Source organism: Sutcliffiella deserti (assembly GCF_020037475.1).
GTDB classification, from domain to species: Bacteria; Bacillota; Bacilli; order Bacillales; family Bacillaceae_I; genus Sutcliffiella_A; species Sutcliffiella_A deserti.
This window is the reverse complement of the sequence record NZ_JAIQDB010000015.1, coordinates 1-45504: the sequence shown is the minus strand read 5'-3', so window position 1 is coordinate 45504 and position 45504 is coordinate 1. Positions and strand designations below refer to the sequence as shown.

The 45504-nt window shown below is 39.5% G+C and carries 43 protein-coding genes; 17 read left to right on the top strand and 26 right to left on the bottom strand.

Annotated features, from left to right (window positions below):
• Positions 1-331 precede the first annotated feature (331 nt).
• Positions 332-1204: a nucleotidyltransferase-like protein gene (locus tag K9B36_RS16255; protein ID WP_223703470.1), complete on the bottom strand. Its 873-nt coding sequence runs from the start codon at positions 1202-1204 to the stop codon at positions 332-334.
• Between the two features lie 188 nt (positions 1205-1392).
• On the opposite strand from K9B36_RS16255, the gene K9B36_RS16250 reads away from it, so the two are divergent.
• Positions 1393-1746, top strand: a complete 354-nt coding sequence (locus K9B36_RS16250) for a YgzB family protein (RefSeq protein WP_223703468.1) — start codon at positions 1393-1395, stop codon at positions 1744-1746.
• A 103-nt stretch (positions 1747-1849) separates the two neighbouring features.
• Here the strand turns inward: K9B36_RS16250 and perR are convergent, their stop codons facing one another.
• The 9 genes from perR to K9B36_RS16205 form a co-directional block, all read right to left on the bottom strand.
• Positions 1850-2284, bottom strand: a complete 435-nt coding sequence (gene perR / locus K9B36_RS16245; protein ID WP_223703467.1) for a peroxide-responsive transcriptional repressor PerR — start codon at positions 2282-2284, stop codon at positions 1850-1852.
• Positions 2285-2390: 106 nt separating this feature from the next.
• Positions 2391-2945 (bottom strand): cob(I)yrinic acid a,c-diamide adenosyltransferase, encoded by a 555-nt coding sequence (locus K9B36_RS16240; protein ID WP_223703466.1) that lies wholly within the window; start codon positions 2943-2945, stop codon positions 2391-2393.
• Between the two features lie 104 nt (positions 2946-3049).
• On the bottom strand, positions 3050-3340 hold the full coding sequence (locus K9B36_RS16235) for a hypothetical protein (RefSeq protein ID WP_223703465.1): 291 nt from the start codon (positions 3338-3340) through the stop codon (positions 3050-3052).
• A gap of 225 nt (positions 3341-3565) precedes the next feature.
• Positions 3566-5080: an AbgT family transporter gene (locus K9B36_RS16230; protein WP_223703476.1), complete on the bottom strand. Its 1515-nt coding sequence runs from the start codon at positions 5078-5080 to the stop codon at positions 3566-3568.
• A 427-nt stretch (positions 5081-5507) separates the two neighbouring features.
• Entirely contained in the window at positions 5508-5978 is a 471-nt protein-coding gene (gene bcp, locus K9B36_RS16225; RefSeq protein ID WP_223703464.1) for a thioredoxin-dependent thiol peroxidase, read from the bottom strand.
• 87 nt (positions 5979-6065) lie between these two features.
• Positions 6066-6491, bottom strand: a complete 426-nt coding sequence (locus K9B36_RS16220; protein WP_223703463.1) for a potassium channel family protein — start codon at positions 6489-6491, stop codon at positions 6066-6068.
• Between the two features lie 75 nt (positions 6492-6566).
• Positions 6567-7352 (bottom strand): ABC transporter permease, encoded by a 786-nt coding sequence (locus K9B36_RS16215; protein ID WP_223703462.1) that lies wholly within the window; start codon positions 7350-7352, stop codon positions 6567-6569.
• 2 nt (positions 7353-7354) lie between these two features.
• Positions 7355-8146 carry an ABC transporter permease gene (locus K9B36_RS16210; protein WP_223703461.1) on the bottom strand — a complete coding sequence of 264 codons (792 nt, stop codon included), beginning with the start codon at positions 8144-8146 and terminating at the stop codon, positions 7355-7357.
• The gene (locus K9B36_RS16205) at positions 8139-9176 is read right to left on the bottom strand and encodes an ABC transporter ATP-binding protein (RefSeq protein ID WP_223703460.1); all 1038 of its coding nucleotides are present in this window, start codon (positions 9174-9176) and stop codon (positions 8139-8141) included. Before K9B36_RS16205 ends, K9B36_RS16210 begins: the two co-directional genes overlap by 8 nt.
• A 1287-nt stretch (positions 9177-10463) precedes the next feature.
• Between K9B36_RS16205 and K9B36_RS16200 the strand changes: the two genes are divergently transcribed.
• The 3 genes from K9B36_RS16200 to K9B36_RS16190 all read left to right on the top strand — a co-directional run bounded on the left by K9B36_RS16200 (position 10464) and on the right by K9B36_RS16190 (position 17838).
• Positions 10464-11765, top strand: a complete 1302-nt coding sequence (locus K9B36_RS16200) for a glutamate-1-semialdehyde 2,1-aminomutase (protein ID WP_223703459.1) — start codon at positions 10464-10466, stop codon at positions 11763-11765.
• Between the two features lie 323 nt (positions 11766-12088).
• Positions 12089-16558: a glutamate synthase-related protein gene (locus K9B36_RS16195; protein WP_223703458.1), complete on the top strand. Its 4470-nt coding sequence runs from the start codon at positions 12089-12091 to the stop codon at positions 16556-16558.
• Positions 16559-16740: 182 nt separating this feature from the next.
• On the top strand, positions 16741-17838 hold the full coding sequence (locus K9B36_RS16190; protein WP_223703457.1) for an aromatic acid exporter family protein: 1098 nt from the start codon (positions 16741-16743) through the stop codon (positions 17836-17838).
• 92 nt (positions 17839-17930) lie between these two features.
• On the opposite strand, the gene K9B36_RS16185 is transcribed toward K9B36_RS16190, so the two are convergent.
• From K9B36_RS16185 to fabL, 5 genes are all read right to left on the bottom strand, one after another.
• Positions 17931-19676, bottom strand: a complete 1746-nt coding sequence (locus K9B36_RS16185; RefSeq protein WP_317889887.1) for an ABC transporter ATP-binding protein — start codon at positions 19674-19676, stop codon at positions 17931-17933.
• 256 nt (positions 19677-19932) lie between these two features.
• Positions 19933-20463, bottom strand: a complete 531-nt coding sequence (gene ntdP, locus K9B36_RS16180; RefSeq protein WP_223703456.1) for a nucleoside tri-diphosphate phosphatase — start codon at positions 20461-20463, stop codon at positions 19933-19935.
• Positions 20464-20686: 223 nt separating this feature from the next.
• A complete protein-coding gene (locus K9B36_RS16175; protein WP_223703455.1) occupies positions 20687-20938 on the bottom strand; it encodes a YgaB family protein in 252 nt (83 codons plus the stop codon).
• Between the two features lie 288 nt (positions 20939-21226).
• Positions 21227-21424 carry a gamma-type small acid-soluble spore protein gene (locus K9B36_RS16170; protein WP_223703454.1) on the bottom strand — a complete coding sequence of 66 codons (198 nt, stop codon included), beginning with the start codon at positions 21422-21424 and terminating at the stop codon, positions 21227-21229.
• A gap of 147 nt (positions 21425-21571) precedes the next feature.
• Positions 21572-22324 (bottom strand): enoyl-[acyl-carrier-protein] reductase FabL, encoded by a 753-nt coding sequence (gene fabL / locus K9B36_RS16165; RefSeq protein WP_223703453.1) that lies wholly within the window; start codon positions 22322-22324, stop codon positions 21572-21574.
• Between the two features lie 366 nt (positions 22325-22690).
• On the opposite strand from fabL, the gene K9B36_RS16160 reads away from it, so the two are divergent.
• Positions 22691-22915, top strand: a complete 225-nt coding sequence (locus tag K9B36_RS16160; protein ID WP_223703452.1) for a hypothetical protein — start codon at positions 22691-22693, stop codon at positions 22913-22915.
• 72 nt (positions 22916-22987) lie between these two features.
• Here K9B36_RS16160 and mutY read toward each other — a convergent pair whose 3' ends face one another.
• Positions 22988-24085 carry an A/G-specific adenine glycosylase gene (gene mutY, locus K9B36_RS16155; protein ID WP_399202096.1) on the bottom strand — a complete coding sequence of 366 codons (1098 nt, stop codon included), beginning with the start codon at positions 24083-24085 and terminating at the stop codon, positions 22988-22990.
• 21 nt (positions 24086-24106) lie between these two features.
• Positions 24107-24424, bottom strand: coding sequence for a hypothetical protein (locus K9B36_RS16150; RefSeq protein ID WP_223703451.1), 318 nt, complete (start codon positions 24422-24424; stop codon positions 24107-24109).
• 352 nt (positions 24425-24776) lie between these two features.
• On the opposite strand from K9B36_RS16150, the gene K9B36_RS16145 reads away from it, so the two are divergent.
• On the top strand, positions 24777-25757 hold the full coding sequence (locus tag K9B36_RS16145; RefSeq protein WP_223703450.1) for a metal-dependent hydrolase: 981 nt from the start codon (positions 24777-24779) through the stop codon (positions 25755-25757).
• A gap of 96 nt (positions 25758-25853) precedes the next feature.
• Here K9B36_RS16145 and K9B36_RS16140 read toward each other — a convergent pair whose 3' ends face one another.
• Positions 25854-26123: a YfhJ family protein gene (locus K9B36_RS16140; RefSeq protein ID WP_223703449.1), complete on the bottom strand. Its 270-nt coding sequence runs from the start codon at positions 26121-26123 to the stop codon at positions 25854-25856.
• 157 nt (positions 26124-26280) lie between these two features.
• On the opposite strand from K9B36_RS16140, the gene K9B36_RS16135 reads away from it, so the two are divergent.
• Positions 26281-26445, top strand: coding sequence for a small, acid-soluble spore protein K (locus K9B36_RS16135; RefSeq protein ID WP_223703448.1), 165 nt, complete (start codon positions 26281-26283; stop codon positions 26443-26445).
• A 147-nt stretch (positions 26446-26592) separates the two neighbouring features.
• Here the strand turns inward: K9B36_RS16135 and K9B36_RS16130 are convergent, their stop codons facing one another.
• Positions 26593-26919 carry a YfhH family protein gene (locus K9B36_RS16130; protein ID WP_223703447.1) on the bottom strand — a complete coding sequence of 109 codons (327 nt, stop codon included), beginning with the start codon at positions 26917-26919 and terminating at the stop codon, positions 26593-26595.
• Positions 26920-27126: 207 nt separating this feature from the next.
• Entirely contained in the window at positions 27127-28776 is a 1650-nt protein-coding gene (locus tag K9B36_RS16125; protein ID WP_223703445.1) for an L-lactate permease, read from the bottom strand.
• A gap of 307 nt (positions 28777-29083) precedes the next feature.
• On the opposite strand from K9B36_RS16125, the gene K9B36_RS16120 reads away from it, so the two are divergent.
• On the top strand, positions 29084-29743 hold the full coding sequence (locus K9B36_RS16120) for an SDR family NAD(P)-dependent oxidoreductase (protein ID WP_223703443.1): 660 nt from the start codon (positions 29084-29086) through the stop codon (positions 29741-29743).
• Here the strand turns inward: K9B36_RS16120 and recX are convergent.
• Positions 29740-30537 carry a recombination regulator RecX gene (gene recX, locus K9B36_RS16115; RefSeq protein WP_223703441.1) on the bottom strand — a complete coding sequence of 266 codons (798 nt, stop codon included), beginning with the start codon at positions 30535-30537 and terminating at the stop codon, positions 29740-29742. The two genes, K9B36_RS16120 and recX, sit on opposite strands and share 4 nt — an antisense overlap.
• Before the next feature lie 114 nt (positions 30538-30651).
• On the opposite strand from recX, the gene K9B36_RS16110 reads away from it, so the two are divergent.
• The 6 genes from K9B36_RS16110 (at position 30652) to K9B36_RS16085 (ending at position 34704) form a co-directional block, all read left to right on the top strand.
• Positions 30652-31563 (top strand): TIGR01777 family oxidoreductase, encoded by a 912-nt coding sequence (locus K9B36_RS16110; RefSeq protein ID WP_223703440.1) that lies wholly within the window; start codon positions 30652-30654, stop codon positions 31561-31563.
• A gap of 23 nt (positions 31564-31586) precedes the next feature.
• A complete protein-coding gene (locus K9B36_RS16105) occupies positions 31587-32714 on the top strand; it encodes an amidohydrolase (RefSeq protein WP_223703438.1) in 1128 nt (375 codons plus the stop codon).
• 224 nt (positions 32715-32938) lie between these two features.
• The gene (locus K9B36_RS16100) at positions 32939-33502 is read left to right on the top strand and encodes a GNAT family N-acetyltransferase (RefSeq protein WP_223703436.1); all 564 of its coding nucleotides are present in this window, start codon (positions 32939-32941) and stop codon (positions 33500-33502) included.
• Positions 33503-33636: 134 nt separating this feature from the next.
• A complete protein-coding gene (locus tag K9B36_RS16095; RefSeq protein WP_223703434.1) occupies positions 33637-33759 on the top strand; it encodes a YfhE family protein in 123 nt (40 codons plus the stop codon).
• 170 nt (positions 33760-33929) lie between these two features.
• Positions 33930-34127 (top strand): YfhD family protein, encoded by a 198-nt coding sequence (locus K9B36_RS16090; protein ID WP_223703432.1) that lies wholly within the window; start codon positions 33930-33932, stop codon positions 34125-34127.
• A gap of 136 nt (positions 34128-34263) precedes the next feature.
• The gene (locus tag K9B36_RS16085) at positions 34264-34704 is read left to right on the top strand and encodes an RDD family protein (RefSeq protein WP_223703430.1); all 441 of its coding nucleotides are present in this window, start codon (positions 34264-34266) and stop codon (positions 34702-34704) included.
• A gap of 80 nt (positions 34705-34784) precedes the next feature.
• Here the strand turns inward: K9B36_RS16085 and K9B36_RS16080 are convergent, their stop codons facing one another.
• Positions 34785-35300: a DoxX family protein gene (locus K9B36_RS16080; RefSeq protein ID WP_223703428.1), complete on the bottom strand. Its 516-nt coding sequence runs from the start codon at positions 35298-35300 to the stop codon at positions 34785-34787.
• Between the two features lie 1146 nt (positions 35301-36446).
• Here K9B36_RS16080 and K9B36_RS16075 point away from each other — a divergent pair.
• Positions 36447-37958: a gluconokinase gene (locus K9B36_RS16075; protein WP_223703426.1), complete on the top strand. Its 1512-nt coding sequence runs from the start codon at positions 36447-36449 to the stop codon at positions 37956-37958.
• Positions 37959-38476: 518 nt separating this feature from the next.
• Complete coding sequence (locus K9B36_RS16070) at positions 38477-39847, top strand: LVIVD repeat-containing protein (protein ID WP_223703424.1); 1371 nt, start codon at positions 38477-38479, stop codon at positions 39845-39847.
• A 107-nt stretch (positions 39848-39954) separates the two neighbouring features.
• Here K9B36_RS16070 and K9B36_RS16065 read toward each other — a convergent pair whose 3' ends face one another.
• The 4 genes from K9B36_RS16065 to K9B36_RS16050 all read right to left on the bottom strand — a co-directional run bounded on the left by K9B36_RS16065 (position 39955) and on the right by K9B36_RS16050 (position 43974).
• The gene (locus tag K9B36_RS16065; protein WP_223703423.1) at positions 39955-40419 is read right to left on the bottom strand and encodes a branched-chain amino acid aminotransferase; all 465 of its coding nucleotides are present in this window, start codon (positions 40417-40419) and stop codon (positions 39955-39957) included.
• A gap of 80 nt (positions 40420-40499) precedes the next feature.
• Entirely contained in the window at positions 40500-41876 is a 1377-nt protein-coding gene (gene nhaC / locus K9B36_RS16060) for a Na+/H+ antiporter NhaC (protein WP_223703422.1), read from the bottom strand.
• A gap of 710 nt (positions 41877-42586) precedes the next feature.
• Positions 42587-42775, bottom strand: coding sequence for a hypothetical protein (locus K9B36_RS16055; protein WP_223703421.1), 189 nt, complete (start codon positions 42773-42775; stop codon positions 42587-42589).
• A 71-nt stretch (positions 42776-42846) separates the two neighbouring features.
• Entirely contained in the window at positions 42847-43974 is a 1128-nt protein-coding gene (locus K9B36_RS16050) for a histidine kinase N-terminal domain-containing protein (RefSeq protein WP_223703420.1), read from the bottom strand.
• A gap of 640 nt (positions 43975-44614) precedes the next feature.
• Here K9B36_RS16050 and K9B36_RS16045 point away from each other — a divergent pair.
• The gene (locus tag K9B36_RS16045; RefSeq protein ID WP_223703419.1) at positions 44615-45001 is read left to right on the top strand and encodes a sporulation protein; all 387 of its coding nucleotides are present in this window, start codon (positions 44615-44617) and stop codon (positions 44999-45001) included.
• The last annotated feature ends 503 nt before the right edge of the window (positions 45002-45504 follow it).

Sequence of the window (45504 nt, the reverse complement as noted above, 5' to 3'; positions counted from 1 at the left end):
ACGTAGACGCTGTTGTTTTGTTTAGTTTTCAAAGATCATTTCAATCAGTCAATCGCTCAGAAGCGACTTTACTAATATAACATGTTTTCTTCTTTTAAGTCAACATGTTTTTTATTTTTTCTTTATTGCTGTCTGTCTAGCAAGGTGTTTTCTCTTGCGGCGACGAATAATAATATACCATGTATTGTTGAGGAACGTCAATAACCTTTTTAAAACTTTTTCAAAATAATTTCTAAGCTATCCGTCTTCTTCTATATAAATGAGAAATAACCTTTTTCGCAACCTTTTTGAAAAAGGTTATTTCCACATTTGCAAAAACTAGATAGAGACATTATCTGTCGGCAACGCTGTATTTTCGATGATATACGCCTTTACCTTTTGTTTCAACTTGCTGAACGTCGATAAAACCTTTTTCTACGAGATATCCAACTAGAACGCCAAGATCGACAGAGTACTTGGTTAGCGTAGGATGATTCACTAATTCATGATATGACCATGGCTCCTCTTTTTCGTCCATTTTTTCAAGGAGATGTTTCGCCCCTGTTTTGGTTCTGGAATAAATTAAGAACTCACTTGCCAGGAAAAGAAGTTCTAATCTCTTATCAATTGATTCTTCTCCTTCTATCAACTCTTGATACAGTTTGTAGATTTCCGGTTCTATTTTTTTCACCTGGTTCCAAACTGTTAGTTCGGGATGGAACCCATGATCAATTACGGCAAGCCGTGCAAGATGATGAAGCGAGTGAACAATGTGATTGTAAGCATCCAAGTAATGCTTGGAATCAAAAAAGTCTTTTCCTTCTAAGTACCTTCTGATTAATTTCGAGAATTCTATACCTATTTTTAGCTTTCTGTCTTCTAGAGGAAAGTCCAATAGTTTACCTTTTAAAAGGTGGACATACTCATTACGATCGAAAAGTATTTTTCCGTTGATTATCCAATCAATGACTCTTCGGTTGGTTCCAACTGTAATCCATTCGTCCAGCTGCTTTTCGCTTGCAATATAGAGGGCAGCCTTTTTCTCTTGCATCATGTAATGCTTAACGTATAATGATTCTTCTTGTTCATCCACAATCATAAAGAGAATAACATCGAACTTATCTGTATTTGGACTGATAGGATTCTTTTTTTCTATCATAAGAATTCCTTTTGTATTCAATTGACTTGCTCTTTCTTGATAGATGGGACGAAGTAGGTCTTCCATTCTAATACCTCCAAATTAAAGAGTTTATATCCCCTATCTATTCGACACTTTTCACAAAACACCTTCTACTCTATTCAATCCAGAAGATTCAGTAAATAATTTGTCGCCAGGGTGGTATTTAAAGAAGGTTTTACTATCTCCTATTTTACGTGTTTTATGATATTATAATGATTTAGGAGGTAGAAAAGATGGCAGCTAAATATTCTAGTAAAATAAATAAAATTAGAACCTTTGCATTAAGCCTAGTTTTTATCGGCTTTTTTGTCATGTATATAGGGATTTTCTTTCAAGGTAATATGATTGTCATGACCTTATTCATGCTCTTGGGTTTATTGTGTATTGTTGGATCCACTGTTGTGTATTTTTGGATTGGGATGCTTTCCACCAAAGCTGTACAAGTAGTTTGCCCTAATTGCGGCAAGGTTACCAAGGTACTAGGGAGAGTGGATATGTGTATGTACTGTAACGAACCGTTAACCATGGACCCTAATTTAGAAGGAAAAGAATTTAACGAAAATTATAATCGCAAAAAAGAAAGCTGATAGGGGTCCCCTACCAGCTTTTTTATATAGGCTGCTTTCGCATATTTTATTTTCCAACGCAAGTTGAAACCAAAAAGTTAATCGTTACTGTTGTTCTCCGAGATTAATGTGCACCTTTGTCACATTCAGGACACACACCATAAATCTCCATACGATGCCTGCTCACTTTGAAGCCGGTTACATGCGCTGCTAGAGCTTCTACTTCATCTAAGCCTGGGTAGTGGAAGTCAACGATCTTTCCACAATCGTCACAGATTAAATGATAATGATCTGTTGTTACATAATCGAAACGACTAGAGTTATCTCCGTAAGTCAGTTCTTTTACTAACCCAACCTCACGAAATACGCGTAAATTATTATAAACAGTGGCAACACTCATGTTAGGGAACTTCCCTTCAAGTGCTTTATATATATCATCAGCTGTTGGGTGAGACATAGATTGAATTAGGTACTCTAAAATCGCATGACGCTGTGGAGTAATACGAACTCCAGTTTGCTTTAAAGTTTCGAGCGCTTCTTTTAATTGTTCGGTTGCCACAGTCATGCACCTCTTTTCTTCATAAAGATTATTACTTTATAATATTTATAATTAGTGTACATTGCCACTTGCCTTTTTGTCAATCTTCATCTAGACTTTTACTATTTTATAGCTCTGGCTTTAAGACAGGCTCTTCTTGGTTAAGTTTCATGTTTACATATCTAGCTACTACAAATAAGTAATCCGATAGACGGTTAAGATAAGCCATGACGTTAGGAGAAAGCTCTGTACTTAAGCTAACTGCTGAACGTTCCGCTCTTCTTACAACGGTTCTTGCACAATGAAGCGCAGCTCCTGCTTTTGTTCCACCTGGTAAAACAAAATTTTTTAAAGCAGGTAGAGCTTCATCAAGAATATCCATTTCCTCTTCAAGGCTCGAGACATGCTGTTCTGTTAATTTCCACCTCACGTCTTTTCCGTGTGGAGTAGCAAGCTCAGCTCCTACATGAAATAGTATGGTCTGTATTTTATGGAAGGATTGGAGAAGCTCCTCTTTTTTATCAAACTCTTCCTCCTTTATATACGTAACGGCTAATCCGATTATTGAATTTGCTTCATCACAAGTCCCATAGGCTTCCACTCGTGCATGATTTTTATCTACGCGTTGACCGTAGACTAATGATGTTTGACCTTTGTCGCCTGTTTTAGTGTAAATCTTCATATTTAGTATCCCCTTTTTGCCTCAATTATGTTTTAGTACGACTCTTTTAAATAGGATTGCTCATTTCCGTTTAAAATTTATCAGTAAATTGCATATCAGACTTTTTATCCGAGAAGTTTTCCTACTCCAATAATGAAGATAAGCAAGATCGATAACCCTGAAGTTAAAACCAAAGTTGTAAAGCTTCTAACACCTGTTTTCGATTCTTTCATACCACTTAATCCAATTACACCTAAGAAGAAAGATATTATGGTAAGAGCTAAAATAATGGATAGCGGATGGACCTTTAAAGAATTTTCAACTGAATTTAGCATCTCTGTGAAACTGAATAAAAAGAACAATCCCAAACAAACAAAGGATGCTATGAAAGAGTAAAGGTTCATTCTCTGTGCCAATCTACTATGCTCCTTTCTGAAACATCATGTCTGTCTACAATGACCCTATGACTCGCTGAGGTGCCCTAGTTTACTTAACCGAGGTATATAAAAGAATTTTACCATAAATATGTACTCTCAAAACAATAAGACGATAACAACATTTTTGACCGTTCTTTCTTTTATCTAAACAAAAAACCGCCTGCTATCTAAAGACAACAGAGGCGGTTTTTGAGTTGTTTTATATTAGCCAATATATTCGATAGGTGCGTTCGGTCCGATAGGCAGACCTGTTAACATCCAGATAACCAACATCACTACCCACACGATAGAAAAGAAGATAGAATATGGGATCATCGTAGAAATTAATGTACCAATACCTACTTTTTTATCGTATTTTTGCGCAAAGGCGATAACGATAGCAAAGTAAGGCATTAGTGGCGAGATGATATTTGTAGTAGAATCTGCTAACCGGTATGCTAGCTGGGTTATTTCAGGCGAATAGCCAAGACCCATCATCATCGGTACAAATACTGGAGCCATAATTGCCCATTTAGCGGATGCACTACCGATGAATAGATTAATGAAGCCAGTCACTACAATAAAGGCAAGAATCAGCAAAATTCCCATCATTCGATTATCGCTATCAAAGCCAAGACTTTGGATCAGTTCCGCTCCATTAACAGCAAGTACGATCCCTAAGTTTGTTTCATTAAAGTAGGCAACAAATTGACCTGCAACAAAAGCTAATACGATGTAAGCTCCCATTGTTGCCATTGTGTCAGACATTTGGTTGGCAACATCTTTATCGTCCTTAATGGTCTTTGTAATCATTCCATATACAAGACCAGGAATGAAGAACATTATCAAGATTACAGGAACGAGTGTGTGGAAGAATGGTGCTTCAAGAATCGAGCCTTCTCCACGTAGTGGTCCCCAAGATGGTACTACAAGTAATGCAAGAACAGCAATGGTTGCGATGAACGAAAATAACGCAGCCCATAAACCTTTTTTCTCTTCCGGCTGAAGATAGTTTACATCACCTTGGTATGCTCCTTTATATTCTCCAAGTCGTGGCTCTACAATCTTATCTGTAACGAAGGTCCCGACTATAGTTAGGACAAAGACTGAAACAATCATGAAATAATAGTTCATCATATAGTTCATGCCTTCTGCATATTCCGGATTGACTGTAGCCGCCGCTTCCTGCGTTAATGAACCTAAGAGCGGATCTAGCGATGTTAATAAAAGATTGGCACTGAATCCTGCAGAAACTCCTGCAAACGCTGCAGCCAAACCAGCTAGAGGATGACGTCCGAGACCTGCGAAAAGCACAGCGCCTAATGGAGTTAATACAACATAACCTGCATCCGCAGCCATAGAAGACATAATTCCACCAAACACAAGAGCCGCTGTCATAAGCTGTTTAGGCACAGAAGTGACAAGGCCACGCAGTCCGGCACTGATTAAACCAGATCGCTCTGCGAGTCCGATACCGATCATTGTAACAAGAACGGTTCCTAGTGGAGCAAATCCTGTAAAGTTGGTAACCGCACTTTCAAAAATATACGCGATTCCCTCGGAACTTAACAAGTTTTTTACCTTGAGAACTTCTCCTTCGTTTATAGGATCATCGACTTGAACACCAAGCCATGAGAAAATACCTGAAAGCACAACGATCATTAACGCAAAAATAGCAAACAATGTTACTGGATGTGGGAGCTTATTACCAGCGCGTTCGATGAAATCTAGCGAACGCATAACAAACCCACTTTTCTTTGTTGTTGACTCCACTGTCCTACCCCTCTCTCAATCTAGCAAATTTTCAAAAAATAATAGTATAAAAACCATGTATCAGTATATTAAATATCTATCAAAGAAGAAAGGGGGTAAAAAAAAGGCGGAATATAAATAAAAATAACAATAGTTCGTCTTTTGGTTATGTAACTTTATACCAAAAGGGGTCTGGCCCCTTTTGGTATAAAACGGAAGTTCAACTCCACTCCCCTCCCCCCTCTCTGGTGCTTTTTAATCTTTCTTCATCAAATAAAAAAGGAGCGCAAGCATGGGATGCTTGCGCTCTCTATACACGTCAACTTTTGAGGAGGTATGCCCTACACTATAAGTTACTCACAGGGAGGCACTTTGGAATTAGACGTTTGCCTCATTTTTTAAAAAATAGGCTGGATTAACCTAAGTTATCCTTAATGTACGTTAATGCCTCTTCAACATGACCTTTTACCTTCACTTTTCTCCACTCTTTTACGATTTGCCCTTCTTTATTAACAATAAAAGTGGAGCGTTCAATGCCCATGTATTCTTTACCAAAGTTCTTTTTGAGCTTCCAGACATCATATTGTTCCGCTACTGTATGATCTTCGTCCACAAGCAAAAGGAAAGGGAGACCATGTTTATCGATGAATTTTTCATGCTTTGCCTGTGGATCTGGACTTACTCCTAGAATAACCGTGTCAAGTTCAGAGAAATCTTCATGGTTATCACGGAAGTCACATGCCTGAGTTGTGCATCCTGGCGTCATGTCTTTCGGATAAAAGTAGAGCACCACATTCTTGCCTTTATAATTGGATAGCTTCACTGTTTCCCCATTGTTTGCCATAAGGGTGAAATCAGGAGCTTGTTTACCTATCTCAACTGTCATATAAAGTAATCCTCCTTTTTACCATTTGTAATGCTAGCGTATCGAAAAGAGTAAACAATATCAAATTTTCCGCTGAAACACGGCCAGTTATTTATTATGCTTCGTGTCTCTCCCGTCCATATGAAGCACCACTCGTACCACAAATGCTGCTGGCATCACATAACCAATGAGAGCTTCAGTCATCGCTATCACGCGTCCAATCCCTATGGGCGTTATATCACCGTATCCGACCGTCAGGATAGTGATTGCACTGAAATAAACGGAATGAGTGAATATTGTAAAATAATTACCCGTAATTTCTACCCCATTTTCCACTAGGACAGGAAATCCTTCTAAATGTAACACTGTATATAAAAGACCAAACGAAACTAACAGCGTAAAATAAATCATTAACAATAGAAGCAACGTTTCTTTCGAGACATAAGGCATGCTTCGATTATCAGAAGTAAACACCTTTATAAAACTAAAATATATCGTCACAATAATAAACAAGATTATTATAAAATAAAGCATCCTACTCCCCCATTATGCGGACATGCTATTTATACAATATACGCGCTTGGTGTGTAGGTATGCTTTTATTTTAGATCAGTTTCCTGCCCCGCGGTATTTGGTCACGCCAAGATTCCATAACACTACGGATACTACAAAGAACGTAAGCCCAACGACTGGCGTTAAAAATGCATAGTTGTACCATTCTTCTCTTCCAAGAAAATAGGCGGAAGGATATACCCCAACAAAGGCGAACGGCAGTATCCAGGTAAGCGTAAAGCGAATCACATTATTATAGATGTCTACTGGATACCTACCATAATTACCGATGTTATACATCATGGGCATGATAGAAGTTCGTGCATCAGACCAAAACCCAATGCTTGCAAGCATAACGAAAATCCCCGCATAGACGAGTGCACCACCCAAGACAAAGACAATCAGCAAAATATAATCGTACCACGCAAAGGAAAGACCTAAGGAACTTCCAGCATAGTACATGATGGCCACTCCCGTTATCACTCCAAACAGCGATTCCAATTCCATACGCTCTAATATTACCTGAAACAGACTATGAATTGGCCTTGTTAGGATCCGGTCCATTTCCCCTTTTACTATATATCTTTCATTAAAATCCCAAATATTAAAGAAAGAGGAAAACAGAGCATATGGCACAAGGAAAAAGCCATAAATAAAGATGATTTCTTCCCTACTCCAACCGCTTAAAGCCTGTGTATGACCGAAAACAACAAGAATGAAGATAAGGTTAACCGCTTGAAATAACAAATCAGAAAAAATCTCCACAATTAAATCTGCCCGGTATTGGAACCTTGTTTTCATGTATTGGCCAATATATTGGAAAAACATCGATACATAAAACATGATTACCCTCCCTGCACAATGAGTTGCTTTTTGGCCAATTTCCATAAAAGATGAATTGGAATAACTAAAAGGAGCACCCATACTAATTGTAATAATAATGCTTCATAAATTTCATTGCCTGCAAATCCTTCTGTAAAGATCATGCTTGGTATATAACTAATTGCTTGAAAAGGCAAGAACCCCATTACCTCCTGCGCCCATAAAGGGTAAAAGCTTATAGGAAGCAGCAATCCGGAAAACAGATCAATAACTACACGCTTCGCTCGAATTAAGCCATCATTATTGAATAAGAAAAATGTCATAATACCTGTTAAAAGATTAATTTGCGTGTTCACAATAAAACTAAAAATAATAGAGAGACCGAAAAATGCCCATGTCCCCACGTTTGCAGAAAAATCCAACGGAAAAACGAGCGCTACAATGACCATTCCTGGAAGGGAGAAGAAAGCTAATCGGAAAATACCTTCACCTAGACCTTGCATCGTCTTCATTCCGAGGTAATGGTAAGGTCGAATGAACTCTATCGCTACCTTTCCATCTTTTATCTCTTGCGCAATTTCACGATCAATATTATTAAAATAAAAAGCACGAGCCATCCAAGCCACCGCTACATAGGTTGTCATCTGGATGGTAGATAAACCTTGAATATCCTCTTTCCCACTGTAAATTGCCTGCCATAAAAAATAGTAGGCTCCAATATTAATACTATAAATCAAGATACCACTGTAATAATTCGTTCGGTACGCTAGCATCATTAAAAAGCGCATCCGAATCATTTCAAAATACTTATCCATGAGTTAACACCGGCTCAGGCTGAGGTGCCATGCCCTTATCATAGATATTTCGGATAATTTCCTCTGTAGAAATCTCCTGAATACTCACATCAGTAATCGCAAACTGCCCTACCACTCTTCCAATCAGCTCAGATATTTCCTCTTCCTCTTTTGCAACAACAGCACTCCATACCGTCTGTTTGCCCTCATTTTTCCAAAAAACCTCTAGGTCAGTAGTTAATCTGTTTAATTGCTGCTCAGCCACTTCCTCGCTGAATTGAAATCTAATCTGCTTCCCTTCTCCCCAGTTGTTACGCAATTTCTGCAGGGAACCGTCATAAATGATGTTTCCTTCGTCCAACATGATGACACGTTCACATAAAGCTTCAATGTCTGTCATATCATGAGTGGTTAAGAGAATGGTAGTTTTATATTTTTCATTTATCTCTTTTAAAAATTGCCTGATTTTCAATTTAACTAGAACATCCAATCCTATTGTCGGTTCATCCAAAAATAAAAGTGGTGGATTATGAATCAGTGCTGCTGCTAATTCACACCTCATCCGTTGACCAAGGGAGAGCTTCCGAACCGGTTTATCAAGCAATGGACCGATATCCAACGTTCGAATAACATGTTCCATATGATCGTTATAATCTTCGTCCGAAACCTTGTACACCTTTTTCAATAATCGAAACGACTCCTGTACAGCAATATCCCACCAAAGCTGGGACCGCTGGCCAAACACGACTCCGATGGTTTGAACAAATTTTTCGCGTTCTTTATGAGGATTCATCCCATTCACACGAACAGTACCTGATGTGGGATTAAGGATTCCTGTCAGCATTTTAATGGTGGTCGATTTTCCTGCCCCATTTTCCCCGATATAACCGACCATCTCCCCTTGCTTTATATGAAAAGATACATCGTGTACGGCAGGTACGATTTTATAATTTCTTGTAAATAGATCCCGAAAAGCCCCTTTTAAACCAGAACGGCTAGAGTAAGCTTTGAATTCCTTTCGCAAGGAATCCACTTCTATAATATTCTTCATTATTTTCCTCCTTTAATTACCACTCAAAAATAAACCATAAAGAATAGTCTATACAAAAGCACAGAATCTCTCAATCATGAAACATTACCATTTGAAACTTTTTCTATTAAAAATATGAACTAAAGGTTCCTCTTAAGATTGTTGTAATATTTTAGGGTTCAGCTATAGAAANTCAAAAATAAACCATAAAGAATAGTCTATACAAAAGCACAGAATCTCTCAATCATGAAACATTACCATTTGAAACTTTTTCTATTAAAAATATGAACTAAAGGTTCCTCTTAAGATTGTTGTAATATTTTAGGGTTCAGCTATAGAAAGCTGTTACTCTCCACGAAAGGCTTCGCGTCCGCGGGGTGCTTGGGAAGCCTCCTCGGCTGCAGTGCAGCCTGTGGGGTCTTCCCAAAGCACTATCTCCCGCAGGAGTCTCCGCCTTTCGTTCCGATCCACAGCTGGGAACTTTAATAATAAATGTGCGCTCTTTAATGATTTTTGAGAATTAGGAACGTCTCTATTTTTTTTAAGTGGAATACTCTACCTAGGATAGAGGTTTGTGCTTTAGACCGCTGTTTCTCTCCACGAAAGGCTTCGCGTCCGCGGGGTGCTTGGGAAGCCTCCTCGGCTAACGCCTGCGGGGTCTTCCCTAAGCACTACCTCCCGCTGGAGTCTCCGCCTTTCGTTCCGATCCACAGCTGGGTAGGCCTAGGATTAAGTGGGGTTCTTTATATTTTTTATATTAATGATACCTATACTCAGGTTAGCTCTTAATGTAAAGCCTGCACTCTATGAAGAATGGAGATGCCTACACCCAAATTTAAAGTGATCCCCCTGTGTATTGAAGTGGCAGGTGATCGACTCCTGCGGGCGATAGCGGTAGACAGGAGACCCCACAGGCGCAGCCGAGGAGGCTCCTGCACCGCCCCGCGGAAAGCGAGCACCTAGAACGGAAAGGAACAGGGAGTTTCAAAACTAACCTACCATTCTCAGCGTAGTTTATCTTCTCAATGTAATTAAGGTAGATGAATTCATCACATCTAAAGTGCTCCCCCCCTGTGGATTGAACTTCAACGTCCGGCCGATGTAGACAGGAGACCCCACAGGCAAAGGCGAGGAGGCTCCCGCACCGCCCCGCCCCGCGGAAAGCGATCACCTGGAACGAAAAGGAACAGGGAGTTTCAAGACTAACCTGCCTATTCTCAGAATTAGTAAACGTCCATCATTTTCTCGCCTTCACATTTCGTGATAAACTATACCCTGAAGAGTAATAACCTAGGAGGAAACATACATATGAATTTTACAAAATCAGAACAAATACATGAAGAAGCACAAAAACATATAGTCGGGGGAGTAAACAGCCCGTCCCGTTCTTATAAAGCAGTAGGCGGAGGCTCGCCTGTAGTAATGGAACGGGGAGAAGGTGCTTACTTCTGGGATGTGGACGGCAACAAGTATATTGATTATTTAGCAGCCTATGGACCTATTATTACTGGCCATGCTCACCCCCATATTACCGAAGCAATTGAACGGGCAGCAAGAACCGGGGTCCTCTATGGGACACCAACTCCACATGAAGTGAAATTTGCCAAAATGTTAAAAGAAGCAATGCCTGCAATGGAGAAGGTACGTTTTGTAAACTCTGGAACAGAAGCTGTGATGACCACGATCCGTGTTGCTCGCGCTTACACTGGAAGAGATAAAATCATTAAATTTGCCGGCTGTTATCATGGTCATTCTGATCTTGTGTTAGTAGCTGCGGGCTCGGGCCCTGCAACACTTGGTACACCGGATTCCGCTGGGGTCCCAAAAAATATAGCAAAAGATGTTATTACCGTTCCATTTAATGATATCGAGCCATTTAAAGAAGCGCTTAACAAATGGGGCGACCAAATTGCTGCAGTTTTGGTTGAGCCAATTGTAGGGAACTTCGGAATCGTGGAGCCTAAGCCAGGTTTTCTTCAGCAAATCAACGACTTAACACATGAAGCTGGTGCCCTTGTCATTTATGATGAAGTGATTACTGCATTTCGGTTCATGTACGGTGGAGCACAGGATATGTTAGGAGTGACACCCGACCTAACTGCTCTAGGGAAAATTATTGGTGGCGGTTTACCGATTGGAGCCTATGGTGGTCGCAAAGATATTATGGAAGAAGTTGCACCTCTTGGACCTGCCTATCAAGCAGGAACAATGGCCGGTAACCCAGCTTCCATCCTTTCCGGTATTGCCTGCTTGGAGATCTTAAAAGAAAAGGGTGTCTATGAACACCTGGATTATATAGGTAGCCTGCTTGAAGAAGGAATTTTGGCCCGTGCCGAAAAACATGGTATCACTATTACCATTAACCGTTTAAAAGGAGCACTAACGATTTATTTTACAGATGAAAGAGTCTTCAATTATGAACAAGCGGAAAATACGGATGGAGAAACGTTTGCAAAGTTCTTTAAACTTATGCTTCATCAAGGAATCAATCTCGCGCCTTCAAAATATGAGGCATGGTTCGTGACCATCTCTCATACAGAAGAGGACGTCGCTGTGACGTTAGACGCTGTCGAGCATGCATTTAGCGAAATAAGCAAAAGTAATGCATAAATATACAAAACGAAGTGTATCTGATCACTTCGTTTTTTTATCTTATTTATTGCAAACGCTTACAAACCAACACTTTTATATTTCGACATCCCCTCTGACCCTCCCTTACTCTGCATAAAAAATTGATTTTATCTTTTTAAAGTGTTAGTATATAGATTAAAGTCTGAAAATTCTCTTTTATTTTTTTCCTTTAGAAAACCTTTCAGCACATTTAACAACCACATAAAAAGGCGCTACCAAAGCGCTCCCGCATTTTATTATAACTATAGGAGGTGAATGGCTAGTTAGGGTCCCCTCTTATCCCTAGTTTAAAGCCAATTCTTATGACCAATTGGAGTCCAAGTACATTCAAAGATTTTCACAATGCCGAGCATGATGCATGTGGAATCGTATCCGCCATCGAAAAGAAAAAAATCCCTACGAAAAAAAATATCGACGATTGCATAGACGCACTTGTTAAAATGAATCACCGTGCAGGTTTCATTAACGGTGAAGGTGATGGTGTAGGTATTCATATTGATATTCCACGTGACTTGTGGAAACAAAAGTTACAAGCAACAGACCAGGATCCGGCACTTGCTGATAGAGATGACTTCATTGTCGGTCATTTCTTCATTAATAATAATGTAGATGTGTCAGCTATAAAAAAAGAGATTACAGATCTATTGAAAAATGAATCTTTAAAACTAGTCTTTTCTTCCGACACAGTTACTTCATCTGAAGCGTTAGGCCCGATTGCTGTTATTCAGGATCCGGTTTTTTGGCAAATTGCTGCAGTTTCAGAAAAAAAGGCTTGCACACAAGAACAGCTTTTTCATTGTTCTATTGAGATTGAGAAAAATGACGACGTTCATGTTGCTTCCCTATCAAACTATCATGCTGTCTATAAAGTAATGGGTGCCGGGGATATTCTACCAAAGTACTTTCATGATTTGGCAAACCCACTCGTTGCATCCACAATGACTTTAGGACACAACCGTTACTCTACCAATACACTGTCTAACTTTTTTCGTGTGCAGCCATTTAGCGTGCTTGGTCATAACGGAGAGATTAATACGATTGCAAAGCTTCGTGATGAAGCAGCAATGCTGGACGTCCCGCTCACAAAGGGCGGAAGTGATTCACAGGATTTAAATAGAACAATTGAAACACTCATAGCGCGTGAAGGGTTTTCTCTATTTGAAGCGTTAGATATTGTTTTCCCTCCAATTGTGAACGAGATTAAAAGCTACCCATCCCATTTGCAAGATTTGTATGCGTATATCCGTGAGACATGGGGACATTTTGCCCAAGGTCCAGCAGGGATTATCTCTCGTTTTAAAGATGAAGCAGTATTTAGCTTAGATGCACTTGGTTTACGACCACTTTGGATGTTGGAAACTGAATCCTCGTATTATTTTTCATCTGAACCTGGAATAATTCCAACAAGTGAGTATATTGCAGAACCGAAACCATTTTCGCCTGGAGAAAAAGTAGGAATGAAGTGGAACGGAGAAGACATCCAGGTGTTTGATTATCATGCATACCAAGAGGAAGTTTACACTCGATTCAGCCAAAAATTTGCTACAGATTCTTTTGCTGAAAGATTAAACATCCCTAAGCTTGAATCATGCGTATCTGTTTCTCCACTCCCGGGAGTGCACAACGGACAATATGCTGCATTTGGCTGGGACCGTGAACATATCCAACTTGTCGAGCAAATGGCTGAAAAAGGTGCGGAGCCGATACGTTCTCTTGGTCACGACGTACCACTTGCTGCAATGAAGCCTGGTAGAAATAATATAGCAGACTTTATTAAAGAAAGTGTCGCTGTTGTCACGAATCCTGCCATCGATCGTGATCGTGAAACAGAGCATTTTTCTACTAGAACGGTATTAGGATCAAGGCCAGCTTTACGCAGTGTGGAAAAAGAATTAAATAATTACACATTAGAATTACTTTCTCCACTATTAATTGAAGGTCAGATTGGGGCAGACAGTGCAGAAGCATTAGTACAGCCTTCCTATGATCAAGTGGTAAATCAATTCCAAGAGAGAAATTTAACGTACTATATTAATGCCACGTGTTTAGAAGACGAAGATATTGCAGCAGCATTAGTAAGACTAAAGAATGAGGCAGTGGATGCGGTTAGGGATGGAAAATCTCTTCTAATCATTGATGATGCACAAGCACATAAAAATGGTAGGCTTTGGTTAGATCCACACCTTGTTACAGCAGTGATCAACGATGCCCTAGTCTCACAACAATATCGCCGTCAATGCGCCCTGTTGCTTCGCTCCGGAGCAATTCGTTCTTTGCATGACGTAATGTTAGCACTTGGGTTTGGAGCAAATGCGATCAGTCCTTATCTGTTGTTCGGTACGGTAAGTGACGAGACCACAAAGCCTGTCGAGAATCTGTTCCAAGCATTAACTAAAGGAATGGAAAAGGTCATTTCTACAATTGGAATACACGAACTTCGTGGTTATGGACGGTTATTTTCCGCAATCGGGTTGCATGTAGAAATCGAAAAATCATTGGGAATCGTCAACTTCTTAGGATCTGATCAATTAGGTTATAATTTTTCTACCCTAAAAACAGACGCCTTAGAACGCTCCAAAGATTACGAAGACGAAAAGGCTCGACCTGGAAAGTCGTTCCACCTCTTCCCTCGTATCTGGAAAGCGATCGGGGACGTGGCGAAGAACGGAACGTATGATGATTATCGCGCCAAACTGAATGAACAAGAAACAACGAACCCTATTACAATCAGGCACTTAACAGATTTAAAAACTTCCGATAAAAAAGTGCCGAAAGAAAAGGTCAATATTGGTGTAGGTGCACATAGCCTTCCATTTGTTATTGCTTCCATGTCCTTCGGTTCGCAAAATGAGACTGCATTTAGAGCGTACGCCGAGGCAGCAGATAAATTAAACATGATCAGTTTAAATGGTGAGGGCGGCGAAATTAAGGATATGCTAGGAAAGTATCCGAAAACACGTGGTCAGCAAGTGGCTTCAGGTCGCTTTGGTGTCAATGCGGAGTTGTTGAACTCTTCTAATCTATTGGAAATTAAAATTGGGCAAGGAGCTAAGCCTGGGGAAGGTGGGCACTTACCTGGTTCCAAGGTTACAGCAAAAATTGCCGAAGCAAGAAATGCAACAATTGGTTCTGACCTGATCTCTCCTTCTAACAATCATGATATCTACTCTATTGAAGATTTGGCACAAATGATTGCGGAATTGAAAACAGCAAATGACCAAGCAAAAGTAGCGGTCAAGGTCCCAGTTGTACCAAACATCGGAACCATTGCTGTTGGGATAGCCAAAGCAGGTGCTGACATCATTACCATTAGTGGATTTGACGGTGGCACTGGGGCAGCACGAATTCATGCCCTTCAATACGTAGGACTTCCTGTTGAAATAGGAGTAAAAGCTGCACATAATGCATTAATTGAGTCAGGCCTTAGAAACAAAGTGGAGATCTGGGCAGACGGAGGAATTAAGAGCGCTCTTGATGTAATGAAAGTGATGCTGCTTGGTGCAAACCGGATCGGCTTTGGTACACTATCCATGATTGCAATCGGCTGTACCACATGTCGCGGCTGTCATTTAGATACATGTCATGTTGGAATTGCCACGCAAATCGAATCAGAAGCACAAGCAAAGGATCATGGCTTACGTCGCTTTGTTCCTCGTCAATCAGACCTTGCTGTTCAAGGACTGGTTAATCTTTTTTCTGCCTTTGGGGAAGAGTTGAAGGAACTAACAGCTTCACTTGGATTTGATAATTTGCAGGATATCATCGGACGTTCTGATTTATTAGAACAAGTTCGCGGGAAAGAGTCCCTAGATTTATCCAACCTTCTGCATACCCTTGATGTGCCGCAAATGGCGCAAAAAGAAGTTGCAGCAAGCATGGAAAAAGAAAAGCTTTTAGTGGCAGCAGGAGCAGAATACCTTGACTACCAAGATGATCAGCTACATCAGTCTCGAAGCTTCGATGCCGTCACTGCTGAACAACGAGTTTTAGGAAGCCGTGTCTCCGGACATCGTGTTCGAGGAAGATTAGATGGCTCCTATCTACAACTACCAGATATTAATCTTAGCTATGGCAAAGGCTCAATCCCAGGTAACGGACTTGGGGCTTATAATACAAGCGGTATAAATATCACAGTTGAGGGTGGAGTACAGGACGGAATTGGGAAAACAGCGTTTGGCGGTAATATTTTTGTTTTTAAATATAAAGGCAAGAACGGCACACTGTACAACGGTTCAGTTGGAAAAGGATTCGGCTATGGTGCTCAAAAAGGTGCACTCGTAGTTCAAGGAAATGCCGATGCCCGTGCCGGAATACGTCTTTCCGGTGCTGATATGATTATCGGTGGGAAAGTTACCTCTCCTATTCCCGAAAAGGAACACGGGAACCTTGGGGTGAATGCCAATATTAAAGGCTTTGCTTTTGAATATATGACAAATGGACGCGGACTCGTTTTAGGTGATCCTGGGCCATGGATTTGTGCAGGAATGACGGGTGGTGCAGTTTACCTACGCCATCAACCTGAAATGGGGTTAACAAAAGATGCAATTCAACGTAGAATTGCAAAGGGTGCAAAAGTGACGATCGAAACATTGAATAAAGTAGGCCACAAAGATGTGGTCGAACTACTTTCAATTTATCACGAATCACTAATCAAACAAAAACAGTTTGAAGAAGCAAAAGAAATCAAGAAAATGCTAGAAAACCCTAGCAACTACTTTTTACAAGTTAATCCTGTTAAAGAACAGGCAGATCCAGCTGTTTCGACCGAATAATTTTTTGGATAACAAAGCCCGCATTATATAGGATGCGGGCTTTTTACATATTGCAGGAAGATTTTAAAGGGTGTATAGTACATGGGTGTTAAAAATCGCAATAAACTTCTGAGTAGGTAAAGTTTGAAAATACCATCAACAGGATATATTATTCAGAAGAAAAAGAAAGGAATTACTACCACATGAAACTTGGTGCCAGAATAGTCAAGACTGGAATAGCTATTACGCTAGCATTATTTGTAGCACAATGGCTCGATCTACCCAGCCCTATTTTTGCAGCGATTGCAGCAATCTTTGCTATCCAGCCATCTATCTATAAATCATATCAATCCATTATTGAACATGTTCAAGCAAACTTAATAGGTGCCTTTCTAGCCATCTTATTTTCATTAATTTTCGGAAATGATCCATTTATAATCGGGCTTACTGCTATCGTTGTTATTATGATTAATTTAAAGTTGAAAATTGAAAATACGATTCCTTTAGCACTCGTAACGGTTATCGCCATTATGGAGAGTCCAGGAGAAAACTTTCTCGAATTTTCTTTAATCCGTTTCTCCACCGTAATGCTTGGAATTCTTTGTTCCTTTCTCGTGAATCTTGTCTTTTTACCGCCGAAATATGAAACAAGACTTTACTATAAGGTGAAGGTGACGACAGAAGACATCCTTAAGTGGATACGCATAAATATGCGGCATGCCTCTGAACATCATTTGCTGAAAACAGACATTGAAACCTTGCAGCAACGACTACAAAAACAAGAACAGTTATTTGGTTTCTATAAGGAAGAAAGAACCTATTTTCCTACAAGGAAAAGTGCAAGCTCCAAGGCTCGGAAGCTTGTTATATTCCGTCAGTTAATCTTAACGAGCAACCGTGCCTTTCAAACCCTGAAGGCGCTACACCGATTGGAAAATGAACTTCATCATATGCCAAGCGAATATCAACACTATGTAAAAGCAGAGCTGGACCATTTAGTTAACTTACATGAAGAGATTCTACTAAAGTTCGTTGGTAAAATAAAGCAGAACAACCATTCCGAACTGTATAGTGAAGACCAGTTTAACAAGCAGCATTTTATCGATGAATTTATGATCCAAAAAGACGGTATGCAGGAAACAGAGGCCACTGCCGACTTCTGGTATCACCTCTTCCCACTCGTATCCCGGATAATTGATTATAATGACCATCTTCTTCACTTAAATAAACTGATTGATAGCTTTCAAAATTACCATAAGGTTGACAATGAATTTGAAATAAATCAGCGTGAAGAAGAATAATTATTGATTGCACTCCCTAGGAAGATTGGGGAGTGTTTTTTTCTCCCTATAATTAAAAATGGTCTATAGCATCAAAGCTATAGACCGAAAACTTATACAATCTCTTGTATTGTAAACAAATTATAATAGTTGCCTTTCTTTTTCATCAGCTCTTCGTGGCTTCCCAATTCGACAATTTCTCCATGCTCAATTAGGACAATTCTGCTGGCATGGGTAATCGTTGATAAACGGTGTGCCACAACAAACGTAGTTCGATTGGCTGCTAGGCGTTCTAGAGATTCTTGGATTAGATGCTCACTTTCTAAATCCAATGCTGAGGTGGCTTCATCCATCACTAAAATCGGTGGGTTTTTCAGGAATACCCGCGCGATGGCGACACGTTGCTTTTGACCTCCTGAAAGCTTCACTCCACGCTCGCCTACCTTCGTATCATAGCCTTCTGGAAGATTAGAAATAAATTCATGTGCATTGGCTGCTTTTGCCGCTTCCATAACCTCTTCCAAAGTGGCATCAGGCTTACCAAGTGCAATGTTTTCGCGTACAGAGTCACTAAATAGTATATTATCCTGAAGGACAATTCCTATTTGTTTACGAAGAGACTGGACCGTGACATCACGTATGTCAATTCCATCTAGCTTAATGCTCCCACTTGTCACATCAAAGAACCTTGGAAGCAAGCTGACTAAGGTAGATTTTCCTCCCCCACTCATTCCTACGAGGGCTATGGTTTCTCCTTGTTCTACCTGAAGCGATATATTTTTCAACACATATGGTTCTTTTTCTTCATATTTAAATGAGACATTCTCAAAATGAACATCTCCTTTTGCCGTCTTGCTTTCTTTCGCATCAGGCTTATCCATGATATCGTATTTTTCATCTGCAAATTCAAAAACACGGTCCATGGATGCGAGCGACTGCGTCAAGGTTGTGGAGGAATTAATCAAACGTCGTAATGGATTATACAGTCTGTCAATGTAGGCGATAAACATTACCATTTCCCCAACTGTTAGATCCTGATTAATTACTTGATAGCCCGCATAACCGATAACAAGAAGCGGTGCGATATCTGTTATGGTATTTACTACTGCAAAGGTCTTTGCATTCCAGCTTGTATGTACCAAAGCTTTTGTTAAGAAGTTCTTATTTTGCTTCTGAAACTGCTCTTGCTCATAATCCTCTATCGCCATACTTTGAATAACAGGCATACCCTGCACCCGTTCATGCAAATGTCCTTGAACCTCAGCTAAAGCTTGGGATCGAACGCGTGTTAAATGGCGCAGACGACTATAAAAATATTTAATAGAAAACCCATATAGCGGGAAAAGCATAATTGAAACCAGCGTTAGCGTAAAATCCACCTGGAACATAATGATGATAACAACCAAGATAGTGGCTAAGTCTAACCAAAAGTTCATCAGTCCAGTAATTACAAAGTTTTTTGTCTGCTCCACATCGTGAATCACTCTTGATATTATTTCACCAGCACGATTATTGGAATAATAGCGCAAGCTTAATCGCTGAATATGATCAAAAAGATTGTCACGTAGATCATACAAAATCTTACTCCCTGTCCACTGCGCAAAATATTGCCGATAATACTCAATAGGCGGTCGAAACACCAAAAACACAGCAAAAATTGCTCCCATAATCATCAGCAACTCATTAGTCTTATCTTCTGTTGACCTGCCGTCCACTAATAAAATATCATCCACAATATACTTCAACAATAAAGGTATCAATAATGGCAATCCGAACTTTAACATCCCAATTAATATGGTACCTACAATCTGCCACCGATAAGGTTTAACAAACTTCATATACCGTTTAACACTACTCAAAAATATCCCCCCTTTCAAGAAATGCGCAAGCGGCTCGTTCAGCTCCGACAAGCATAAGGCAGTTCCCATAAGAGTTCGCTCTTTGACCTCTGGAGGGAAATGACTTATGACTCGAGGAGCTAGCCGCTGAAAGTCGAACCTTTTATATAATACCTCTAGTTTTTTCTTTTTTAACGGAAACATGTAAATTACCTTCAAAACAGAAAAAAGGCCTGGTATGTTTTGTACCAGTCGCCTTTTTTATACGCCTTGTTTATTATCCACGGTACGTTAAATAACGCTCGTACCATAAATCGATAAAGTCTGGTGCAAAAGGACCTTTTCTTTGTCGTATCCACGAAATTAATGTGTCCACATTGCTGTGAAGTATTTTATCAATTACATCAGGGTAATTCATTTCATTTCGGTGCTTCTCGTATTCATCTTCATCTAATAAAATAAAAGTCATGTCCGGAAACACTTTTATGTCTAAATCATAGTCAATATATTTAACCGCCTCATCATCCGCAATAAACGGGGAGCTAATATTGCAATAATAATAAACTCCATCTTCCCTGATCATGCCAATGATGTTAAACCAATGTCTGGAATGGAAATAACAAATTGCAGGCTCCCTTGTAACCCAAGTTCTACCGTCCGATTCGGTTACAATTGTTTTATCGTTTCCACCGATCACAAGGTTTTGCGTCCCTTTTAACACAGTAGTTTCATCCCAAACTCTATGGATTAGACCATTGTGCTTATAACTATGTATTTGTATTGATTCTCCTTCTCTGGGACAACCCATCCTTCTCCCCTTCTTTCATTTTTGCCGCCTTCTCTTCTTTTAAAGCAACCTTTTCTATTATTATAACGGTAACTGATGGATTTTAAAACAAAAGAGCCATCATTCCTTTTAAGAAATAGGCTCTTTTTGAATCGTATAGGTAGTTTTAGTCCTTTTTTCCTCATTTAGCAATTATTTAAAGGTCGGTTGAGAATTCCAATAACGCCTTTAATGAAGGCCTGAATTATAAAGATTCTTCGAGATGATAAGACCTTATGGCTTCCTCTGTTTGAGTTTCAAATATCCTTTGAACCTCTTTTAGATCTTTTTTCATTTGCACAATATCCCGCTTAAGCTTATGAATTTTATCTGCCTCAATTTGTAACTGAAATAGCTGTTGCTCTACCTGTTGACACCGTTCTATCTCAGACTGCAAAAATAAAAGCTTATCCATCGTCTTAAGCTGCTCCGCCACCGCAAAATCAAACTTATCCATTTATCTGCCTCCCGTGCAAATTCTTCTCTTCTCTAAGTTCTCCCCCCTCGCTTCAAAACCTTTGACAACATCTGTAGACACATTAGAAGTTTTGTCGAGGAAAAAAATTTGATTTTGGGGTCTGGCCCCGGCAGGAATTTCCCACTTTTCGGAGAAGGGGGTCAAATTGTAGGTTTGTCGAAAAATATTGGGGAAATAGGGGCCAGACCCCAGCAGGAGTTCGAGGACAAGCAACGAACAAAGGCACTCCGTATCGATAGGATAAGGAGTGCCTCGCTTTAGTGCTTATTAAGAGTTTTGTTGACCTTTTTTAGCTTGAGATTGTGCATTTTGTTGTCTTACTTGTTGAGCGTTAGTTTCGCTAGCGAACTCAGTACCATATTGTTGACCTTGGCCTTGTTGGCTTTGAGCGTTTTGTTGTTTAACGTGTTGAACGCTTGTACCTGATGCAGTTTTACCTGCTTGGTTTTGTTGGTTGTTTGCCATTGTTTATCACCTCCACGAAATTTAAGATAACCAAGTGGAGAGGAAACTATGACAAAATAAAATAAAATTCTTTTTGTATATTTTCATGAATACCTTAAACACCTAGTGCAATCAGCATATACCATTCTTTTTCATCCGGGTTATTTCTTAAACAAGTAACGACCTTCCACCATCAACAATAATTGTTTGGCCTCTGATCATACTTGCTTCTTCAGACAAGAGGAACATAACCGCATTAACGAGATCTTCTGGCTCAACCATTCTTCCAGCTGGAGTTTTTTGCTTGGCATCTTCCAAAAGCTCCTCCCGATTAGGAAAATGCTTTAATGCGTCTGTATCTACCGCGCCTCCAGAAACAGCATTTACAACAATATTCATTTCTGCAAGCTCAACTGCCAAATAGCGTGTTAATGCTTCAATAGCTGCTTTAGAAACTCCTACCGTAGTATAGTTTTTTAAATAGCGAATGGAACCAAGTGAACTAATGCTGACAATTTTACCGCCGCCTACCGCTTTCATTCGTTTGGCGGCTTCCTGTGCTAAGAACAACAGGGCCTTTGAGTTAATATTCATCGTCCAATCCCAGTGTGATTCTTCTAGCTCCATCACATGACGAAGTACTCCTGAAGCTGCATTGCTGACAAGTAAATCCAAGCGGCCAAATTCTTCATCTATTTTAACAAACATTTCTTTGATTTTCTCAGGTTGACCTACATTAGCTTTTATGGGTAGAGCCCGTACACCTAACTGCTCAATCTCCGCAACGGTTTCAAGAGCCGCGGTTTTACTACGATTATAATTGATTATAATGTCATAGCCCTGCATTGCCAGCTGAATTGCTATTTTCTTCCCAATCCCTCTACTACTTCCGGTTACTAAAGCCACTTTATTGGTTGTCATATAGAGCACTCCTTTATATATGTAAAACTTATTTATTTTCTTTCAGTATAGTCTTATTTGTTTCATCTAACAATATTGAGGTAACTTAATGAGTAATAGACATCTTAGAAAATCGAAAAAGAATTCTCAACCAATAGAACATTGTTTTTAAACTCTTATTAAAAGGCTCTGTTAAAGTTAAGTGTTGATAATAACGCTATTCTAGCGATGATTGGAGTAAAAGGCGGAGACTCCACGTCCGGATAGCGGTAGACTGGAGACCCCGCAGGCTTGCCGAGGAGGCTCCAGCACCGCCCCGTGGACGCGTAGCCTTTTGCGGAAATCAACAGCGGCGTTTAACAGCCTATCAAAAAGGAGGTCCACTAAATGTATGTCGGCAGGGATATGACGGAACTTTCCATGATCTCGAAAAAAGATTGGCAGGACAGTGAGCTTGCCTATTTTCACCATTCGTTACAGCAAATGGTGCCCTATTTAAACGTGGAAGGGCAAAGCATTCATCGAGAAATAGTTGAAGAGATAGAGAATCGCGGCGGATTACATCGTGAGGAAGCAGATTATACTCATGGAACAAGAGTAAGCTACGATTAATACCTATCCACATTAAAAGGATCCACCAGACGGTAGATCCTTTCATTTTTTTTCTAATCAGATAGACGGTGATTATTTAATAAACGCCTTCCAAATATTCTGATGAGAAACTGGAAAAGCATATTCTTTTAAGGATTCTTTTGGAACTAGCATCAAATCTGAACGCTGAAATGATTGTTTCTGGAATCTTCCTACATAAACATTAATATCCCATACAAGGTGAGAAAAAACGTGGCGAATGTCACATAGAAAATCGCCTAGTTCAACTTCAAGCTCATATTCCGTTTTCATGAAAGTTTGTAATTGTTGCTTGGCAGTACCTAACTCGTCTAGTTTAGGAAAGTTGGGGAATTCCCATAAATTCGCTAGTAGTCCTTCTGATGGTCTTCTACGAATAAGAATATTTTCTTCTTCATCCATTAGGATACCTGCCACCAACGCTACTTGTTTGGAGGCTTTCTTTTTTGACTTTATTGGAAGTTCTCTTTGCACTCCTTCATGAAATGCTCGACAATGCTCTTGAACCGGGCATAACATACAGGATGGGGAGGTTGGCGTACAAACAATTGCCCCAAGCTCCATCAAGCCTTGGTTGAAAAAGGAAGGATTATCCTTGGAAATCAAGTCGCGAATAACAGTTTCAAAAATCTTTCTTGTTTTTGCCTTAGCAATATCTTCTCTGATTAGTAATACTCTCGAAAGAACTCGCATAACATTTCCATCGACAGCAGGTTCCGGAACACCATATGCAATACTTAAAATTGCTCCTGTCGTATAGGGGCCAACACCCTTTAAAGTAGAAATTTCTTGGGCATTATTTGGTACAATTCCGCCATACCGCTCATGCACTTCGCGAACGGCACTTTGCAGATTCCTGGCACGAGAATAATACCCCAGCCCTTCCCATGCCTTTAGCACCTTGTCCTCTTTTGCATATGCCAGGCTTTCTATGTTTGGGAATTGCTCAATAAAGGAATTAAAATAAGGAATGACTGTATCAACCTTTGTTTGTTGTAGCATAATTTCAGAAACCCATACTTTATAAGGGTCCTGATCTTGCCTCCAAGGTAAATCTCTTTGCTCTTGGATAAACCAATTAATCAAATCGTCAGAAAAACTATCTATGTGAAAATCCTGAAGCAACTCATGTTGTGAATGATTTTTATTCAAAATAAAATAAACCTCCGAAAACTAGCTTGTGATTTTTAAACCTAGAAATTGGATGGAGCCTGCCTCCATATCAATGAGCTGAGAAAGCTCATGAAATACAATGTTGCGTGGGGTACACCTTAGTTCTTTCATAGCAAAATAATGGGACTCTGTTGGTAAAATAAATGATTCCCTATAAAATGTGATGCCATGTTGATTCGATGATTTCGTCCACTGAATGTTTTCAGCACCCATCCTTTTCATCATATCATGGACACTACTCATCGTATCCTCATATTTTTGAATCACCGCATTTTTTATAGGATACTCAATAAAAATACGCAACTGCACAGATACCATGTTTGAAAACACCCCTTTTGTATAAGAATAATTAGAAAAGCGGAAGGCGCCCGCTTTGCGACGTACAAACTGGACCAAACCGTATGAGATAAAGAAAACACGAAGAGCGCTAGCGATTCGATGTTGCCTTATCGTAAGGAGGTTTGGGAAGTTTGGTAGTCGCAGGCGCATGGAGCTAGACAAAGAAAAGCGCAAGCGGCTCGTTCAGCTCCGACAAGCATAAGGCAGTTCACGCAAGAGGTCGCTCTTTGACCTCTGGTGGAAGCGGACCTTTGATTCGAGGCGTTAGCCTTATTGCTAGAAGCACTCAGTAGAGATTTAAATTGACAAAAAGCAAAAAGGAGGCCGACCATTGGATACTGGAACACATGTGGTAATGGGTCTAGCTATCGGATCCATGGCGACCATTGATCCTTATATTGCTAGCAACCCTCATACTGCTACAGCCATTATGGTTGGAGCATTGATTGGTTCTCAGGCTCCCGACCTTGATACCATTTTAAAATTGAAAAATAATGCGAAATATATTAGAAATCACCGAGGAATTACCCATAGCATTCCTGCAGTTTGTTTATGGCCTCTTGGAATTGTAGCGGCAATTTATGCTTTCATACCTGATGCCAATTTACTCTACCTATGGATTTGGACATTTTTATCCGTAATCCTTCATGTTTTTGTCGACATTTTCAACGCTTATGGGACACAAGCTCTGCGTCCTTTTACAAGAAAATGGGTGGCACTTGGTATTATTAATACGTTTGATCCAATTATTTTCGGATTGCATATTGTCGGATTCATCCTTTGGGGACTTGGACTACACCCTGGATACACCTTTTTAGCGATTTACGGGGTTCTAATCGGATATTATATACTAAGGTACAGAATGCAACAAAAAGTGATACAACAGGTGAGAGAAGTGATTCCAAACGTTACCAATACTATCATTTCGCCAACTATATACTTTAATCAGTGGCATCTGGCTATTACTGCAGAAGAGAGCTTTTATGTTGCCAGGTCCGTTAAAAATCATATTATCATTCATGATACCTTTGAAAAAGTACCTTTACCGGAAACAGCTGTCATTGAAGCAGCCAAATTTGATGAAAATGTCTCTGCATTCTTATCCTTTTCTCCAGTGTACAGATGGGAAATGGAGGAATACAATGACCATTATGAAGTGAGGTTTATTGACCTCCGCTATCGAAGCAAAGATTATTACCCTTTTGTCGCAGTTGTTCAATTGGACTTAAATCTTCATATATTAAGTTCTTACACAGGCTGGATATTCAGTGAGGAAAAACTGCAGCAGAAGTTAGATATTATTCCGAATTAAAGGAAAAACCCGATCTTCCAAATATAAGGAGGTCGGGTTTTAGTTATGGTATTAATTGTTGTGCTCTTATCTTGTGAGATTTTGAAAAAAGACTTTTTAATTTAACAAGGTATCATCGTTTGCTAATAAATGTTTATATTTAGGATTGTTGGCTAGGAACTGGTGAAGCGTTGCACCATGGCGGTCAATAAGGTCTGAGACCATCCGCTCGGTCAATTCTTTCCCTTTATATGAATATCCTGCCTTTGCATAGGTTGCCTCAAAATCTTCCCACAATAGCTCTACCCACGTTCTTGCTTTTTCATAGGATAACGAAGAGTTTTTTTCTAAAAGTTGATCTGTTAAACGCTCAAAATATTCATCCATTTACTTCACCTCATATGGTTTCATTTCACTATTCGTATCATCACATAATCTGCACCAAATAATCCAATATTAATGATAAGTACACGGTTAGGTTCGAACGATCATTAAGTGCTTCCGTTCCGTCCACTAACCTGTACATGCTTAGGAGGCGATATTTTTGAGAAACAAGGCTAAAGGTTTTCCATACCCGAATGACCAGAAGGCAGAAGGGGAAGCGCGAGCAAAGTCCGAATTTGCATCAAAACGTGCAGACGGAACAATCAATACTCACCCCCAAGAACGGATGCGTGCTTCAGGTAAAAGGGAAGACAATACCTTTTAAGTTTGTTCTAATTTAAAATAACTGGTACCACTTGCTGTTCAGTGAGGCGATAGGCGAAGACTCCCGCCGCAAGCGATCACCTAAATTATAAGCAACAAAAAGCAACAACTAACCCTAAAGTAAGCAAAGAGGGGATGTTCCTCTTTGCTATTCTTTTATCATAAGCATCGAGATTGGCAAGGCTTCTTCCTCTTTACCGGAATTCTCCCCGTTCACCCTGTTCCCCCATGCAAAAATTCCGTTCATGTAATCTATTTTAAAATAAACACCAGGATCTCCTTCAATTTCATACGTTTCGCCTGGCTTATATTCAGCAGGATTTAGCATATAGGATTTTGCCATCGTGATCTTTCTCTCGAGAACGGCATATTCGTTTACAATTCCAAGCTGTTCGGCTTTTCTTGCTTTTTCCTTTAATGTAGCTACTTCTTGGTGAAGCTCCTGTGTTGTCATCTGACTGTATCTTTTTTCCACTTGTCTTCCCCCTACTAACTCTTAATAGATAAAGGATAGCACGGTTTTAAAGAAAAACAAATGTTAAAAAAGGCTCTTTGAAAAGATTGATGCTGCAATTGGCAATTGAATTTTTTTCCTTCTATACTCATTTCTAAAATTCACAGAAAAAGAGCACGACAGCAACGATTATATCTGGTTTATCAACTTACTCAATGCGGAAGCACCCTAAAAAAACAACCACAGTACACTCATACCAACAATCCCTGCCATCAATGCGTAAAAGAGCATTGGTATAACGGTGTAACAAATAATGGTCCCTTCTTTACCTAGCAGTCCTACTACCGAAGCTGCAGCAACAACATTGAGAACGCAAATCATGTTACCTGCGTTTGCTCCTAGAACCTGAAGGGCAACAACCGTACTTGGATCAAAACCTAATTGATCCGCGATGGAAAATTGGAATAAGGTGAACATCATATTACTAAAAGTCGCACTTCCTGAAATAAAGGAACCTAGACTGCCTATTAACGGGGCAACAAGTGGCCATGCAGTCCCAAACAACCCGCTTGAGATGTCAGCAAGTTCAAGTGGCATACTCAATAATCCAGCATTGTTGGTTGTAGAGTTTATAAAAATTCTAACCATCGGGACAGCAGCAGACAAGGCAATGACACTTCCACCCATTGTCATAATAGAGGAAGTCCATACTTGCTTTACCTGTGTTTTAGTCATCTTGTGAATAAAATGTGTACATAGAACAATGATGATAAAAACAGTACCTGGTAGATAGAGAGGTTCAATCATTACACCTATATCCGTACCAACAATACCTTCCCATCTAAACTGTACAGCTTTAAGCCACCCTTTAAACGGTAGAAAATCTAATCGTGTAATAACTAGCAAGAGGGCAACAAGGATATAGGGAACCCAGGCTTTTTTCAATGTCATGGAAGGTACTAGTTCTTGTTTTTCCTTTGAAGATGCGAGCAGATCACCAAGCGTCCAATCTTCTTTTGGAAGGAGCCATTTTCTTTTAGCTGCAGGTATCACAACCGCTAAGCCTAAAAGTCCGCCAATCATGGAAGGAAATTCAGGGCCTAAAAGATTTGCCACTAGAAAGGCGGAAAAAGTAAAAGCAAACCCTGCCAGCAGCGCGAATTTCCAAATTGCAAATCCATCTTTCCATGATTTTTTCGGACTAAAAAATCTTGTTAACATAACAACTAAAATAAGTGGGATAAATGTCCCAATAGCGAATTCTATTAATGATATTTTAACTGCTACTTGTTGTAAAAAGACTGTCAAATCTTGATGACCAAGAACAAAGGTTACCTCCTGTGCAACGGCTTCCCCTTGCCGTAATCCTTGGTCCACTCCGACAATAATCGGGGTCCCTACTGCTCCGTAAGAAACTGGAGAGCTTGCAGCAACAAGCATTAGCACAACAGCCGCAAGCGGTGGAAATCCTAACGCGACTAATATAGGGGCACCAATTGCTGCGGAAGTTCCAAAGCCGGCAGCTCCCTCGATAAAGGCACCAAATAACCATGCAACAATAATAAGCTGAACCCGCATATCCTTTGTAATAACGGTAAATCCTGACCTTATAGCCTCTAGCGCACCGCTTTTACTTAAAGTGTTCAATAGCAAAATTGCACCAAAGATAATCCAAAGAATGGAGAAAGCAATAACAATCCCCTCTATTAGAGAGGCAGCGATAATAATTCCCGGTACCTTCCAACTCGTGAAGGCCAAGATCGCAGTTATCCCTAAACTAATTGGCATCGCAACCGTTGCTGGAAGTCGCAGTATGACTAAAAATAGAAAAACCGTTAAAATGGGGGTTAAGGCAGTTATAATTTGAAGAGTTGTCATTTGGTATTCACCTTTTCTTTTGGCTCTGTTAAAGTTGTTTGTTGATAATAAGGCTATTCTAGCGATGATTGGAGCAAAAGGCGGAGACTCCAACGGGAAGATAGCGGTAGTTGGAGACCCCGCAGGCGCAGCCGAGGAGGCTCCAGCACCGCCCCGTAGAACGCGTAGCCTTTTGTGGAAATCAACATCGATGTTTAACACAGCCTTTCTTTATTTGTTACCTTAAGTATAATACAAAGTATGCTCAATATTTCACAATCTTTGTGTCAAACCTATGAATAGAAAATCGTAACAGGAGCGTGATGAAATGAAGACCATCTTAATTACTGGTGCTGGATCAGGACTTGGAAAAGAACTCGCTTTAGCTTATGCAGAAAAAGGGCATTCCATTATCCTAACAGGCAGACGAGTCGAGCCCCTTCAAGAAGCTCAAACTCTTATAAAAGAAGGTAACAGTCATGCACATGTGTTCCCTCTTGATCTAGCGGACGCTGGCAGTGTAGAAAAAACGGTGACCGCTATCACAAAAGAACATAAGGTAGACTTTTTAATTAATAATGCAGGTGCAGGCTGTTTTGGGCCTTTAACGGATTTATCTTTAGAGGAAATTAATCAGGCTATTCAAACCAATGTTCTTGGTACAATCTATCTGACAAAAGCAATCCTTCCACATCTTCTTTTGCAGCAGCAGCCTAAGATCATGAACATTATCTCGACTGCCGGACAAAAGGGAAAAGTGAATGAAAGTGTGTATGTTGCGAGTAAATTTGCTGTGCGCGGTTTTACAGAAAGTCTTCAAAAAGAATTAGAAGGGAAAGTGACGGTGACCGCCACCTATATGGGTGGTATGGATACTCCTTTTTGGAATGAGACCGACCATATTAAAGACAAGTCCAGACTAAAATCACCAAAAGAGGTAGCCGAAAAGATTATTAGTCAAGACTCACAACAAGAAATTATAGTTTAGAGGGTGTCATTCTCCTCTAGCCATTTATCAATCATGTCCATAGAAAAGCCCTTGCGATAGAGGGCTCCTTTCATTTTGGACGTATATTCATACCCCTTTAAGGATGAATATTTCCTATGATACTTTTCCGCCTGTTTTACTACAGCGTCCCATTCTTCTGAGGAATCCTCTTCCAGATCCGCTTCAATCATTGCCTCTTTTATAACCGGAAATGGATAGCCCTTTCTTTTTAGCGACTGCTCTACCTTTTGTTTCATAATCTTGAAGGCATCTTTTTTATATTTAGGATGGTATTTATGAACTAGCTTAATTGCATGCTCGAGCTCGATGTCTTCTTTGTATTCAAGAAGGGCATCCTCAATTGTATTTCTGTCTATCCCTTTTTCTAAAAGCTCCTGTTGAATAACCTCTCTACCTTTCAGAGTCGTCTGCACTTGGGTTCGAACATAGGCGATTGCAAATTCTTTGTCATTTAAATAACTCTGATCTTTTAGCTTGATGATAATCTCTTTAATAATATAAGGTTCAATTTCTTTTTCCTTCAAATATTGCTCAATTTCTTTTTCCGTTCTCATTCGAAAGGACAAATAATGAACAGCGGAGAGATAGGCTCTATTAATTTGGTCACTATACAGGATTTCTTCAATATCAAGCTCATCAAGTTCTTTCCCTTTTACAAACTGATATTTAAGAAGCGTGGATTCATAGACCGCAAACGCATATTCATCGTCTAAAAATATATTAAAACGTTCCTTATTTTTTTTCTGAACTGTTATTTTTGTAATTTTACGCACGTTTTTCACCTCTAATAGAATTTACAAGCACATTCGCATGTATTGAAAGCAGGATATATAGGGAAAAGAACTAATATTATAGATAAGTAAGTTTTACGGAGAGGATGAACAGTCATGAAGATTGCAATTGCTGGAGGAACCGGCCTTATTGGTTCAACTTTAACTGACTATTTAGTAGAAAAAGGTCATCACATATATATTTTAACGCGAAACCGTTCGAATAAAAAGGAAAAGCCTCAAGTGAAGTTCGTGGAATGGTTAGGAATGGAGACCGAGCCAGAAAAAGGATTAGAGGGTGTGGACGCTTTTGTAAATCTAGCGGGCGAATCCATTAATGGTGGTCGGTGGACAGATACGCAAAAAAGAAAAATCATCGAAAGCCGTATTACTTCTACTAAAGAAATAAACCGAATCATTAAAGCCCTGAAGCAAAAACCGGAAGTACTAGTGAATGCAAGTGCAATAGGATATTATGGCACTTCTCAAGATAAAACTTTCACAGAGAAAGACGAGATACCTGGCACAGGATTTTTGGCATCCACCGTTTTAGCTTGGGAAAAGGAGGCCGAGCATGCAAAAGCGTTCGGCGTCAGAACCGTCTTAACACGATTTGGCATTGTACTGGATAAGGACGAAGGAGCCCTGCCGCAAATGGTTCTTCCCTATAAAATGTTTGTCGGCGGAAAAATTGGTTCAGGAGATCAGTGGATGTCTTGGGTTCATATTAAAGATGTAGCGGGTGCAATTGCCTTTAGTATCGAAAATAAGAAAATAGATGGACCTGTGAATGTGACAGCACCTAACCCGCTGCAGATGAAGGATTTCGGAAAAACAGTCGGAAAAGTGATGAAGCGACCGCATTGGTTCCCCACACCTGGCTTTGCACTTAAAATTGCATTAGGTGAAATGAGCGAACTTGTTTTAGAAGGACAAAAGGTCTTACCTGATAAATTGGACAAATACGGCTATAAATTTTTCTATATTCATCTTGATGATGCATTGTCCAACATATTACAATCAAAGTAAATACAAAATGTAGGAGCCTTGATATGAGTAAATTGTTTTTCAGGAATGCTACCGTCCATCCGATTACTTCCAAGCCAATCTACAATGGGGATGTAATAGTAGAGAACGGAAAAATAGTAGAAGTGGGAAAAAGATTAGAAATCCCAACTGACGCTTTAGTAATTGATTGTAACGAAAAGAATTTATTTCCTGGATTCATTGACGTTCACACACATCTTGGCTTATATGATGAGGGTACAGGCTGGGCAGGAAATGATGCCAATGAAACGATCGAGCCCCTAACGCCGCATATCCGAGCCCTAGATGGCGTTCATCCATTGGATATTGGTTTCCAGGACGCTATCCAAGCAGGAGTAACCACTGTTCATATTATGCCTGGTAGTGCGAATGTCATTGGAGGAACCACCTCTGTCATTAAAACGCATGGAATAAACATCCAAAAAATGCTGGTGAAAGAAACAGCCGGCTTAAAAATCGCCTTCGGGGAAAATCCTAAAAGAATCCATAGTCAAGGAAATAAAGATAGCATCACTCGCATGGGGATTATGGGAATGCTGCGTGAGGCGTTTCATCAAGCACAACATAGCAACGACCCGGAGAATTTACGAATTAAACCAATTGTTATGGCGCTAGAACGGAAAATCCCTGTTAAAATACATGCCCATCGAGCCGACGACATTCTTTCCGGAATTCGTTTTGCAGAAGAATTTGATCTTCGTTATACCATTGAACATTGTACAGAAGGTCACTTAATTGTGAACGAACTAAGAGACAGAAACGCACAGGTTTGTATTGGTCCTACCCTAACAAGGAAATCCAAAATCGAGTTAAAAAACAAAAGTTGGAAAACGTATCAAATTTTAGCTGAAAATGGGGTCGATGTATCGATTACAACCGACCATCCTTATACCCCTGTTCAATACTTAAATGTGTGTGCAGCTTTAGCAGTAAGAGAAGGTCTCGATGAGCAAAAAGCACTAGAAGGAATTACAATTACTGCTGCTAAAAACATCAATGTGGAGGACCGTGTGGGAAGTATCGAAATAGGCAAAGATGCCGATTTGGTGCTATGGTCCCACCACCCCTTTCAATTCCTTGCAAAGCCTGTCATGACAGTGGTTGAGGGCGAAATAATTTACCAAAAAAATTAATAAAAAAGTTGTATCTTTTTCAAATAAAATCGAGTATGATACTGAAGTAAACAAATTAAACAACTAACACTTTGTTTCTAAAATGTTAGGGAAGGCAAATGGTGCGCCACCAGTTTTTACTGGTTCTAGTGGGTTCGATTCCCACCCCGAAATTTTTTGTAATTTAAAAAATTTCGAGGGTGGGTCACGTGTGACAGTTCTGCCCTCAATTGGAGGGATAAGACATGCTCAAAAAACGTGATTTTAACGAATCTCAAGCTCTATATGAGCTTATGGTGCACCCTGAAGTCTTCCCTTTTGTGCGTCATAAAGCGTATTCCTACGATGAGTTTGTGTTCCTTACAAAGCAAACAATCGAATCGGAAGAACGCGGAGAATTGATTTCACGTACCATTATTGATGAGTGGGGCACTCCAATTGGAACAATTAATCTATTCGACGTACAAGACGGGGCTGGTTTTCTCGGTACATGGCTCGGCAAACCTTTTCATGGCAAAGGCTACAACCATATTGCAAAGGATCTATTCTTCGATGAATTATTCTATGAACTGGACATCAAGTCCATCTTCATGCGGATCCGAAAAGTAAACATCCGCTCGATGAAGGCAGCTGAAAAACTACCTTACGTTATTCTTGCAAACGAAACTCGCCAAAGCCTGCTTGAAGAAATCAATGGTGGCGAAGATATCTACAATTTATATGAAATTTCAAGAGACCAATATACACTTTACAAGATGCGTACTCAGCATGAAGTTCTGCATGAGGAACATCAGTTGAAGGAAGCATAAAATTAAAGAGTCTGCCCCCCGTGCATCATGCAGTTCGTATAGGGGCTTCAGATCTCTTTTTTTATTTATTCGTATATTTTCCTTCCAATTAGAAGAAACTAGAAGTAATTACCTATTCTAAGGAGGAATCTCTTATGAAAGAAAAAAAGCGTCAAGATAAAACAAAGAGCACACTAAGCAGTATGCAGGAAGTTACATATTCTAGAGAATTTAGAGCCGCTGATCGTGTTGGAGGATATACGGGGAAACAGCGCTAAATTCCTGGTTGTCGTGAATTTGTAGGAACCGGTCCACATATGACCATTTTCACGGGCTATAGGGTTACACCAGCATTTCCCTTCTATTACGAATCAGTTATTGGGAAGCCTATACAAGAGGACAAGAGGTACTTTCTCTTGTCTATCACTTCTCTATAGGAGGGCTTCGAATGGGCCGTTCACATGGACATAAAACAAGAGACCGAAATAAAGCGTCACTTCCACAGGTTCCTAAAAACGCAAAAACCTATAATCATGATGCAGAGTTTGCTGAAGAAAATCGTGCAGACGGTGAAATTCTAGAAGCTCAAGCACGTGCATCTGCAGCTGGCATTAAACGGAATAGTAAAAAAGATAATTTTAAATGATCGAAAGGCCGAGCAAAAGCAGCTCGGCCTTTTTTGTAATTATTTAACTATTTCTCTAATATATTGTGTTAAAGTATGGTATTATTTAATCTTAATATTCTAATTATTTGATTAACTTTCAGAAAGGTGGTCAAACGTGAATAACCAAAACCGAGCACAGGATTATCATCCCGCTGCCCATGAGAACCCTGCAGGATTTTTGGAAAGGTTTCTTGCGGTCATATTGGACGGAATACTTGTGCATCTTCCAACCTACCTTGTACTTTCTTTTTTATTAAATTTAAACGATCTATTTTCCGATATTCTCTTGTTCTTGTATGCTCTTCTACTTCCTGTCTTGTGGCAAGGGTACACGGTAGGCAAAAAGATAATGAAGATTCGCATCGTAAAGGAAGACGGTACACCGGTTAAAATTGGGACCATGCTTATGCGAAATGTAGTTGGAGGACTTATTTATGCTCTTACTATAGGGATCGGTGTGATAGTGAGTGCATTCATGATTGCGTTTAGAGAAGATAAACGCGCGATTCACGATTTTATTGCTGGTACCATTGTAACCTTTCATGAACCAGATTAAAGCGGCATAAAGGCTCAGAGCAGTGATCGCTCTGAGCCTTTGTTATTATCCTTACTTTTTGTCAAATTTCCTTACCAGGTTTAATGTAGCTCAGCATGTTTCGGATTCGTCTTTTTATCATTATTCGTACGGCGTTGATTCCATCTTTCTTTAATGAACGGAATAGCAATTCTGTCGATTCCGTAGAAGTGTGCTGTTGTTCCTGCTGCTAGTAGTAGGATTGCTGCTGTATATAACATTGGATTGGTGCTTAATGTACCAGCAAGTAAGAAGTTTAAGTTCATGAGTGCAGCTGCGATTAATGCCGGGAAGGTTGCTGCTCCCACTATTAATCCGATTCCGACTAATACCTCGCCCCATGGAATCAGAATGTTGAATAGTTCCACGTTAGGTAAGGCTACATTTTCTAAGAATGCTGCGTACCAGCCTTGAACTGTCGGGTTTTCTCCTTCCGCCTTGGCTATTGCTCCGTGTAAAAATCCTTCAGCGTTAAAATTTCCTATTTTCGGAAGACCTGCTTGTAACCATTGTATACCTAGCCATATTCTTAAAACTGTCCATAGAACCGCCATTTTAGGGCCTTTTAACCATTTCATGATATATTCCTCCTATGATCACTTTGTGAAGTTTTTCACAAGTGTTTTTAAAAAAATATAAGGTCATATTAGCCGGCTAGCTATCTGGTACTTAGAAAGTTTGTGAAGTCTTTCACTTACTTTCTATCTTTACTATAATCCTATTAGGTTAAACATACAATAGGTTTGTGACATTGTTCACAAATAGTTCAAACTAATTATAATTGTTAATAATATTTATCCACATAGGTGTGGATATTGTGGGTAATTTAAAAGAAAGCCGTTATATCCATATTTTATTGTGTGCATAATTCTTGTGGAAAATCCCTCCCTCACCTGTGGGTAATGTGGATAAGTCTGTGTATATCTTATTTCCCAAGGGTTTTGCTTGTTAGTAACTAGTAATTATGACTTATTTTAATTTAGTTAGGGTACTGTTTCAACTCCCTGTTGCTTTCTGTTTCAGGAGTTCTTCCATGGGTGGTGCGGGAGCCGCTTGGCTGCAAACGCCTGTTGTGGGATCCCCTGTCTGCCACTTTCTGACCGCTGAAGTAGTGTCGAGCACTAGCCGCTCCAATCCAGAGAGTGGAACACATTATTTAAATGATGGCGTTCTCTTCTTTCTACATGGTGGTGTGAATAGGGAGGTATATCATCCTAGATGGGAGATGGACTTTAAGATGAACCCCAAAAACCTTTCGTGCATAAATCGTGAGTTCCATGCGCAAATCTTGAGAAGTGGTGCGTAAAATGCCTGTACCGTGCGCAAATCTTCCGTTGTGGTACAAAAAAGTGAGATTCCGTGCGAATCCCCGGAAATTCCGCAACCCCCGAGTGTTAAACCACTATAAATAGTTTGTAACCTCGTAAACGTTGCTTTTCTTCCGATACATTAGCCAAAAGGTACTCACTATTTCACATAAATAGTACTGTGGAACGCCAAACCAGGCGATTTTTCATGGCGCTATAGCAACTTTACTTAGGGTGGAAGACTTTATTCTTCTTTATATTGCTCATTGCTTGTTTCACTTTAAGGGAGCTTTTATATAAAGGGCTCCCCCTTTAAATTTCCTGTTCCTTTCCAGTAGCTACCCCACAATGTCCTTTCCTATCACTTTACGGTAAAATAAAGATACAGCTAAAAGAATGAAATAATGGAGTGTAGTCATGAGTAAATTCATTATAGGATTGGATATTGGAACAACCACAACAAAGTCTGTTATTTTTACTCCACAAGGTGAAGTTATATCAGAATTTGAATGTGCCTATTCCACCTATCATCCGAAACCTAATTGGTCAGAGCAAAATCCTAAAGAAATTGAAAAAGCAGCAAGATTAGCTGTCGCTACCTCGATGAAGCAAAAGAGACTTGTTGCGAGTGACATTATGGGATTAAGCATCTCAAGTGCAATGCATTCTTTAATTTGTATAAACGAGCTAAACGAACCTGTCTCACCCATGATTACTTGGGCAGATGGAAGAAGTTACCCGCAGGCAGCGATTATGAAGGAAACTTATGGTCGGGGAGTGTATGAAAATACAGGAACCCCAATTCATCCTATGTCCCCTTTTGTTAAATTGATTTGGATGAAAGATACACAGTACGGTCCATATTATCAAGCAGATAAGTTTGTTTCCATCAAAGAATATATTATATACAAATGGTGTGGTCAATGGAAGGTAGATTATTCTATTGCCTCTGCAAGCGGCCTTTTTAATTTACATACACTGCAATGGGACGTGGAGGCTTTAGCCATTGCTGGGGTGCACCCAAATCAGTTATCAACGGTTGTTCCTTGTACAGAGCAAGTAGGCCCGCTAGCTTCATCGGTTGCAGAAGAGCTATCCTTAACAACAGAAACGCCTATCATTATCGGTTCTAGTGACGGTGTAGCAGCAAATATTGGGGTTGGCGCAATACATGACGGGGAAACAGCATTAACCATTGGGACTAGTGGAGCCATTAGAAGGTTTTCATCTGAAAAAGGTACCGATCATAAGCAACGGACCTTTCAGTATGTTTTTTCACCGGAGCTTAGGATTGTTGGAGGTGCTAGCAATAATGGAGCTGTTGTCCTTCAATGGCTTGCCCGACAATTTTCCTCTATGACCAAGAGAGATACGATAAGAGAGGCAGATTTAGAAGCATTGGCCTCCACTTCTAGTGCAGGCGCAAACGGGCTGTTGTTTATGCCATATTTGGCCGGAGAGCGGGCACCGAAATGGAATGCAAAAGCAAAAGGTGGCTGGATCGGCCTCACCCTTTCCCACAATAGTGCAGACATGGTTCGAAGTGTGATGGAAAGTGTTATTTTTAACATGTATGAGATTCAGGAGGCATTGATTGATAAGGCTGGACCTACAACTCGGCTACTTGTAAGCGGTGGTTTTGCACGTTCACCCCTTTGGGTTCAAATGACAGCAGACATATTTCATAAGACCGTAATATTACCCAAAAGTCATCAGGCCTCTGCATGGGGGGCTGCGTGGATCGGACTATTTGCTTTAGGAAAAGTAAAATCAATCAAAGAGATTAAGCAGTATATTCCAATACAAAAGGAAATTCTGCCTACCGTTAAGAATATAGCGAGATATAACGAATGTTATGATGTTTACAAAGAACTATATGCAAAAAATAAGCCTTTGTTTAGTGACTTGGATCGATTGCAGCAGTTTTAATCAAAAATAGCGTTTAGAGGGGATACTCTTCTATGCGCTATTTTTCATTTAAGCTCTGTTAGAAATCTCAGCTGGTGATTGGAGCGAAAGGCGAATACTCTGGCGGAGATTGCTTTAAGTTAAAGACCCGCAGGCAGACCCAAGAGGTACATCAATCTAAGCAAATCTTACTTTTACTGCACCTGTTCGTTTTTTTCTGATGCATCATTCTTCATCAACCTTACTTTTCTCGGAAATCAACAGCGGCATTTAACAAATCCTTTGTTTAAATGTTTATTTTCCAGATGGTTTTAATTTAATAGGTAATTTCTCTCTCCTTTCGTGAATGTAAACACATGCATGGTACTGATAATTTACTAGAGAACCTCATTTCAACAGTAAAATAGACATAATTAAATACATAAACTCCTTAATAAAAAGAGTATTATGTCTGATATATTAATTTCTAAATTTTCTGTAACATTACCTTTGTAGACTTCTACATAGAATATGACCAAATTATATTAGGAGGATGATCAATGAAAAAGAAAACTTTTATCCATTCTGTTTTAGCTGGAGCTCTTACCTTTTCCGTTTTGAGCCCAACTGTATTGGCTCATGATGAACTAGGTGGAGGAGATGAAAAATCAGGCAGTTTAGCAGGCGTTGAATTAGAAGCTTCTTTTCTTGAAGGTAGTAAGAATTCTGGGAACTTGCAGGAAGTGGCTGCAGTACCTCTTAAAGAATTGGTCGAAGGTGTTAAGAATTCAACAGGCGATGTTTATGCTCATAAAGGATTTGCCTATTTAGGAACACATAGTGCCAGTGGCGGCTCTGGAGGAGTTCGTGTATTCGATATGAAAGACCCTTCTAATCCTGTTGAGGTTTCTGCTTTTGCCCAGTTTGAGGGTAGCTGGCAGGAAAAAGTCATTGTTAAATCGGTTAATACGAAGCATTTTAAAGGCGATCTCGCAGCAGTCAGTGTGCAGAAATTGGATCGTAATAATCCGGACTCCAAAGGCGGCTTTGCTCTATATGATGTAACAGATCCATATGCTCCTAAGGAATTGGGATTCTGGGAGTCTACTTCAGGTGCACGGGGGACACACGAACTTTATTTAACGGTGCAAGGAAATAACGTTTACGTATTAACGGCTGATTGCTATGCAGATTACTACTCTCATGGTGAAAAAATGGATGTATCGTTTGTAAATGTCTCTAATCCAGCAAGCCCGGAGACAATCTATGAATTTGATCCAAGAAATTATATTGATGAAGTCAGCGACGAAAATTACGATGGCTACAATTGGACGGATGAAGAAGGAGTAAAGCGCAGTGCATTTGCTCATAGTGTCATCACAGATAATCTTGGAAAAACAGCGTATCTGTCCTATTGGGATTTAGGGACAATAATCCTTGACATTAGTGACGTAAAAAATCCAGTATACCTAGGAAGAACTGACTTTGCTTCCAATGTTCAAGGTGCGGCTCATTCATCTACACTAGCAAAAGGCGGAAATATACTGATTGAAACAAGAGAAGTTTTTGGACCAGTTCGCGAGGGTTTTGAATCGGCGTATGGCTATACAATGATTTACGATATCAAGGATAAAACAAACCCTACCCTTTTAAGTACCTTCAAAACTGATTTTACAGAAAAGATCCCAGGTGGAGCAACTGTTCACGACCCTAAGGTAAGAGGAAACACGCTATACCTTTCGCACTATTCTGGCGGAGTTCGAATGGTTGACATTACAAACCCTTCTGAACCTGTAGAAACGGGTGTATATATTCCAAGCAAGTCCAACATTTGGGGAGTCTACGTGGATAGAAATTATATTCTTGCCTCTGATATGGGTCAAGGATTAAAAGTATTGCAAAAGACCGGTCGAGGAATGATGGTAGAGTAAATCAAGAAGGAACGGAAATTAACAAGGAGTTCTCACTGACCACTACCTATTTAAAGCCTAAAAAAGACTACAGAGGGATAATAATTCCTCCATAGTCTTTTTTTACTCTACTCTTTTTCTACCGCTTTAACTACATGATAAACAATTGAATATATTAAGCTGTATGCCTCTCTAATAGTGATGTCCTCATGAAAATCCTCCGCATGATTTAATCCGAAGTTAATATCCCATAACCCATCGCCTTGATTAAAGATAAGACTGATTCCTGACTTGTTTTCCTGTAACACTTTTAAAAAATATGATTTTATTGTAGCTTGATACTTTTTCTTCAGCTTTAGCCCTAAAAGTACGCTATAAGTTCCAAAAACATCATCTAGCTCTAAAGAAACAGCCTCCACACCAAGTTCTTCAAAGTCTGGGGCCTCAAGATAAATAAATTCGCCTTTATGCTCCTTTAAATATTGAATGGAACCTTCTAGAAATTCTGTTTTTTCTTCCGCAAGCGTATTTTCTGTTTCTTTGTCGCATCGCTCGATATAGGACTTAGTGAAGTCCAGCTGTTTCATTTCCATAATCAAAACCCTCTTCCATCGAAAAATTCTACTAGTATCAGTATAACCAAAGAGTGAGAGCTTTTCTTTCTTTTTTATGGCTAACGTTTTTTAATACTAATCCCTGTAAAGCCATAAAAGAGACTTAACAGAGGACTAAGTAAACAGAAAAATGCGTATGGAAGGTAGTCTAATACATCGACGCCGAGGACACCTGCCATGAATACACCACTAACACCATATGGAATAAGTGGGTTGATGACGGTACCTGCATCCTCTAAAATCCGTGATAGGTTCTTTGCGGAAATGTTTTGCTTTTCAAATTCTTTTTCAAAAGCATGACCTGTTAAAATAATTGACATGTACTGTTCGCCGATACATAGATTCACACCGATTGCGGTTGCAACAGTGGACAGAACGAGCTTTCCAGTTGATTCGATAAAGTCCTGTAGCATCTCCATCATTTTATCGATAATTCCAAGCTTCTGGATTAGCCCGCCCATACTTAACGTTAATAAAACCAACGACACCGACCACATCATGCTTTGGATGCCACCCCTGCTAAGAATCGTATCAATACGTTCCTCTCCGGTACTACTTTTGTAGCCATTTTGCATGACATCCATCAATTGAGCAATTGAAATACCAGGTTGCAGAATGAATGCTACGATTGTCCCTACTAGGATGCCAATCATCATAACAAAGATGGCTGGCACACGTTTAATAGCTAAACCAAACATAATAAGCGCTGGTAAAAGTGCCAATGGATGAGTCAGTCCGGCATTCTTCAAGGTTTGCGGAAGCTTTGATAACTCGTCAACAGAACTAAGGTCTCCCGGTTTTCCGATTAAGCTGAACGCTAGTAAACAGATCAGCAAGGCCGGAACTGTTGTCCAGAGCATGTGACGAATATGATCAAAAAGATCGACTTTACAAATGGCAGAAGCAATATTAGTTGTGTCCGATAATGGTGACATCTTGTCCCCTAGAAAAGCGCCTGATATAATGGCACCTGCTATGATGGCAGGGTTAAACCCCATTGCCACACCTAGTGCCATAAACGCAACACCAACAGTGGAAGACGTAGTAAATGCACTGCCAATACACGTACCAATAACTGCTGTTACAAGAAATACACTTGGTAGGAAGTAATCGACTGAGAGTATTTGACTGCCGTAGAAAATAAAGGTTGGAATGGTGCCAGATAGCATCCATACGCCAATTAATATCCCGATCAGGATAAAGAGGAAAATCGGGATAAGTCCCTCCTTTAATCCACTTTTTAAACCATTTTCGATAAAAGTCCATGTTTGTTTTTTCACTAATGCAAAACCCACCAATGCCACGATTGCCCCGAAAATAGGGATATGAGGTGCTGCTTCAAATTTAAATAAGGAGAACCCTATTAAGAGTAGAATAAAGAAGATGATACTGAGAGACTCTATTCGACTTATGTTTAATTTCTGCTTATTTTCCATATTATAATTGCCTCCATTGTTGTAGTATTCTTGATTGTAAAACAGATGGCCAAGAACAAAAGCGCAAGGCGCCCGCTTAGAGACGTACAAACTGGACTGAGCCGAGAGAATCAGGAAACACGAAGAGCGCTAGCGATTCGATGTTGAGCTTACGCATCAGAGGCGAGGGAAGTTTGATAGTCTCTGGCGCCTGGAGCTGGACGCTGCTTACTTTTGAATAAATTATCCACAGCCGGAACTTTTTAAATTTCCTAAACCATAAAAATAGCCCCTCCATCCCTATACATAAGGGACGAAGAAGCTCCGCGGTACCACCCTAATTAGCAAAAATTTGCTCACTTAAAAATGACGATAGCTTAAGAATATGTACGGTAATTCGTCTATTCCTTTCCTAGATTTACACCACCCACCTAGTCTCTGTTTGCTGTAAAGGTAATAAACTACTAAATACAAACTATCAAAAATCTATTCTATTACTCTTCTCGGCTCAGCTATACTATCTTCCATTATCACCAACACACTTAAACGCTTAAACGCTTTTTGGTGTTAAAGTATTATAACTAAATTAATACAATCTAGTGAATATGTCAATCGAAAAATTTGTTTAGATATTTGGTTAAATTATGACTTTCCTGAAAACAGCAATTTGGAAACAATGAAAACCCCCTGTCATACTTATTAGACAGGGGTTCTTAAGTTGCTCTAAAGTACTATAGGTTCTCATTCTGCTGTTTGATTTCATCCCCAGCAATGATGGCATTGGCTACTTCGAGGTTTTTATGTTCATCAACAGAATCTCCTGCAATACTTTTTGCATTAGGAAAGGTCCCGTCTGTTTGAATTGTAATTTCAGGTTCTTTTGTTGCTTGAGGAACATAATTTTTTTTGTTGTTTTTCATAAGAAAGAAACCACTCCTTTAAGGACAGGATGTGCTTTTAATATCCTTTTTATACAAAGAGTTTCAGTGATTTATTGATGCAAGGGGACACCCGCTTGTACTGGTATCTGAATTACAAAGCTTGTTTCCTCGTCATTGGAATAGCAATAGATCTCCCCGTTATGCTTTTCAATTAATTTTTTACAAATATATAGTCCAATTCCTGTTCCAAGATCTTTCGTTGTGAAAAACGGTTCAAAGATTGCGTTTATTACCTCTTCTTTGATTTTGGGCCCATTATTGGTTATCGATAGCTTCATATAATTTTCACTTTCTTCACATAAAACTTTTATGCTTCTTGGAGATTCTTTTTGCTGAAGGGCATCGATGGAATTCATGATCAGGTTCAAGAGTACCTGTCGCAACTCATCCTTATTTCCCGTTATATTAATAGTTGGGTTTGCATCCAAATGAAGTGCTACGTCTCCGTCGAGCAGACTCGGGTACAGAAATTCCACAAGTTCTTGCAATAAGAAAGAAAGGTTCACTTCTTCTTTTTTACTTTCAATCAATTCTTTTCTTGAAACATGCAAAAATTGCGAAATACGGTAGTTCAGCTGACTTAACTCATGCTGCATGATATCTAAATAAGGATGAGCAGGATAATCATGTTGCAATAGCTTGGTAAATCCAATGATGGATGTTAACGGGTTGCGGAATTCATGGACAAAGCTCGAGCTCATTTGACCAAGAATCGTTAATCGCTCTTTATGGGTCTGATGTATATAGATATCTTTCTCTTGCAATTGCTCCTCTTTCAGAATCGTATACTTCTTAACTGCAAGATAGGAGAACGTATCAAATAAATTATTAATCTGTTCAAACACTGGCTGGAATTGTTGAAAAGTTAGTCCAGAGTTCGCCACCCACTTAAGAATTTCGCTTCTGCCAATATTAACATTATTAACAAACTCACTGATATTCACATTGGCTTTTACTCTTTCTTGTGCAGTCTTATGTGCTAGCTGCTCTAATTCCTTTTCATTTATTAAACCATTAAGATCTTTCTTAACTAGCTCATACATTTGCAGACCATTTTTAATAACCTCATTCTTGTAGACATCCTCTTCAGAAATTGCAATTTTCATTTTCCAATTATGTAAAAATTCCTCTGAGTTCTCCTCAAGAAAGCTTATGAGTCTTTCCGAAACTTCAACCATTTCTACACCTTCTCTATTTTTACTTTTATAAATATCATAACAGATTTTATACCAATAATTGAATTTTAAATATTTTCAAAAACTTTTAATTTTGGCTGAACATCCTCTATCATAATCTAGGTAAATATCTCTTGACGAAATAAAGAGAAATAGAATATGATATATTTATAGCAGAAGAGTGGAAGCTATGCTCTCTATGAGCTTATAATACTCCAAAGGGGAGTAGCTTACAGTTATGTCGACAATACGTGATGAATAATCACCGGCCTGACTGGCAACTTAAACGTTGTTTGCGAGACCTTTGCCATTATGGTAAAGGGATTATATTGTATTTTTCAAACCTTTATCAGAATTTTGGTAAAGGTTTTTTGTTGTATTCAAGGAGGAATAACCATCTAAAAGAGAATGTTTTACCCTAGTATTCTATGTATAATTAACACTCAATAAAAGGAGAAAAAAACAGTTGAAATTTTTTTCACAAAAAAAATTATGGATGTGGCTTACCTTGGTGGTAACAATCAAGTTAAATGTTACTACTATTATGACATCTGAAATACACAATCCACCAAGAACTATAGCAACACCTATTGTATAAATGAACCTTACTACACAACGATAATAATTTAGGGGGAAAGTTATAATGCTGAAAAAAATCATGAGTTATTTAAATATCGGGTCTCCTCATGTAGACCTTGTGTTAATGCAGAATCAAATCATGCCTGGTAGCACTGTAAATGGTTCTTTTCATCTGAAAAGCGGCTGGGCAAACCTAGAAATCAAACGGCTGGAATGCGATCTTGTTAAAGTAACAGAAGGCAAAAAAACAGAAACAGTCGATTTAGTAACAACTATTCTGATGTCTAAAAAAATAGAGGCTAAAGAAAAAACGGAAATCCCTTTTAGTTACAGGATTCCCGCCGACCTTCCTCCCTCTTCTGAAGGCTTCACCTATCGATTGAATACCCGCCTCATATTCAGTGAGAATATAAAAAGCTTTGACCATGATGAGATTGTCTTGCTAGGCTAACGTGCTCGAAATTATAGAGAGGAAGAGAATAAATGGACTATGGGTTATTATTAGAATAAGGATGGGTACTACAGCTTGCTATCCTCTCTCAGGACTTTGCAAAGGGTGTGGGATGGAAGGCAATATTTTGGTCCGTCCTTATCTTAATCGGTGTTTCCGGTTGGATCTTGTCGAAAGAAAAACCAAAAGTAGCTGCGCTAGAAGTGGAAGTTGAGTTGCTTAAGTAGTCTAGGGTTAGGAATTGGAATAATGGAATGCGGGCTCAATTAATCGAGAGCCCTTTTTTAAATTGGAGTAGTGGCTATGAAGGAAAAGATGAGGCAGTGTTTCTTATAAAAATTACGGATTAGTGGAAGTCATTCTTTCGTCAGCCATATTGCACCAGCTTTCACATTACCCTCTTTTAACAAAATCTACATCACTTTAATTTCATGTACTTGCTTTGCACGGGAATGTACATCTTCTGCTGCCTTTTCCTCTTTTCATGTACTTACTTTGCTCGG

Excerpts from the sequence above, each read along its gene's own strand:
- K9B36_RS16255 (WP_223703470.1), bottom strand. The coding sequence starts at position 1,204 with ATGGAAGACCTACTTCGTCCCATCTATCAAGAAAGAGCAAGTCAATTG.
- K9B36_RS16250 (WP_223703468.1), top strand. The coding sequence starts at position 1,393 with ATGGCAGCTAAATATTCTAGTAAAATAAATAAAATTAGAACCTTTGCA.
- K9B36_RS16240 (WP_223703466.1), bottom strand. The coding sequence starts at position 2,945 with ATGAAGATTTACACTAAAACAGGCGACAAAGGTCAAACATCATTAGTC.
- K9B36_RS16230 (WP_223703476.1), bottom strand. The coding sequence starts at position 5,080 with ATGCGTTCGCTAGATTTCATCGAACGCGCTGGTAATAAGCTCCCACAT.
- bcp (WP_223703464.1), bottom strand. The coding sequence starts at position 5,978 with ATGACAGTTGAGATAGGTAAACAAGCTCCTGATTTCACCCTTATGGCA.
- K9B36_RS16220 (WP_223703463.1), bottom strand. The coding sequence starts at position 6,491 with ATGCTTTATTTTATAATAATCTTGTTTATTATTGTGACGATATATTTT.
- K9B36_RS16215 (WP_223703462.1), bottom strand. The coding sequence starts at position 7,352 with ATGTTTTATGTATCGATGTTTTTCCAATATATTGGCCAATACATGAAA.
- K9B36_RS16210 (WP_223703461.1), bottom strand. The coding sequence starts at position 8,146 with ATGGATAAGTATTTTGAAATGATTCGGATGCGCTTTTTAATGATGCTA.
- K9B36_RS16205 (WP_223703460.1), bottom strand. The coding sequence starts at position 9,176 with ATGAAGAATATTATAGAAGTGGATTCCTTGCGAAAGGAATTCAAAGCT.
- K9B36_RS16200 (WP_223703459.1), top strand. The coding sequence starts at position 10,464 with ATGAATTTTACAAAATCAGAACAAATACATGAAGAAGCACAAAAACAT.
- K9B36_RS16195 (WP_223703458.1), top strand. The coding sequence starts at position 12,089 with ATGACCAATTGGAGTCCAAGTACATTCAAAGATTTTCACAATGCCGAG.
- K9B36_RS16190 (WP_223703457.1), top strand. The coding sequence starts at position 16,741 with ATGAAACTTGGTGCCAGAATAGTCAAGACTGGAATAGCTATTACGCTA.
- ntdP (WP_223703456.1), bottom strand. The coding sequence starts at position 20,463 with ATGGGTTGTCCCAGAGAAGGAGAATCAATACAAATACATAGTTATAAG.
- K9B36_RS16175 (WP_223703455.1), bottom strand. The coding sequence starts at position 20,938 with ATGGATAAGTTTGATTTTGCGGTGGCGGAGCAGCTTAAGACGATGGAT.
- K9B36_RS16170 (WP_223703454.1), bottom strand. The coding sequence starts at position 21,424 with ATGGCAAACAACCAACAAAACCAAGCAGGTAAAACTGCATCAGGTACA.
- fabL (WP_223703453.1), bottom strand. The coding sequence starts at position 22,324 with ATGACAACCAATAAAGTGGCTTTAGTAACCGGAAGTAGTAGAGGGATT.
- K9B36_RS16160 (WP_223703452.1), top strand. The coding sequence starts at position 22,691 with ATGTATGTCGGCAGGGATATGACGGAACTTTCCATGATCTCGAAAAAA.
- K9B36_RS16150 (WP_223703451.1), bottom strand. The coding sequence starts at position 24,424 with ATGGTATCTGTGCAGTTGCGTATTTTTATTGAGTATCCTATAAAAAAT.
- K9B36_RS16140 (WP_223703449.1), bottom strand. The coding sequence starts at position 26,123 with ATGGATGAATATTTTGAGCGTTTAACAGATCAACTTTTAGAAAAAAAC.
- K9B36_RS16125 (WP_223703445.1), bottom strand. The coding sequence starts at position 28,776 with ATGACAACTCTTCAAATTATAACTGCCTTAACCCCCATTTTAACGGTT.
- K9B36_RS16120 (WP_223703443.1), top strand. The coding sequence starts at position 29,084 with ATGAAGACCATCTTAATTACTGGTGCTGGATCAGGACTTGGAAAAGAA.
- K9B36_RS16110 (WP_223703440.1), top strand. The coding sequence starts at position 30,652 with ATGAAGATTGCAATTGCTGGAGGAACCGGCCTTATTGGTTCAACTTTA.
- K9B36_RS16105 (WP_223703438.1), top strand. The coding sequence starts at position 31,587 with ATGAGTAAATTGTTTTTCAGGAATGCTACCGTCCATCCGATTACTTCC.
- K9B36_RS16100 (WP_223703436.1), top strand. The coding sequence starts at position 32,939 with ATGCTCAAAAAACGTGATTTTAACGAATCTCAAGCTCTATATGAGCTT.
- K9B36_RS16095 (WP_223703434.1), top strand. The coding sequence starts at position 33,637 with ATGAAAGAAAAAAAGCGTCAAGATAAAACAAAGAGCACACTAAGCAGT.
- K9B36_RS16090 (WP_223703432.1), top strand. The coding sequence starts at position 33,930 with ATGGGCCGTTCACATGGACATAAAACAAGAGACCGAAATAAAGCGTCA.
- K9B36_RS16080 (WP_223703428.1), bottom strand. The coding sequence starts at position 35,300 with ATGAAATGGTTAAAAGGCCCTAAAATGGCGGTTCTATGGACAGTTTTA.
- K9B36_RS16075 (WP_223703426.1), top strand. The coding sequence starts at position 36,447 with ATGAGTAAATTCATTATAGGATTGGATATTGGAACAACCACAACAAAG.
- K9B36_RS16070 (WP_223703424.1), top strand. The coding sequence starts at position 38,477 with ATGAAAAAGAAAACTTTTATCCATTCTGTTTTAGCTGGAGCTCTTACC.
- K9B36_RS16065 (WP_223703423.1), bottom strand. The coding sequence starts at position 40,419 with ATGGAAATGAAACAGCTGGACTTCACTAAGTCCTATATCGAGCGATGC.
- nhaC (WP_223703422.1), bottom strand. The coding sequence starts at position 41,876 with ATGGAAAATAAGCAGAAATTAAACATAAGTCGAATAGAGTCTCTCAGT.
- K9B36_RS16055 (WP_223703421.1), bottom strand. The coding sequence starts at position 42,775 with ATGAAAAACAACAAAAAAAATTATGTTCCTCAAGCAACAAAAGAACCT.
- K9B36_RS16050 (WP_223703420.1), bottom strand. The coding sequence starts at position 43,974 with ATGGTTGAAGTTTCGGAAAGACTCATAAGCTTTCTTGAGGAGAACTCA.
- K9B36_RS16045 (WP_223703419.1), top strand. The coding sequence starts at position 44,615 with ATGCTGAAAAAAATCATGAGTTATTTAAATATCGGGTCTCCTCATGTA.